This window comes from Thermus thermophilus, assembly GCF_019974155.1.
GTDB lineage: Bacteria > Deinococcota > Deinococci > Deinococcales > Thermaceae > Thermus > Thermus thermophilus_C.
Genome location: NZ_AP025158.1, coordinates 1,998,169 through 2,053,191, shown reverse-complemented (window position 1 = coordinate 2,053,191; position 55,023 = coordinate 1,998,169). Strand labels below are relative to the sequence as shown.

The following is a 55,023-nucleotide window of genomic DNA, read 5'->3' as shown; positions in this document are numbered from 1 at the left end:
TGGCCGAGCTCGTGGGCCAGGGTGGAGACGGACTCAAAGCTCTCCTCGTAGTTGGCGAGGATGAGGCTCTTCCCTCCGCCCCGGGCCATGCAGTAGGCCCCGCCCACCTTGCCCTTTCGGGGGAGGAGGTCCATCCAGCGCTCCTGGAAGGCCATCTCCGCCACCTGGGCGGCTTTCGGCACCAGGAGGGCGAGCTTGGCCGGGATGAAGGCCCGGGCCTCCTCCAGGCTCCAACGCCTCCCCCGGCCTAGGGGGGCGAAGAGGTCCCACCAGTCCAGGCGCTCCTTGCCTAGGGCCCTGGCCTTGAGGAGGAAGTAGCGGCGGAAGAGGGGAAGGCTTTCCCCTACCGCCTCCTGCATGGCGGAGAGGGCCTTCCTCGTGATGCGGTTTTGGAGGAGGGTGGGCTCGAGGTCGTCCCTATAGCCCCGCTTCCGGTTTAGGACGCTGGCCTCCCCCTTCACCCCGTTTAGGGCGAAGGCCAGGGGCACCTCGTGGGCCTCCCAGGCCTTGAGCTCGGCCTCGTAGGCCTTCTTCCGCACCTCCTCCTCGGGGTGGAAGTAGAGGTTCCGCACCTTGGTGATGGGCATCTCCTCCCCGTCCACCACCGCGGTGATCTGGCTCGTGAGGCTCTCGTGGAGCTTGTCCCAGGCCGCTCTCCCCGAGAGGGAAAGCTCCGCCGCCAGGACCTCCTCCCCCTCGGGCATCAGGTGCAGGGCCTCCTCCTTGGCCTCCTCCACCAGGAGGCGGTAGGGCCCGGCTTCCTCCGGGTCCTTCAGGGCCAGGTAGCGGGTGAGGCGGGGCCTTAAACGCTGGAAGTCCAGGAAGAGGACCTCCAGCTCGGAGAGCTTGGCAAGGGCAGCCTCGTCCCGGGTGTCGGCGCTGTAGCGGGCGTAGAGGTAGGCCCGAAGGGGGGTGGCCTCCTCCAGGAAGGCGTCCAGGGCGGCGAGGACCTCGGCGAGGGGGGCTTCCCGCTCAAGAAGCCCCTTGAGCTCGCCGATCCTTCCCTTCAGGCCTTCCCAGGCCCTCTGGAACTCGGGGCTTTCCAGGCCGGGGAAGAGGGGGGTGAGGTCCCAGGTGGTCTCCATGCCCCCACTATACCTGACCCGCCGGTCAGAAGCCGGTGGAAGGCTTCAAAGGGACGCGTTCGCGAACCCAGCTTCCTGCCCCAGGGGTGTAGCCGCGCTGGATAGTCCCTAAGGGGTGGGGGTGCTCATAAGAACTCCCCGTAGGCTTTTCCCTTATCACGAGAACGTTGCGCTGGCCGTGTCCTCTTCTACGGGTGGCCTGGGAGGGCTGGGGAACAGGATCAGGAGGATTTCTTATAAGAGGGTATAGCCCAAGGCGCGGTAGTCCCCGGAGGCCTGAGCTTCCTTCTGGGCCTCGAGGAGGGTCCCTTTGGCCTCCAAAAACCGCCCCAGGTACCGCAGGGCTTCCCCCAGGGAGAGCAGGGTGTAGGCCCGGGAGAGGGGGGTGGTCTTGAAGGGGAGAACCTCCCGGTAGAGGCCCACCGCCTCGGAAAGCTTCCCCATGTGGTGCCGGGCCACGGCCAGGTTGTGGAGGGCCAGGGCCTCCACCTCCCGCTGCCTTGCGCTCCGGGAGAGGGCCAGGGCCTCCTCCAGGTCCTCCGCCGCCTCCCGGTAGCGGGAGAGGCGGATGCGGGCCGCCCCCCGGCTGGTGAGGAAGCGGGCCCGCAAGGGGGTCTCCCCCAGGGCCACCCCCTGGGAGAAGACCCGTTCGGCTTCCCGGTGCACCCCTTTCAACCCGAGGAGGGTGCCTTTGGCGAGGAGGGCCTCGGCAAGCAAGGCGGGGTCTTCCTCCGGGAACCCTTCCAGGACGGCCAGGCCCCGGTCCAGCTCTCCCCGCATCCGGTGCCCCAGGGCGAGGAGGAGGCGGAGGCGGGGGGAGGGGTGCGCCACCCGCTCGGCGTGGCGGAAGAAGGCCTCCACCTTGCCCCTTTCCAGGAGGGGCCTTCCCGCCCGCTCCAGGGTCCAGAGGAGGAGCCCACCCCCGTAGCGCCCGGCGGCCTCCAGGGCCTCTTCCCAGGCCTCGAGGGCGAGGGCGGCCTCGAGGAGCCTCCTGGCCGTTTCCTCGGGCGGCAAGGGGTGGGTGGCCTCGAGGTAGGCGACGAGGGCGGGGAGGAGCCTGAGGGGTACCCCCTGGGCCAGGGCCTGGGCCAAAAGGGCCTCCACCGCCTCCCCAAACCCCGCCCGGCGGAAGGCGGCCTCGGGGAGGGGGAGGAGGAAGGGGCGGAGGTCCAAGGGGGGAAGGAGGTCCTCCAGAAAGGCGCGAAGCTCGGGGGTCCAGGCGGCCTCCCCCTTTTCCAGGGCCTTCCGGGTGAGGTGGGGCCAGCCCCCGAAGAGGGCGTGGACGGGCCCGGCAAGCTCCTTCTTCCCCAAGCGGCGGGCGAGCCCCCCCACCTCCTCGGGGGTGAAGGCCAGATCTTCCGGGCCCAAGCGGTGGAGTGGGGGAAGCCGGGCTTTTCGGACGGCCACCACCTGGCCCGGGAGGACCTCGGGCGGGGGCTCCCTCAGGTCGTAGCAGCCCGGCTCCGGGCTCCAGTCCCGGCGGTAGGGGAGCCCCTTGGCCTCGGCGAAGCCCTTGAGGAGGAGGGTCTTGCCGAAGCCGGGGGGTGCGTGGACCAGGACCCCTTCGGGAAGGGCCTCCTCCAGGGCCCGGTGAAGCCTTGGGCGGTGGAGGTACACCCTTCAGGATAGCCCCAAAGGCGGGGTAAGCTTGGGGCATGGAGGGCTTTCCCGTAAAGGTTTCCGTGCAGGTGCGCTTCCGCGATCTGGACGCCTTGGGCCACGTGAACAACGCCGTCTACCTCACCTACTTTGAGGTGGCCCGGGCTGCCTACTTCCGAAGGCTGGAGGAGGACTGGGTGGCGCGGGGCCACTTCATCCTGGCCCGGGCCGAGGTGGACTTCCTGAGGCCCATCCACCTCGAGGACCCCGTGGAGGTGGGGGTGCGGGTGGTGCGGATCGGCCGCTCCAGCTTTGACATGGAGTACCGGGTGGAAGCCCGGGGAGAGGAGGCGGCCCGGGGCCGGACGGTGCAGGTTTGGCTGGAAGGGGGCCGCCCCGCCCCCTTGCCCGAGGCCATCCGGGAGAGGATCCGGGCCCTGGAGGGGCGGCCCCTTTAGCCCCTGGACAGGGCCCCCTTGTCCCGCTATCCTGAGGCCATGGCCCTTCCCTCCGCCCTTTGGTGGCCCGGCTAGGCCCCGGGGCGGGAGGCCTTTCCCCGGGGCACACCCCGGGGCTTTGTTTTTGGGGGACGGCATGGAGCGGATCCGACCTTACCGCAAAACCTTCCTCGCGGACCTGGAGACCCCGGTGACCGCCTACCTGAAGCTCTCCGAGAAGGCCCCGGTGAGCTTCCTCTTGGAGTCGGTGGAGCGGGGGCGCCAAAGCCGCTTCTCCATCGTGGGGGTGGGGGCGCGGCGCACCTTCCGCCTGAAGGACGGGGTCTTCACGGTGAACGGGGAGCGGGTGGAGGCCCAAGACCCCTTGCGCGCCCTCTACGAGCGGGTCTACGCCCCCTTGGAGCGCCCCCCCGACCTCCCCCCTTTCTTCGGCGGGGTGGTGGGCTACGCCGCTTACGACCTCGTCCGCTACTACGAAAGGCTTCCAAGCCTCAAGCCCGACGACCTGGGCCTCCCCGACCTCCTCTTCGTGGAGCCCGAGGTGGTGGCCGTGTTTGACCACCTGAAGAACCTCCTCCACCTCGTGGCCCCGGGGGAGGACCCCGAGGAGGCGGAATCCCGCCTCCTCTGGGCGGAAAGGAGGCTCAAGGGCCCCCTGCCCGGGGTGCCGGGGGAGAGGGCGGGGGGGAGGGCCCGCTTCCAGGAGGACTTTTCCCGGGAGGACTACCTGAAGGCGGTGGAAAAGGCCCTGGACTACATCCGGGCCGGGGACATCTTCCAGGTGGTCCTCTCCTTGCGGCTCTCCTCCCCCCTCACCGTCCACCCCTTCGCCCTCTACCGGGCGCTGAGGAGCGTGAACCCGAGCCCCTACATGGGCTACCTGGACCTGGGGGAGGTGGTCCTGGTCTCCGCAAGCCCCGAAAGCCTCCTCCGCTCGGACGGCCGCAAGGTAATCACCCGGCCCATCGCGGGCACGAGGCCCAGGGGGAAGGACGAGGAGGAGGACAAGGGGCTTGCCGAGGAGCTCCTTAAGGACGAGAAGGAGGTCGCGGAGCACGTGATGCTCCTGGACCTCTCCCGCAACGACATCGGCCGGGTGGCCGCCTTCGGCACGGTGCGGGTCCTCGAGCCCATGCACGTGGAGTACTACTCCCACGTGATGCACCTCGTCTCCACGGTGGAAGGGGTTTTGGCCGAAGGCAAGACCCCTTTGGACGCCTTGGCCAGCGTGCTCCCCATGGGCACGGTCTCCGGGGCCCCGAAGATCCGGGCCATGGAGATCATTGAGGAGCTGGAGCCCCACCGCCGGGGGCCCTACGGGGGAAGCTTCGGCTACCTGGCCTACGACGGGGCCATGGACATGGCCCTCACCCTGCGCACCTTCGTGGTGGCCAAGGGCTGGATGCACGTGCAGGCGGGGGCGGGGATTGTGGCGGACTCGGTGCCGGAGAGGGAGTACCAGGAATGCCTGAACAAGGCCCGGGCGCTCCTCAAGGCGGTGGAGATGGCGGAGGAGGGGCTATGATCCCACCCCATGCTGGCGGGGGCCCCGGTAAGGAGGCCTGGGGGACATTGCCCTTGGCGGAGCGAAGGGGAGGAAGGTTATGAGGGTCTTGGTGGTGGACAACTACGACAGCTTCACCTACAACCTGGTGCAGTACCTGGGGGAGCTCGGGGCAAGCCCCATCGTGTGGCGGAACGACCAGTTCCGGCTGGAGGAGGTGGAGGCTTTGGACCCGGACCGGATCCTGGTGAGCCCGGGGCCCTGTACGCCCTTTGAGGCGGGGCTTTCCATCCCCCTGATCCAGCGCTACGCTTCGCGCTACCCCATCCTGGGGGTCTGCCTCGGGCACCAGGCCATCGGGGCGGCCTTCGGGGGGAAGGTGGTTCCCGCCCCCGTCCTCATGCACGGCAAGGTGAGCCCCATCCACCACGACGGCACCGGGGTCTTCCGGGGGCTAGCTAGCCCCTTCCCCGCCACCCGCTACCACTCCTTGGTGGTGGCGGAGGTGCCGGAGGCCCTGGTGGTGAACGCCTGGGCGGAGGAGGCGGGGGGGCGGACGGTGATGGGCTTCCGCCACCGGGACTACCCCACCCACGGGGTGCAGTTCCACCCGGAGAGCTACCTCACGGAGGCGGGTAAACTCATCCTCAAGAACTTCCTGGAGGACCCATGGACGCGGTGAAGAAGGCCATTCTGGGCGAGGTTTTGGAGGAGGGGGAGGCCTACGAGGTCATGCGGGCCCTGATGGCGGGGGAGGTCTCCCCGGTGCGGGCGGCGGGGCTTTTGGTGGCCATGAGCCTGAGGGGAGAGCGGCCCCACGAGATCGCCGCCATGGCCCGGGCCATGCGGGAGGCGGCGAGGCCCCTCAAGGTGCGCCGGCGCCCCCTTTTGGACCTCGTGGGCACCGGGGGGGATGGGAAAGGGCTTCTCAACCTCTCCACCCTGGCCGCCCTGGTGGCGGCGGCGGGGGGTGTGGCCGTGGCCAAGCACGGGAACCGGGCGGCGAGCTCCAAGGCGGGGAGCGCGGACCTCCTCGAGGCCCTGGGGGTAGACCTCGAGGCCCCCCCTGAGAGGGTGGAAGAGGCCATAGAGGAGCTGGGCTTCGGCTTCCTCTTCGCCCGGGTCTTCCACCCCGCCATGCGCCACGTGGCCCCGGTGCGGGCCGAGCTCGGCGTGCGCACCGTCTTCAACCTCCTCGGGCCCCTCACCAACCCCGCCGGGGCGGACGCCTACGTCCTCGGGGTCTTTAGCCCCGCGTGGCTTGCCCCCATGGCCGAGGCCCTGGAGCGGCTTGGGGCCCGGGGGCTCGTGGTCCACGGGGAGGGGGCGGACGAGCTCGTCCTCGGGGAGAACCGGGTGGTGGAGGTGGGGAAGGGGGCCTATACCCTCACCCCCGAGGAGGTGGGCCTAAGGAGGGCTCCCCTCGAGGCCCTCAAAGGAGGCGGCCCCGAGGAGAACGCGGCCCTCGCCCGCCGCCTCCTCAAGGGGGAGGAGAAGGGCCCCCTGGCGGACGCCGTGGCCCTGGCCGCGGGGGCCGGGTTCTACGCCGCGGGAAAAACCCCCTCCCTGAAGGAGGGGGTGGCGTTGGCCCGGGAGGTCCTGGCCTCGGGGGAGGCCTACCTCCTCCTGGAGCGCTACGTGGCCTTCCTCAGGGCCTAGAGGTCCAGGAGGACGGTGTCCCCCTCGAGGCGGGCGGGGAAGACCTTCACGGGCCTCGGGGCGGGGAGGGTCTGCCGCCCCGTCCTCAGGTCAAACCGGGCCCCGTGGCGGGGGCAGACGATGGCCCCGTCCTCCACCTCCCCCTCGTGGAGGGGGCCGTCGTCGTGGGTGCAGACGTCCTCCAAGGCAAAGACCTCCTCCCCCGTGTAAAGGAGGAGGATGGGCTTTTTGTGCTCGGGCCGCTTCACCACGAGGCGGCCGTTTTGGAGCTCGCCGAGCTTGGCCACGGGGGTCCACATGGCTAGATCCGCACCTTCTCCTCAATCACCGCCTCAATGTGGGCCCTGAGCGCCTTCAAGGGGATGCGGGTGAGGACGTCCGCCAGGTGGGCCTTCACCAGGAGCTCCTGGGCGAGGCCTCGAGGAAGCCCCCGGGACTGGAGGTAGAAGAGCTGCATCTCGTCCACGGGGGCGGTGGTGCTCCCGTGGGTGCAGCGCACGTCGTTGGCCCCGATCTCCAGCTGGGGGATGGAGTCCACCCGGGCCGTGGGGGAGAGGAGGAGGTTGCGGTTCGCCTGGTAGGCGTCCGTCTTCTGGGCGCCCTTTTCCAGCCGGATGAGGCCGGAGAAGACCGCCCGGGCCTCGTCCTTCACTGCCCCCTTGTAGAGGAGGTCGCTTCGGGTGTGGTGCTCCACGTGGTGCTGCAGGGTGTAGTGGTCAAACTGTTGCCTCCCGTGCCCGAAATAGAGGCCGAGCATCTCGCTTTCCGCCCCCGGGCCCACGAGCTCCGAGGCCACCTCGCTTCGGGCGTAGGCGCCCCCGAGGTTCACCACGAGGTCGTTGAGGCCCGCGTCCCGCTCCAGAAGGGCCCTTTGCCGGTGGAAGTGCCACACCCCCTCGCCGAAGGTCTGGACGTGGGCGTGGCGCAGGCGGGCCCCGGGCCTCAGGACCATCTCCGTGGCGGAGAGGTGGAGGGTGGGGGGCAGGTCCGAGGAGAGGTACTCCTCAATGTAGGCGGCCTTGGCGTTGTCCTCCAGGAAGAGGAGGCTCCGCCCCGCCGAGGCCCTTTCCCCTTCCAGGAGCACCTTGAAGACCCCGAGGGGCTTCTCCACCTCTAGCCCCGCGGGGACGTAGAGGAAGGCCCCGTGGGTGAAGAAGGCGCTGTTCTGTGCGGCGAACTTGTCCTCGGTGTAGACCGCCTGGAAGAGGGCCGCCGCCACCTTTTCTGGGTGGGTCTTCAGGGCCTCGGCCAGGGAGGTGAAGACCAAGCCCCTTTGCGAAAGCTCCTCGGGCACCTCGGCGTAGACGAGGTCCGGCCCCACGAAGACCAGGAAGCCCGAGACGTCCGTCCGCTCCAGGCGGCGCCTCACGGGCTCGGGGAGGTCGTCCCGGGAAAGCCTTAGCCCCTTGGGGGCCTCCACGGGAAGCCCCAGGGGGGCTTCGGAGAGGTCGGTGTACCGCCAGTTCTCGTCCCTTTTGCTGGGGTAAGGGAGCCGGGCAAAGGCCTCGAGGGCCTTAAGCCTTTTCTCCAAGAGCCAGGCGGGCTCGCCCAGGGCCTTGGAGAGGGTTTCCACCTGCGTCTTGTCCAGTACCTGCATGCTTCCTCCCGAAAAAAGGGGGAGGCCCTGGGCCTCCCCCAAGGCTCGGCCTTTAGCCGACGGAGCCCTCCATCTCCAGCTCAATGAGCTTGTTGAGCTCCACGGCGTACTCCAGGGGGAGCTCCTTGGCGATGGGCTCAATGAAGCCGCGCACGATGAGGGCCGCGGCCTCGTCCTCCTTGAGGCCACGGGACTGGAGGTAGAAGATCTGCTCGTCGTTGATCTTGGAGACCGTGGCCTCGTGGCCCACGTGGGCGGTTTCCTCCTCAATCTCAATGTAGGGGTAGGTGTCGGTGCGGCTTTCGGGGTCAATGAGGAGGGCGTCGCACTCCACGTTGACCTTGCCGTGCCGGGCCCCTTCCATCACCTTCACCAGGCCGCGGTAGCTCGCCCGCCCCTCCCCCTTGGAGATGCTCTTGGAGACGATGGTCCCCGAGGTGTGGGGGGCGGCCAGGATGAGCTTGCCGCCCGTGTCCTGGTGCTGGCCCGTCTTGGCGAAGGCGATGGAGAGGATCTCGCTCCTAGCCCCCGGCTCCAGGAGGTAGCTGGAGGGGTACTTCATGGTGACCTTGGAGCCCAGATTGCCGTCCACCCATTCGTGGAAGGCCTCCCCGTAGACCAGGGCCCGCTGGGTCACCAGGTTGTACATGTTGGTGGACCAGTTCTGGATGGTGGTGTAGCGGCTCCGCGCCCCCCGCTTCACCACGATCTCAATCACCCCCGTGTGGAGGCTTTCCGTGGAGTACATGGGGGCGGTGCAGCCCTCAATGTAGTGCACCTCGGCCCCCTCGTCCACGATGATCAGGGTGCGCTCAAACTGGCCGAACTCGGGGGTGTTCACCCGGAAGTAGGCCTGCAGGGGGAGCTCCACCTTGACCCCGGGGGGCACGTAGACGAAGGAGCCCCCGGACCAGGCGGCCGAGTTCAGGGCGGCGAACTTGTTGTCCTCAGGGGGCACCACCTTGGCGAAGTACTCCTTGAAGAGGTCCTCGTACTTCTTCATCCCCTCCTCAATGGCCACGAAGATGACCCCCTGGCGCTCAAGCTCCTCCCTGACCCGGTGGTAGACCATCTCCGAGTCGTACTGGGCCCCCACTCCGGCCAAGACCTTGCGCTCCGCCTCGGGGATGCCCAGGCGCTCGTAGGTCCGGCGGATCTCCTCGGGGACCTCGTCCCAGCTCTTGGCGTCCCGGACCTCGGCGGGCTTCACGTAGTAGACGAGGTCGTCCAGGTTGAGCCCGGAGAGGTCGGGGCCCCAAGTGGGCATGGGCTTCTTCTGGAAGATCTCAAAGGCCCGCAGGCGGAACTTCAGCATCCACTCGGGCTCGTCCTTGTGGTAGCTGATGGCCTCAATCACCCTGCGGGTGAGCCCCTTCTCCGCCTTGAAGACGGGCCGGATCTCGTCAATGAAGTGCCAGCGATACTCCTCGCCGATCTGGCGGATCTCCAGCTCGCTCATGCGCCCTCCTTCACCTTCTCCTTAAGCCACTCGTACCCCTTGGCCTCGAGCTCCAGGGCAAGCTCGGGACCGCCCGTGGCCACCACCCGGCCGTCCATCATCACGTGGACCCTATCGGGCTGGATGTAGTTCAGGATCCGCTGGTAGTGGGTGATCACCAACGCGCCGAAGTTCGGCCCCCGCATGGCGTTCACGCCCCGGGCCACCACCTTGAGGGCGTCAATGTCCAGGCCCGAGTCGGTCTCGTCCAGGACGGCGTAGGTGGGCTCGAGGACCAATAGCTGCAGGATCTCGTTCCGCTTCTTCTCCCCGCCGGAGAAGCCCTCGTTGAGGTAGCGGGAGAGGTAGCTCTCGTCCCAGTCCAGAAGCTCCAAGGCCTTCTTCACCTTGGCCCAGAACTCCGCCACCCCCACCTCCCGGCCGAGCTTGGCCTGGAGGGCGAGGCGGAGGAAGTTGGCGATGGTCACCCCGGGCACCTCCACCGGGTACTGGAAGGCGAGGAAGAGCCCCTTCCGCGCCCTTTCGTCCGGGGAGAGCTCCAGGATGTTCTCCCCGTCCAGGAGGATCTCCCCCTTCTCCACCGTGTACTCGGGGTCCCCGGCCAGGATCTTGCCCAGGGTGCTCTTCCCGGCCCCGTTGGGGCCCATAAGGGCGTGGACCTCCCCCTTGGGGACCACCAGGTTCACGCCCTTGAGGATCGTCTCCCCGTCAATGGAAGCCCAGAGGTCGCGGATCTCCAGCTGGCTCATGCTCCATCCTCCTCAGACGGGTCTTATCGCGACCCGTTCGCAACAAGCAGTATAGCCCCTGGCGCCCAGAAAGTCTAGTGATTTAGTCGGGATTGGCCAGGTGGAGGCCCAGGGCCTCGGGGGGGGCGAGGGGGGTGGGGGGCAGGCGGGCGGCGAGGCCCGGGTGGGCCCGGCCCATGGCCCTTCCCAGCTGGAGGCGGAAGGGCTCGGGGAGGCCGCTCTGCTTCGCCTCCACGAGCTTCTGCCAGGCGGCCTCCTCCTCCCCCAGGGCGAGGAGGGCGAGGACCTCCGTGGCCTTGGCCTGGGCGTTGAGCCCAGGGTCCAAGAGGGGGGGCAGGGCCACCGTCTGGGCCAGGGCCTCCCCGTAAGCCCCCTCCCTGAGGAGGGCCTCGGCGTAGCCCAGGCGGGCCTGGGCCCGGAGGTAGGGGTTGGCGAGGCCGAGGAAGGGGCGGAGCCTTTCCCGGGCCTCCTTGGGGGGGAGAAGGAGGGCGAGGAGGCTTTCCGCGTCCAGGCGCAAGGCGGTGTACCGGTCGGTGGCCTCCTCGGGGATCTTGGCGAGGAGGTCCCAGAGGAGCCGTTCGGCCTCGGGGGCCTTAAGGCCCCCGAGGAGGGGCGGGCGGTAAGGGGTGCCGGTTTCCAGGAGGAGGTAGGCCGCCGCCAGGCGGAAGAGGGTGCGGAGGTGGCGGTAACGGGCCTCCTTAGGCCTCTCCCCCGTGGTGCGGAAGTAGACCTCCGCCCGGGAGAGGAAGGCCAGGGCCTCCAGGGGCCGGCCTTGGGCCGCCTGCAGGATGCCCGCCTCGCTCTCCACGCGGGCGCGGGTGAAGGGGTCCAGGGCCTCCTCTAGGGCCCTCCTTATGGCGGCCTCGGCCTCGGGGTAGAGGCCGAGGCGCCTTAGGAGGGTGGCGTACCGGGCCCGGACCCGGGCCACCTCGTCCTGGGGGGCCCCGGCCTCCTCCAGGGCCTTGAGCCCCTCCTCCATCCGGGCCTTGGCCTCCGGGTTTCCCAGGCGCATGAGGAGGTCGCCCATCTGGTAGCGGGCCCGGCCCAGGAGGAGGGGGTCGTGCCCCACCTGGGCGAGGGCGGTGAGGGCCTCCTCGTACCGCCCCAGGTCCTTGGCCACGAGCCCCCGCCAGAGCTGGACCCGGTCCTTGAGGAAGGGGGCCACGGGGAGCTCGGCCGCCCGCTCGGCGTAGCGGGCCGCCTTCTCGTAGTCCCCCTTCCACCGCTCCACCGCGGCCCGCACCAAAAGCCCCTCCGCCCGGGCCGTTTCGTCCAGGAGGGGGAACTCCTCCTCCGGGGGCAAAAGGGCCTCCGCCTCCTTGTAGAGGCCGGCGTCGGCCTTGGCCTCGGCGGCCTTGATGCGGGCCGAGGCCCGAAGCCTTGGGTCCTCGGCCTGGGCCAAAAGGGCGAGGGCCTCCTCCACCTCGGGGTGGGCGTACTGGCCCAAGACGGCCCGGTAGCGCACCAAGGCGGCGGCCAACGCCTCCCGGTCCTCCTTAGGCCAGGACCGGGCTTCCTGCCAGAGGCCCGGCAGGAGGGCGAGGCGGGCGGGGTCCTCGGTGAGGAGGTCCAAGAGGATCCGCCGCTCCCCGGCCTTGCGGGCGTGGTAGAGGCGGCGGAAGAGGTTCTCCGGAGGGAAGAACTCCAGGGCGAGGCGGTGGAGCTCCCGCGGGGCCTCATGGGGGAGGAGGCTTCGCAGGGAGGGGCGGACGAGCCCGTCCCCCCACCCACTCCAAAAGGGCCTTCTCCGCTTGGGAGAGGCGTTCTAAGGGGCGGTTCAAGGCCCTTTCCAGGAGGGCCGCGGGGAAGGCGGGGTCCGCCTCGGGGCTGAAGGCGGCCAGGGCCTCGAGGAGGGGCCTTAGGGCCGGGTCGTCCTGGAGGGGGGTCTCGGGGTCGTGCTTGGCCGCCTCCAGGAGGACGAGGCGGGAGAGCTCCCCGAAGTTCCGCCCCGCCTGGTTCACCAAGGCCTCGAGGCGCTCCGGGGGCAGGTGGGGGAGCCTTTCCCTGACGAAGCGTCGGGCCTCCTCCCGGCTCGGGGGGGAGAGGGGCTGGTAGGGGAGGGTGGGGGGCGGCTCGGTGAGGGCGGCGAGGTAGGGGATTTCCAGGCTCCGCAGGAAGGGCTCAAGCCAGGCGGAAAGGCCCCGTTGCCCCCCGTCCGGCCCCCGCAAGGGGAGGCCCTCCAGGGTCCCTTGGGCCTCGGCCCGGAGGAGGAGGGGGCGGCCTGCCCGGTTCAGGGCCTGGGCCAAGGCGGCGAGGAACTCCTGTTGGAGGGCGCCTTGGAGGATGTAGGGCTGGGTGGGGGAAAGCTGGGAGAGGAGGGTTTCCGCCTCCACCCCAAGCTCCTCCGCCAGGGGGATGAGGGCCTGGGCGAGCTCCCCGCCCAGGTTGAGGACGAAGGGGGCCTTTCCCGGGAAGGCGGCGAGGGCCTGGCGCAAGGCGGAGAGGAGGACCCCCTTGCCCGTGGCCGCCCCGCCCACCACCACCACCTGGGGCCTCCGGCCTGCCTCCAGCTCCCGGAGGAAGTGGCGGAAGATGCGGCGCTTGTCCCGCCCCAGGACCTTACGGGCGCTCTTCAGGAAGAGCTCCGCCGGGGGCGGCGGGGGCTTCAGGCCCGCCTCCCGGTAGAGGTCGGCCAGGATGCGGTAGAGGCGCTCCTTCTCCTCGGGGCTTCCCAGGTCCTTGTAGAGGATGTTGCGCACCGTGCCCGCCCGCCCCCCGCGCTCGGCCATGAGGGCCTCGAGCCAGCGCAGGGAGCCCTTCCTCCCCCGGTGGTCCCGGCCTTGGAGGTGGGGGCGGAGCTCCTCCAGGTAGCGCAGCCAGGGTGTAGCGGCCTTATCCATTCCTTCTTACACTCTACCAGGCCGGTGCAAAAAAGGCCGGGGCGTGCCCCGGCCTTTTTTGCACACCGCCACCTCAGTGGACGGGCTCGTTGAACTGGGCCTCTTCCGTGGAGCCCTTGAGGGCCAGGGTGGAGGCCTGCCCCTGGGTCAGGGCCAGGACCACCTCGTCAAAGTACCCGGCCCCCACCTCCCGCTGGTGCTTGACGGCGGTGAAGCCCTCCTTCTGGGCGGCGAACTCCTTCTGCTGGAGCTCCACGAAGGCGGGCATGCCCCGCTCCTTGTAGCCCTTGGCCAGCTCCCAGATGTAGTAGTTCAGGGCGTGCCAGCCCGCCAGGGTGATGAACTGGAACTTGTACCCCATCGCCCCGAGCTCCCGGTTGAACTTGGCGATGGTCTCGTCGTCCAGGAACTTCTTCCAGTTGAAGGAGGGGGAGAGGTTGTAAGCGAGGAGCTTGTCGGGGAACTCCTTCTTCACCGCCTCGGCGAACTTCCGGGCCTCCTCCAGGTCGGGCTTGGAGGTCTCCATCCAGATCACGTCGGCGTAGGGGGCGTAGGCCAGGGCCCGGGCGATGCAGGCCTCAATCCCGTTCTTGAAGCGGTAGAAGCCCTCGGGGGTGCGCTCGTCCGGGAGGATGAAGGGCCGGTCGCGCTCGTCAATGTCGCTGGTGATGAGGGTGGCGGCCTCGGCGTCGGTGCGGGCGATGATCACCGTGGGCACGCCCATCACGTCCGCGGCGAGCCTAGCCGCCTGGAGGGTGCGGATGTGCTGGCCCGTGGGCACCAGGACCTTGCCGCCCAGGTGGCCGCACTTCTTCTCGCTGGCGAGCTGGTCCTCGTAGTGGATCCCGGCAGCCCCCGCCTCAATCATGGCCTTGGTGAGCTCAAACACGTTGAGGGCCCCGCCGAAGCCCGCCTCGGCGTCGGCCACGATGGGCACGTACCAGTCCCGGGTCACCCGGCCTTCAATCCGCTCCACCTGGTCGGCCCGCATGAGGGCGTTGTTGATGCGCTTCACGATTTGGGGCACGGAGTTGTAGGGGTAGAGGGACTGGTCGGGGTAGGTCTGCCAGGCCAGGTTGGCGTCGGCGGCCACCTGCCAGCCGGAGAGGTAGATGGCCTCCAGCCCGGCCCGCACCATCTCCACCGCCATGGCCCCGGTGTAGGCCCCGAAGGTGTGCACGTAGGGCCTTTCGTGGAGGAGTTTCCAGAGTTTTTCCGCCCCTCGCTTGGCCAGGGTGTACTCCACCTGGACGCTGGGCCTCAAGCGCACCACGTCCTCGGGGCGGTAGTCCCGCCGGACGCCCTTCCACCTCGGGTTCGTCTCCCACTCCCGGCGGAGCGCCTCCGCTTCCTTTTGCATCTCGGGGGTCAGCCCTTCCATTCCTTCACCTCCCGGGACCCAGTCTCGGGGGGGAAGCCCCTCCGGTGTAGAGTGTAGCCGCCCGGGCTTGACACGGCCTTTTGGTGTGCTTCGCCCGGGTTTACACCGGATAGACGCCCCCACCTCGGTTTGGCCCCGTGGGGCGCTTAGCGGGCCTGCTGGGCGGCGATGAGGAGGGGGTCCCAGACGGGGCTAAAGGGCGGGGCGTAGGCCAGGTCCAGGGCCAAAAGGTCCTCCACGGTTCCCTCCCGGTGAAGGAGGGCGGCGAGGGCGTCTATGCGCAGGGCCCCGTGCCCCCGGGCCACCACCGCGCCGCCCAGGAGCCTCCCCGTCCCCTCCTCGTAGACGAGCTCCACCCAGAGGGGCCCGCTTCCCGGGTAGTAGTGGGCCCCATCCCGGCTTTGGATGAAGACTTTCTTGGCCGGGAACCCCTCCTTGAGGGCCCCCTCCAGGGAAAGCCCCGTGGTGGCCACGGCCAGGTCAAAGGCCTTGAAGATGGCCGTGCCCACCACGCCCAGAAAGCGGGCCTCCTTGCCGGCGATGACGCTTCCCGCGGTGCGGCCGTGCTTGTTGGCCACGTCCCCCAAGGGGAGCCAGTAAGGGCGCTTGAGGACCCGGTGGAAGCTTTCCGCCACGTCCCCGGCGGCGTAGACCCCTTCCAGGTTGGTGCGCATCCTTTCGTCGGTGGCGATGGCCCCCGTGGGCCCCAGGGCCACCCCCATGGCCTGGGCGAGGGCGGTGTTGGGCCGGACCCCCGTGGCCACCAGCACCAGGTCCGCGGGCACCACGCCTTCCGAGGTCTCCACCGCCTCCACCCGGCCCATCCCCCGGAGGGCCTCCACCCTCACCCCGGTCCAGACCTCCACCCCGTGCCGCTCCAGCTCCTCCTTGAGGAGGGCCCCCACCTCGGGGTCCCAGTGGGGGAGGGGGCGGTCCTTGGCCTCCAGGAGGGTCACCTCCAGGCCCCGCTTGCGGAAGGCCTCGGCGGCCTCGAGGCCGATGTACCCCGCCCCCAGGATGGCGGCCCGCCGGGCTTGGGGAAGGGCCTTTAGGAGCCTCTCCCCGTCCTCCATGGTTCTCAGGGTGTACACCCCCGCCTGCTCCGTGCCGGGGATGGGGGGGAGGAGGGGCCGCGCCCCCGTGGCCAGGACCAGGTGGTCAAAGCGGTCCTGGAAGGTCCTTCCCTCGGCGTGGTCGTGCACCGTGAGGGTGCGGAGCCCGTAGTCCACGTCCACCACCTCGTGGCGGGTGTGGACCAGGACCCCTTGCTTGCGGAACTCCTCGGGGGTGCGGGCCACCAGCCTTTCCAGGCGGGGGATCTCCCCGGAAAGCACGTAGGGCAGGCCGCAGGCCCCGTAGGAGACCCACCCCGACTTCTCGTAGACCACCACCTCCAGCTCGGGGTTCTCCCTCTTGGCCTTGGCGGCGGCGGAGGCCCCGCCCGCCACCCCGCCCACGACCACCAGGCGCTCGCCCATGGGGGGTATTCTGCCACGGAAGGGGTGGGCGGAATGTCCCAGGGGCCTTAGCCCTTGGCCTGAGGCGCCTCCTCCCGCACGAGCCGCCCGCCTTTTAAGTGGAGGATGCGCCCTGCCCTTTGGGCGAGTTCCAGGTCGTGGGTGACGAGGATCAGGGTGCGCGCCTCGCCTAGGGCGAAGAGGAGGTTCGCCACCTGCTCCCGCGCCTCGAGGTCCAGGTTCCCCGTGGGCTCGTCGGCGAAGAGGATGGGGGGGTCCAGGGCCAAAGCCCGGGCCAGGGCCACCCGCTGCTGCTCCCCGCCGGAGAGGCGGCTTGGCAGGTGGTGGAGGCGGGCTTCTAGGCCCACCTTCTCCAAAAGCTCCGCCGCCCGCTCTAGCCTCGCCCTCCTCGGCCAGCCCGCGAGGAGGAGGGGAAAGGCCACGTTCTCCAGGGCGGTGAGGGTGGGGATGAGGTTCCACTGCTGGAAGACGAAGCCCATGTGCTTAAGCCGCACTCCCGCCCGCTCGTCCTCGGAGAGGGCGTGGAGGGGGATGTCCCCCAGGTAGACCCCGCCCTCCGTGGGCAGGTCAAAGCCCGCGAGGAGGTTTAGGAGGGTGGTCTTCCCGCTTCCCGAAGGCCCTACCACCGCCGTGGCCCCCGGGGGGAAGGCGTAGGTGAAGCCCGAAAGGGCCACCACCTCCTTCTCCCCTTGCCGGTAGCGCTTGGTGAGGTTTTCCGCTCTTAGGGTCATCTACACCCTCCCCAAGGCCTCCACCACGGGGATGCGGCTTGCGTGGTAGGCGGGAAGAAGCCCGGCGAGAAGCCCGAGGCCGAGGGCCACCCCCAGGGCGAAAAGCCCAAGCCTCGGGGTCACCGCCGAAAGGGCCAGGCCCACCTGGTCCAGGGTGTAGAGGTTGATGGCGTAGGACGCCGCCCCTCCCAGGCCCAGGCCAAAGGCCCCGCCCAGGAGGGCCAGGAGAAGGGCCTCCAGGAGCACCAGGCGGAAGATGAACCCCCGCCTCGCCCCCAGGGCCCGCATCACCCCGAACTCCCGCACCCGCTCGTACACGGACATCATCACGGTGTTGGCCACGAGAAGCCCCCCCACCACCAGGGCCACCAGGCTGATGCCGAAGCGCACCAGGTCGCTGATCCTTAGGGCGCGCTCGGCGAAGCGCATCACCTCGCTCGTGGTCTGGGCCTTGACCCCGGGCACCGCCTCCTCCAGGGCCCGGGCCACGGCTTCCGCCTTCTGGCCGGGGCTTAGGGCCACGAGCACCGCGGTCACGTTCTCCGTGCCCAAGGCCTCCTGGAGCACCCTCAAGGGGACGAAGATCAGGTTGTCGGCGAGGCCTCCCGTCTCCTCCAAGACCCCCTCCACCTCAAGCGCGAGCCTCGGGGAAAGCCTCAGGAGGCTTCCCAAGGTGAGGCCGCTCCGCTTGGCCACCTTGGCCCCCACCACGGCGCCCCCTTCCGAGGGGATGAGGCGGCCTTCCCTGGCCTTGAGCCCCGGGTAGAGGAGGTCCGGGGGGGTTCCTTCCGGCAGGCCCTGGAAGAGGAAGCTGGTGCTGGGGTCAAAGCCTCCCCGGGTGAGGAAGAGGGTGGGGACCACCGCCCGCACCCCCAGGGCCTCCCCCGCCCTTTCTAAGGCCTTTAGGGTTTCGGGGGAAATCTCGGGGAGGCCGCCGAAGACAAAGCCCTCCGCCCCTTCCGGCACCACCTGGATGGCGGGGCCCACCCGGGAGAGCTCCTGGAAGAGGGCCCGCCTCAGGCCCTCCCCGAAGGAGAGGAAGAGGACCATGCTCGCCGTGGCCACCAGGACCCCGAGCAGGGTGAGGAGGCTCCGGACGGGCCGGGCCAGGAGGTTGCGGAGGACGAGGAGGAAAAGCTCCATCCCCCCGAGGCTACCCCAAAGCGGGGTTTTAGGCGTGGCCTAGCCTACAGGAGGCGCTCCACGAAGCGGGTTTCCATGGCCTCCAGGTACGCCCTGGGGTCCACCTTCTGCCTTTCGGGGTGGGCGTAGTAGGCCCTTTCCGCCTCCTCAAAGTCCTCGTGGGCCACGAACCAGAGGAACTCCCGCTCGGAAAGCCAGTAGGCCCCGAGGACCCTAAAGCCCAGGGCCTGCCTCAGGGGGACGATGGTCCCCAGGAAGACCTTTTGGAAGGCCTCCTTGGCCCCTTCCTTCAGGGTGTAGCGGCGCATCTGGACCTTCATGGGGCCCATTGTAAGCCCCTATAATCAAAGCCATGCGCACGGCGGAGATCCGCGAGAAGTACCTGGCTTTTTTTGAGGGCAAGGGGCATCTGCGCCTCCCCTCCTTCAGCCTCATCCCCGAGAACGACCCCTCCCTCCTCTTCACCTCCGCGGGGATGGCCCCCCTAAAGCCCTATTTCCTCGGAGCGAAGCCCATCTTCTTTGGCAGGGAGTGGCGCCGGGTCACCACCTGCCAGGAGTGCCTGAGGGTGGGGGACATAGAGAACGTGGGCCGCACCAGCCGGCACAACACCTACTTTGAGATGCTGGGCAACTTCTCCTTCGGGGACTACTTCAAGAAGGAGGCCATCCTCTGGGCCTGGGAGTTCCTCACGGAGCACCTCAAGCTGGACCCCGGGCGCCTTTGGGTCACGGTCTACGAGGACGACGACGAGGCCTACGGGATCTGGCGCGACCTCGTGGGGGTTCCCGAGGAGAGGATCGGCCGCTTCGGCGAGGACGAGAACTACTGGCCGGGCGGGGCCATCACCCACGGGCCAAACGGGCCTTCTGGCCCCTGCTCGGAGATCTTCTACGACCGGGGCCCGGCCTACGGCACCCCGGACGAGACCGGCCCCAACACGGGAAGCGGGGACCGGTTCGTGGAGATCTGGAACCTGGTCTTCACCCAGTACGACCGCCAGGGCCCCATCCCGGGCCCCGGGATCCTCAAGCCCCTGCCCCAGAAGAACATAGATACCGGCATGGGCCTCTACCGGGTGGCGGCCATCCTCCAGGACGTGGAGGACTTCTACCGCACGGACACCTTCTTCCCCATCATCCAGGAGGTGGCCCGGATGAGCGGCAGGCCCTACGAGGGGAAGGCTTCGGTGAGCCACCGGGTGATCGCCGACCACGTCCGGGCGGTGGTGGCGGCCCTCTCTGACGGGGTGACCTTCTCCAACACCGGGCGGGGCTACGTGATCCGCCGCCTCCTCCGCCGGGCCCTGAGGCACGGCTACCTCCTCGGGCTTTCCGACCCCTTCCTGCACCGCCTCGCCCCCTTGGTGGCGGAGCTCCTCGGGGACTTCTACCCGGAGATGCGGGAGAACCTCCCCGCCGTGGAGAAGCAGATCCGCCTCGAGGAGGAGCGCTTCCTGGAGACCCTGGAGGGGGGCCTCAAGCGCCTGGACGCCCTCCTCTCCGGCCTCAAGCCCGGGGAGGTCCTGCCCGGGCAGGAGGCCTTTAGGCTCTACGACACCTACGGCTTCCCCCTGGACCTCACCGTGGAGATCGCCGCGGAAAGGGGCTACGGCGTGGACACGGAGGGCTTCCAGAAGGCCATGGAGGAGCAGCAAAGCCGCTCCCGGGCCGCCATGGCCTTTGAGCGGGAGATCTTCAAGAAGGGGGCCCAGGTCCTGGAGGAGCTCTACGCCGAGCGGGGGGCCACGGAGTTTTTGGGCTACACCGCCCTCGAGGCCGAGGCCGAGGTCCTGGCCCTCCTCGCCGGGGACCAAAGCCTTGAGGAGGCAGGGCCCGGCACCGAGGTCCAGGTGGTCCTGGACAAGACCCCCTTCTACGCCGAGGGGGGCGGGCAGATCGGGGACTTCGGCCTTTTGGAGTGGCCTGGGGGCCGGGCCCGGGTGGAGACCACGAGGAAGACGGAGGGGGGAATCTTCCTCCACAAGGCCCGGGTGGAGGAAGGGGTGCTGAGGGTAGGGGAGAGGGTGCGGGCGGTGGTGGACCCGAGGAGGCGGGACACCGAGAGGAACCACACCGCCACCCACCTCCTCCACGCGGCGCTAAGGGCCGTCCTCGGCCCCCACGTGCGCCAGGCGGGAAGCCTCGTGGCCCCGGATAGGCTCCGCTTTGACTTCACCCACCCCGAGCCCCTGAAGCCCGAGGAGCTTGAGCGGGTGGAGCTTCTGGTGAACCGCTGGATCGTGGCCGACTTCCCCGTGACCTGGCGCTACATGCCCCTGGAGGAGGCGAGGAAGGAGGGGGCCATGGCCCTCTTCGGGGAGAAGTACGGGGAGGTGGTGCGGGTGGTGCGGGTGGAGGGAAGCCCGCTTCCTGGCCTCGAGTCCAAGGAGCTCTGCGGCGGCTGCCACGTGCGCCGCACCGGGGAGATCGGGGCCTTCCTCATCCGGAGCGAGGAGGCCGTCTCCGCCGGGGTGCGCCGCATAGAGGCGGTGACGGGGGAGGAGGCCATCCGCTTCGCCCGGGGGAGCCTGAACCGCCTGAAGGCCCTCGCCGAGCGCCTCGAGGTGGGGGAGGCCGCCCTGGAGGAGAGGCTGGAGAAGCTCCTCGCCGAGCTCAAGGAGAAGGAGCGGGAGGTGGAGCGCCTCAAGGCCCGCCTGGTCCAGGCCACCTTGGGGGGCGGCGGGAGGCCTTCCCTGGAGGAGAAGGGGGGCCTCACCTGGACGGTGGCCGAGCTTCCCGGCCTGGACGCCAAGGCCCTCCGCCAGGCGGCGGACGACCTGGTGGCCCGGGGGGCGGACGTGGCCTTGGTCCTAAGCGAAGGGCAGGCGGTGCTGAAGCTCTCCTCCAGGGCCCTGGAACGGGGCCTCGAGGCGGGGGCCCTCTTCCGGGCCCTCGCGGAGAGGGCGGGGGGCCGGGGCGGGGGCAAGGGGGCTTTGGCCCAGGGGGGCGGCCTGGACCCCAAGAAGGCCCGGGAGGCCCTCCCCGGTCTTCTCCCCTAGAATGGGGGCATGGTCCTCCTAAGCCTTTTGGCGGTGGCCCTCTCCTGGGCCCTCTTCGCCCTCACCTTCGGGCGGTTGCAGAGGAGGCCTTCCCTGCACAACGCCCTCTATAGCCTCGGCCTCCTCTTCTTTGCCCTGGCGGTCTCTGCCGAGCTCCTCGCCCGGCTCCAGGGGGCCTGGAGCCCCTTCCTCTACCGCCTCTGGTACTTCACCGGGGCGATGCACGGGGTGACCTTTTTAGGCTTAGGAAGCCTCGCCCTCCTCAGGCCCGGGGCGGCCCGGGGCCTCCTCCTCGCCCTAAGCCCCCTCTTCCTTTGGGGCCTTTACCTGGTGGCCTCGGCCCCCTTGGACCTCGCCCGCCTCCCTGAGCCCTACGCCCCCCTGGGGGCGGCCTTCCCCCCGCCCGGCCTCACCTCGCCCAGGCTTTGGACCATCCCCTTTAACCTCCTGGGCACGGCCCTCATGGCCGGGGTGGCCCTCTACACCACCCTCCTCTTCCGGCGCCAAAACCCCTTGCGGGCCCGGGGCACGGCCCTCATCTTCCTGGCCGCCCTGGTCCTCGCCTCCACCAGCGCCCTAAACCGCTTCGGGGTGGCGGGCCTCGAGGAGGCGGGAAGGGCCTTGGGCGTGGCCCTCCTCTACCTGGGGGTGGTCTTGGCGGACCAGAGCGTTCAGTATGCGGGTGGGCGCGCTTGACGTGGGGGAGGCCCGGATCGGCCTCGCCGTGGGGGAGGAGGGGGTGCCCCTGGCCTCGGGCCGGGGGTATTTGGTGCGCAAGACCCTGGAGGAGGACCTCGAGGCCCTTCTGGACTTCGTGCGGCGGGAGGGCCTTTCTAAGCTCGTGGTGGGCCTCCCCTTGCGCACCGACCTCAAGGAGAGCGCCCAGGCGGGGAAGGTCCTCCCCCTGGTGGAGGCCCTGAGGGCCAGGGGGGTGGAGGTGGAGCTATGGGACGAGCGCTTCACCACCAAGCTCGCCCAGGAGCGCCTCAAGCACGCCCCCAAGCGGCTTCGCCGGGACAAGGGGAAGCTGGACGAGCTCGCGGCCGTGGTGCTTCTGGAGGACTACCTTGCCCGAGGGATCTAGGAACTGGCTTCGGCGTGGGGTGGTGGCCCTCTTCCTCACCTTCCTCCTCCTCCTCTACGCCCTCTGGCTTCTCGGCCCCACGGGAAGGGAGGCCGTGGTGCGCATTCCCCGGGGGGCCACGGGGGCGGAGGTGGCGAGGATCTTGGAGGAGGCGGGGCTTCTGCGCTCGGGCCACGCCTTTTCCGCCTACCTCCGCTTCTCGGGTCGGGCGAAGCGCCTCGTTCCTGGGGTCTACCGCCTGAAGGGCGAGGGGGCCTTCCGCCTGGCCCGGGCCCTCACCGGGGGCGTGAAGCCCCTAAGCGTCACCCTCACCTTCCCCGAGGGGGAGAGGGCGGTGGACTACGCCCGGAGGCTCTCCGAGGCGGGGCTGGACGGGGAGGGCTTCCTCAGGCTCGTGGAAGGCCCGGGGGCCCTCAAGCCCCCCTACGTGGAGGGGCGGACCCTGGAGGGCTACCTCTTCCCCGCCACCTACACCTTTGACCTCCTCGCCACCCCCGAGGAGGTGGTGCGGGCCATGCTCCGCCGCTTTGAGGCGGAGCTCACCCCTCCGGTGCAAAGGCTTCTAGCGGAGCGAGGGCTTTCCGTCCACGCCTGGGTTACCCTGGCCTCCATCGTGGAGAAGGAGGCGGGGAGCGCCGAGGAGATGCCCTACATCGCCGGGGTCTTCCTGAACCGCCTGGAGCGGGGCATGCCCCTCCAGGCCGACCCCACCGTGGCCTACGCCTTGGGGAAGAGGCTTCCGGAGCTTTCCCGGGAGGCGGGGGACTTCCAGGTGGACTCCCCCTACAACACCTACCGCTACGGCGGCCTTCCCCCGGGGCCCATCGCCAACCCCGGGCAGAAGGCCCTCCTCGCCGTCTTGAACCCGGTGCGCCAGGACGAAAAGGGCCGCCCCTACCTCTACTTCTTCCACGCCGGGGGGCGGCTTTACCTGAACGTGGATTTCGCGGGCCACCTCCGGGACCTTGCCCGCTACCGCTATGCCTCCCCGTGACGGAGGAGCCGGAGCTGGGCGTAGGCGAAGAGGAGGGTGAGGACGAGGAGGACCACGGTGATGGCCGCCGCGTACCCCAGGCGGAAGCTCTCAAACCCCGCCTCGTAGAGGTAGTAGCCGAGGACCCGCGTGGCCCCGTAGGGCCCCCCCCGGGTGAGGAGGAAGACGGCGGCGTAGGACTGCAGGGAGAGGATCGTCCCCACCACCAGGAGGAAGACCACCGCGGGCCGCATCAGGGGCAGGACCACGTAGCGGAAGGCCTCCCAAGGCCCGGCCCCGTCCACGTAGGCGGCCTCGAGGAGGGTTTTGGGGATGGCCTTGAGCCGGGCCGAGGCCACCAGGACCCCGTAGCCCAGGTGCCGCCACAGGGTGAAGGCCACGACCATGAGGAGCGCCCAAAACCCCTCCCGGTCCCAGGGGGGGATGGGGAGGAACTGGGCCAAGGCCCCGTACTCCGGGGTAAAGAGGGTGTACCAGGAGAGGGTCGCTCCCCCCAGGGTGACGAGGCCCGGCAGGAAGAGGAGGCTCTTGGCCAGGCGCTCGTAGGGCAGGCCGTCCAGGACCACGGCCAGGACCAGGGAGAGGGCGAGGAAGGGGGGAAGGGCCAGGAGCATGAACTCCAGGGTCACGAGGAGGCTCTTCCAGAAGGCGGGGTCTTGCAGGAGGTCCCGGTAGTTCTTGAGCCCCACGGGCCTGGGCTCGGAAAGCCCCGACCAGTCCCAGGTGGAGAACCGGACCACCTCCAGGAAGGGGTAGAGGACGAAGAGGAAGAGGGGGAGGAGGGCCGGCAGGGAGAAGAGGAGGAGGGGAAGCCTCTTCCTCACGGGCTACCAGAGGTAGAGGAGGGAGAGGAGGAAGGGGTAGCGGTCCGAGGCGGAGACCTCGAGGGCCCAAGGCTCCAGGTAGAGCCTGAGCCCCGCCCCCCAGGCCAGATGGAGGCCCGCCCCCGCCTGGTAGCCGAGGCCGAGGCCCAGGGAGAGGGCCCCCCCGGGAAGCTCCACGCTCGCCAGGGGGCCGAGGTGGACCCCGAAGGGGTAGCGGAGGTCCAGACCCAGGCCCGCCGAGGCGAAGAGGCCCTCCACCACCAGGCCGGGGAAGAGGTTGGCCTTGAGGAGGGCGTAGGCCTCGGGGCTTTGCGCCAGGAGGACCTGGAGGTCCAGGCCGGTGTCTATTCCCAAGGGGCTGAAGGGCAGAAGGGCGCTTCCCTGGAGGTAAACGCCCTTGTCCGGGGCGTAGCCCAGGCCCAGGGTGTTCTCCGGGTAGGCGGGGGCCTGGGCCAGGGCAAGGCCCAGGGCGAGGCCGAGGAGGGCGAAAAGCCGCTTCATGGCCCCTCCATCCTACCAGGTAGCATGGGGGGCATGGAGGTGGCCTTCTCCCTGGAGCCCGCCCCCTCCCTCGTCCCCGCGAGGGAGGTGCCTTTGCTCGTCCTCGTGGGCCTCACCGGGGTGGGGAAGAGCACCCTGGTGGAGGCCCTGGGCCTTCCCCGGCTCCCCGACCGCCGGGAGCTCGTGGACCGCTACGTCCTCCCCCGCTACGGGGCCAAGCCCCCCATTCCCCGGGAGGAGCGCTTCCGCCTTACGCGGCGCTTCCGGGAGGAGTTCCCCGGGGGGGTGGCGGAGGTCCTGGCCCGGGGGTACGTGCCCCCAAGGCCCCTCCTCCTCTTTGACGGCCTGAGGGGGGAAGGGGAGGTGGCCTACGCCCTGGAGCACCTCCCCGAGGCCCGCTTCGTCCTCCTCCACGCCCGGGAGGCCACCCGGCTCAAAAGGCTCCTTTCTCGGCGGGACGCCTTTGACCGCGTGGAGCTCCGCCCCGAGGAGATGGCGGAGCTAAAGGCCTTGGCGGAAGGGGTTCTCTCCCCGGAGGAGCTGGAGGAGGCCTTGGCCCTGGCCCCCCTGGAGGAGGTCCTCGCCAAGCTCAAGATCGTGGCCGAGGAGAAGCGGAACTACGACCCCCAAGGCCCCTTGCGCCTCCTTCAGGGCCACCCCCGGGCCCTGGTCCTGGACACGGAGGCCCTTTCTCCTGAGGAAGAGGTCCTGGCGGTGCGGGCCTTTCTCCAGAGGCACGGCCTCGGCCCATAGAATGGGGGCTATGCCGACGGTACGGGACCTGCGCCTCATCCCCTTCCGCATCCCCCTGAAGGCCCCCTTGCGCTGGGGGAAGGCTTCGGAGCTTGCCGCCTTGGAGCACGCCCTTTTGGAGGTGGAGCTTTCCGACGGCTCCCTAGGCCGGGCCGAGGTGGCCATCCGCCCCACCATCTACGGGGAGACCCTGGGGAGCGTGAGGGCGGGGTTGGACTACCTGAGGCCCAAGCTTTTGGGCCTCGAGGCCGACGACCAGGAGGGGATAAGGGCCGTTCTGGAGGCCTTCCCCTTTAACTTCGGCCTCAAGGGCGCCCTGGACACCGCCCTCTGGGAGGCCTGGGCGCGGAGCGAGGGGGAGGAGCTTCACCAGGTCCTCAAGCCCGCCAAGCACCGGGTGCGGGTGGCCTACATCCTGGGCCTCGGGGAGGAGGACGAGGTCCTGGAGGACGCCCGCATGGCCTTTGGGGCGGGGGTCCGGGTCTTCAAGGTGAAGGTGGGGCGGGACCTGGAGGCGGACACCCGCCGCATCCTCCGCCTGAAGGAGGCCTTCCCCGAGGCCGAGCTCTACGCCGACGCCAACGAGTCCCTTCCCCCCAAGGAGGCCGAGCGCTACCTTTTGGCCTGGAAGGAGCTTGGCCTCCGCTACGTGGAGGAGCCCTTGCCCGTGGAGGAGGTGGAGGCGAGGCGGGCCTTGAGGGAGAAGGGGATCCTCCCCCTCATCGCCGACGACGCGGCCATGACCCCGAAGGACCTCAGGCGGGAGCTACAGCTCAACACCTTTGACGTCCTCAACCTCAAGCCCGCCCGCACCGGCGTCACCTGGACCCTGGAGATGCTCGCCCTCGCCCGGGAGAAGGGCAAAAAGGCCATGGTGGGGAGCCAGGCGCAAAGCGCCTTCGGGGCCTACCAGTCCGCCCTCCTCGCCTTCCAGCAGGGGGTGACGGAGCCTTGCGAGCTCGCCTTCCACCTCAAGGCCGAGGGCGGCTTCTTCCCCTTTCCCCCCTTCCGCGAGGGGTGGCTTTATTGGGAGGACCTGGTGGAGGGCCGCTTTGACGAGGAGGCCTTCGCCCGCTACGCCCTAAAGGAGGCCTAACGCCTCCCGGAAGTCCCGGAAAACCCCCCTCGCCCCCGCCTCCCGAAGGGCTTCCGCCTCGTGCCCCGTGAGGAGGCCGTAGGTGGGGATCCCCGCCCCCACGGCGCTTCTCACCCCGGAAGGGGAGTCCTCAAAGGCCAGGGCCTCCTCGGGGGCCACCCCGAGGCGCCTTAGGGCCACCCGGTAGGGGAGGGGGTCGGGCTTTCCCCGGCCCACCTCCTCCGCCAGGACCAGGAGGGGCGGCCTTAGGCCCAGGGCCTCGAGGACGTGGCGGGCGTTTTCCTTGGGGGCGTTGGTCACCACGCCCCAAAGGAGGCCTTTCTCCCGGATGTGCTCCAAAAATTCCGCAAGCCCCGGGGTGGGCCTGAGCCCCTGGGCGAGGGCCCGGAAGCGGGCCTCCTTGGCGGCGATGAGCCTTTCCGCCTCCTCTCCCTCCAGGCCCAAGAGATCCCGGACGATCTCGGGGTTCAGCCTCCCCGAGATCCTTTTCCGGTAGAAGATGGGGTCCACCTCCAGGCCGTAGGGCGCCAGGGCCTCCCGCCAGGCCAGGAGGTGCAGGGGGTCCGTGTCCGCCAGGGTGCCGTCCAGGTCAAAGAGGACCGCCTTAAGCACGGGCCACCTCCCGCTCCGCGCCCCGGAGGAGGAGGTAGAGGGCGAGGCTTAGGGCGAAAAGCCCCAGGGGGATCCCCCGGTCGGGCAGGAGGGCGAAAAGCCCGGGGATCAGGGTGCTCCCCGCCGCCCCGGCGTACATGAGCCCCCCCAGGGCCCGGTGGCCGAAGCGGGCCTGCACCAGGGCGAAGAGGGTGGAGAAGAGGGGGCCGAGGAGGAAGCCCGCGAGGGGGAAGAGGAGGGCGGTCTGGGGGAGGAAGTTGAGGAGGAGGAGGCCCATCACCCCGAGGAGAAGCCCCCGGAGGGCCCTCAAGGGGTCCTTGGCCACCCTTCCTGCGAGGAGGAGCCTGCCCAAGGCGAGGAAGAGCCAGTAGAGGGTGAGGAGGAGGCCGCCTAGGGAGGTGGCGTGGCCCAAGGCCTCCAGCCAGACCCGGTTCCAGGTGGCCAGGGCCCCCTCGAGGCCCGTGTAGAGCCCCACGGCGAGGAGGAAGGGCCAGAGGGCTCCCCGGGGCCTTTCCTTGGGCCTTTCCGCCGCAGGCGCCCCGAGGACGAGGGCGCCTGCGAGGAAGGCGAGAAGGCCCGCCAGGCTCAGAAAGGCGGCGTAGGGGAGCCAGGCCAAGGCCAAAGGGGTGAGGACCGCCCCCAGGCCAAAGGCCACGTTGACCCGGTTCAAAAGCTCCACCCGCCTTTCCGGGTAGAGCTCCCCCACGAGGCTGTTCCCGTGGACGTTCATCACCCCCTCCCCCAGGCCGAGGAGGAAGGCCAGGGACGCCATCCAGGCGTAAGAGGGGGCGAAGGGAAGGCCGAGAAAGGCGAGGCCCACCAGGCCCAGGGCCAGGGGAAAGAAGGGATGGCGCCTCTCCTCCTGTCCCAGGTGCACCCCGAGGAGGAGGCCGAGGAGGAGGGCGGCGAAGTAGAGGGAGGCCCCCTCTTCCGTCCCGTACCGCTCCCGCCAGTAGGGCAGGGCGGCCCCGGGGAGGGCCACGATCACCCCCACGAGGAGGAGGGCAAGGAAGGAGCCGGCGAGAAAGCGCACGGACCGCATTCTCCCCCTGGGGTGACCCTTTGGTCAATAATGGGGAGGATGGAGCGCCTTTTGGCCCAAGCCCTTTCCGGCGAAGGCTTCTTCGCCTTCCCTGGGGTGCTCCTCCTCCGGGGCCCCGACGCCTTTTCCTTCCTCCAGGGGCAGGGCACCCGGGACCTGCGACGGGTTTCGGGGCCTGCTGGGGTGCTCTTCCTCAACCACAAGGGCCAGATTGAAGAGGCGGCGACCCTCTTTCCCCACCCCGAGGGCTTCCTCCTCGCCCCTTGGGGGAGCCTCGAGGGCCTGGAAAGGCGCCTGCGCCGCTACATCGTCTTTGACCAGGTGGAGCTTGTGGCGCTGCCCCTCTTCCGCCTCCTCTACGCGGACGGCCGCGAGGAGGTGGGGGAGAGGGCCGAAGGGGCGCTTCCCCCGGAGCTCTATCCCCTCTACACCCTGCTCAAGGGCCTCCCCCTCCTCTCGGACATCCAAGGGGAACTCCCCCAGAGCGTGGGCCTTCTCCACCTGGTGGACTACGGCAAGGGGTGCTACGTGGGCCAGGAGATCATGGCCAGGACCGAGGGAAAGGAGGCGCCCTACCGCCTTGTGGGCCTGAGGGCTCTGGAGGGGGGCGAGGCCCCGGCGGAGCTCTTCCTGGGGGGAAAGCGCGTGGGGGAGGCGAAGCGCCTTCTAAAGACCCCCTTCGGCCTTCTGGGCCTCGCCGTGGTGCGGAAGGAGGTGCCCGTGGGGGCGGAGGTGGAAGGAGGTGGGGGGCGGTACCGCGTGGAGGCCCTTCCCTTTAAGGAGGCGGCATGGAGCGGGCAGAGATCCTCGGGGTAGGCACCGAGCTCCTCTACGGGGAGACCCTGGACACCAACACGGCGGAGATCGCAAGAAGCCTCAAGCCCTACGCCCTCAAGGTGGAAAGGACCCTTAGGGTGGCGGACGAGGTGGCGCCCCTGGCCCGGGAGGTGGAGGAGGCCTTCGCCCGGGCCAGGCTTGTGGTCCTCTCCGGCGGCCTCGGCCCCACCCCGGACGACGTGACCCGGGAGGCGGTGGCCCTGGCCTTGGGGGAGCCTTTGGAGCTGGACGAGGCCGTGCTTGGGGAGATTGAGGCCTTCTTCCGCGCCCGGGGGCGCGCCATGCCTGAGGCCAACCGCAAGCAGGCCATGCGGATCCCCTCCGCCACCTGGCTCAAAAACCCCCGGGGCACCGCCCCGGGGTGGTGGGTGCGCAAAGGGGGTAAGGACCTGGTCCTCCTCCCCGGGCCCCCTCCCGAGTGGCGCCCCATGTGGCAGGAGGTTCTGCCCCGCCTGGGCCTGCCGCGAAGGCCCTACGCCGAAAGGGTCCTGAAGACCTGGGGCATCGGGGAGTCGGAGATCGTGGAGCGGCTTGGCCCCCTCTTCGTCCGGGGGGAGGAGGTGGAGGTGGGCACCTACCCCAAGGTCCACGGGGTGGAGGTGGTGGTCCGGGGCCGGGAGGACCGGGTGGCGGAGCTTGCCGAGCGGATCAAGAAAACGCTCCTTAAGGAGGTCTGGGGCGAGGGGGAGATGACCCTCGCCGAGGCGGTGAAAAGGCGCATGGAGCGGGAAGGGGCCACCCTCGCCACCATGGAGAGCCTCACCGGGGGGCTTCTGGGAGCGGAGATCACCCGCGTGCCGGGGGCGAGCCGCTTCTATTTGGGGGGCGTGGTATCCTACTCCGTAGGGGCCAAGGCCCGCTTCGGGGTGCCTCAGGACCTCCTCTCCCGGACGGTTTCCGCCGAGACCGCCCGGGCCATGGCGGAGGCGGCGCGGTCCCTCTTCGGGTCCACCTACGCCCTGGCCACCACCGGGGTCGCGGGGCCGGACCCCCTGGAGGGCGAGCCCCCGGGCACGGTCTACGTGGCCCTGGCGGGCCCCACGGGCGCGGAGGTGCGGCGCTACCGCTTCCCGGGAGACCGGGAAACCGTGCGCTTAAGAAGCGTCTACGCGGCCTTGGCGCTCCTTGTGACATGAGGCTCTTCTACGCGGTCTTTTTACCCGAGGAGGTCCGGGCGGCCCTGGCGGAAGCCCAGACCAAGGTCCGCCCTTTTCGCGGCTGGAAGCCCGTCCCTTCCCACCAGCTCCACCTGACCCTCCTCTTCCTGGGCGAGCGGCCCGAGGAGGAGCTTCCCGACTACCTGGCCCTGGGCCACAGGCTCGCCCGCCTCGAGGCCCCCTTCCGGGCGCGGCTTCGCGGGACGGGCTACTTCCCCAACGAAGGAACCCCCCGGGTCTGGTTCGCCAAGGCGGAGGCCGAAGGCTTCCTCCGCCTCGCCGAGGGGCTTCGCGCCGGGGTGGAGGAGCTTTTGGGCGAGGAGGCGGTCAGGATCCCCGGCTGGGACAAGCCCTTCAAGCCCCACATCACCCTGGCCCGGAGGAAGGCCCCGGCGCCCCGCGTGCCTCCCGTCCTCTTCGGCCTGGAGTGGCCGGTGGAGGGCTTCGCCCTGGTGCGCTCGGAGCTTAAGCCCAAGGGGCCGGTGTACACCGTTTTGGAGAAGTTTTCCCTGAGAGGTGAGCATGGACGAGAGCAAGCGCAAGGCCCTGGAGAACGCCCTGAAGGCGATTGAGAAGGAATTCGGCAAGGGGGCGGTGATGTGGCTGGGCGAGATGCCCAGGCAACAGGTGGACGTGATCCCCACAGGCTCCCTCGCCCTAGACCTCGCCCTGGGGATCGGCGGCATCCCCCGGGGGCGGATCGTGGAGATCTACGGCCCCGAGTCCGGGGGCAAGACCACCCTGGCCCTCACCATCATCGCCCAGGCCCAGAGGCGGGGCGGGGTGGCCGCCTTCGTGGACGCGGAGCACGCCCTGGACCCCCTATACGCCCAGCGCCTCGGCGTCCAGGTGGAAGACCTCCTGGTCTCCCAGCCCGACACGGGCGAGCAGGCCCTGGAGATCGTGGAGCTCCTCGCCCGCTCGGGGGCGGTGGACGTGATCGTGGTGGACTCGGTGGCCGCTTTGGTCCCCCGGGCGGAGATTGAGGGGGAGATGGGGGATCAGCACGTGGGCCTCCAGGCCCGGCTCATGAGCCAGGCCCTCCGCAAGCTCACCGCGGTGCTCGCCAAGAGCAACACCGCCGCCATCTTCATCAACCAGGTGCGGGAGAAGGTGGGGGTCATGTACGGCAACCCCGAGACCACCCCGGGGGGGAGGGCGCTGAAGTTCTACGCCAGCGTGCGCCTGGACGTGCGCAAAAGCGGCCAGCCCATCAAGGTGGGGAACGAGGCCGTGGGGGTCAAGGTGCGGGTCAAGGTGGTGAAGAACAAGCTCGCCCCCCCCTTCCGCGAGGCGGAGCTGGAGATCTACTTCGGCCGGGGGCTGGACCCCGTCATGGACCTGGTGAACGTGGCCGTGGCCGCGGGGGTGATTGAGAAGGCCGGGTCCTGGTTCTCCTACGGGGAGCTCCGCCTGGGCCAGGGGAAGGAGAAGGCGGCCGAGGCCCTGCGGGAGCGGCCCGAGCTTTTGGAGGAGATCCGGGCCAAGGTCTTGGAGCGCTCGGACCAGGTGGTCCTGGCCGCAGGCGAGGACGAGGGGGAGTAGATGTCCCTTCTGGACCTGGTTCTTCTGCTCCTGGTCCTGGGGCTTGGGGGGGTCCTCCTCCTTAGGCGGAAGGGGGAGGACCGCTCGGCCCAGGAGGCCAAGGAGCTCCTGGAGGCGGCGAGGCGGGAGGCCCGGGAGGTCCTGGAGGCCGCGCGGAAGGAGGCCCGGGACATCCTGGAGGCCGCCCGCCAGGAGGCCAAGGCCCTGCGCCAGGAGGCGGAGGCCCGGGCCAAGGCCCAGCGGGAGGAGGTGGAGGCGGAGATCAGGCGCCGCCTCGAGGCCGCCGAGGCCGAGGCCAAAAAGCGCCTGGAGGAGGCGGAGGGACGCCTTAAGGCGGAGCGGGAGGAGCTTCGCGCCGAGCGGGAGCGCCTGAGGTCCCTCCAGGAGGAGCTCAAGGAGGAGCGGGAGCGCCTCAAGGCGGAGCGGGAGGAGCTCCGCCGGGAGGGGGAGCGGCTCGCCAAGCGGGCCGAGGCCCTGGACGCCAGGGCGGCGCGGCTGGAGGAGGCGGAGGCGGAGCTTGTCCGTAAAGAGGAGGCGCTCAAGGCGGAGGCCAGGGCCCTGGAGGAGCGGCTTAAGGAGGTGGAGCGGAAGCTCTACGAGGTGGCGGGCCTCACCCCCGAGGAGGCCCGCAGGCTCGTCCTGGAGCGCCTGGACCGGGAGCTGGAGGAGGAGAAGGCCCAGAGGGTGCGGGCCGCCCTGGAGCGGGCCCGCCTCGAGGCCAAAAGGGAGGCCCAGAAGATCCTGGCCCAGGCCATGCAACGCCAGGCCTCGGAGACCGCGGCCCAGCTCGCCGTCACCGTGGTGCCCATCCCCTCCGACGCCATGAAGGGGCGGATCATCGGCCGGGAGGGGCGGAACATCCGCGCCTTTGAGGCCCTGACGGGGGTGGACCTCATCATTGACGACACCCCGGACGCCGTCCTCCTCTCCTCCTTCAACCCCATCCGCCGCGAGATCGCCCGCATGGCCCTGGAGGAGCTTTTGAAGGACGGGCGCATCCACCCAAGCCGCATTGAGGAGGTGGTGGAGAAGGCCAAGCAGGAGATGAAGACCTTCATCTACGAAAGGGGGGAGGAGGCGGCCTTGGAGGCGGGGGTGGTGGGCCTGAAGCCCGGCCTCATCCAGCTTTTGGGCCGGCTCCACTTCCGCTCCAGCTACGGCCAGAACGTTCTGAAGCACTCCATCCAGGTGGCCCACCTCGCCGGGATCATGGCGGCGGAGCTCGGCCTGGACGCCGCGCTTGCCCGGAGGGCCGGGCTCCTCCACGACATCGGCAAGAGCGTGGACCGGGAGGTGGAGGGAAGCCACGTGGAGATCGGCATCGCCCTGGCGCGGCGCTTCGGGGAGCCCAAGGAGGTGGTGGACGCCATCGCCCACCACCACGACCCCGACAACGCCGAGACCCTCTACGCCGTTTTGGTGGCCGCGGCCGACGCCCTCTCGGCGGCGCGGCCCGGGGCGAGGCGGGAGAGCCTCGAGGAGTACCTCCAGCGCCTGGAGGCCCTGGAACGCATCGCCCTCTCCTTCCCCGGGGTGGAGACGGCCTTCGCCGTGCAGGCGGGCCGGGAGGTGCGGGTCATCGTCAAGCCGGAGAAGGTCAGCGACGCCAAGGCCACCCTCCTGGCCCGGGAGATCGCGAGCCGCATTGAGAAGGAGATGAACTACCCGGGCCAGGTCCAGGTGACCGTGGTGCGGGAGACCCGGGCGGTGGAGTACGCTAGGTGAAGTGAGGCGCTATGCTTAAAGGCGAAGACATCGGCATTGACCTGGGGACGGCCAGCGTCCTCATCTACGTGCGGGGGAAGGGAATCGTCCTGAAGGAGCCCTCCGTCATCGCCGTGGTCCAGGGGAAGCGGGAGGTGAAGGCCGTGGGGGCGGAGGCCTACCGGATGCTCGGGCGCACCCCCGGGAACATCGTGGCCGTGCGCCCCCTCAAGGACGGGGTCATCGCCGACTACGCCCTCACGGAGAAGATGCTCCTCCTCTTTCTGCAGAAGGTCCTCTCTCCCATGAGCCGCCTCTTCAAGGGGCGGGTGCGGATCATGGTGGGGGTTCCCTCCGGGGTGACGGACGTGGAGCGGCGGGCCGTGGTCCAGGCCGTCTCCACCCTGGCCCACAAGGTCTACCTCATTGAGGAACCCCTGGCGGCCGCCATCGGGGCGGGGATCAACGTGGCCGAGCCCACGGGGAGCATGGTGGTGGACATCGGGGGCGGTTCCACGGACATCGCCGTCATCTCCTTAGGGGGCATCGTGCGCTCGGAAAGCCTCCGCATCGCCGGGAACGAGATGGACCAGGCCATCATCCGCTACATCCGCCAGAAGTACAACCTCCTCATCGGGGAGCGCACCGCCGAGGAGCTCAAGATCCGGCTGGGGCGGGCCAAGCTCCTTCCCGGGGAGGAGAAGGAGGTGGCCGAGGTGCGGGGCCGGGACCTCGTCTCGGGCCTTCCCCGCACCGCAGAGATCCCCGCCGAGGACGTCGTGGAGGCCCTTCAGGAGCCTTTGAGCAAGATCTTCCAGGGGGTGAGGAACGTCCTGGAGACCACTCCCCCGGAGCTCGCCTCGGACATCTACGAGCGGGGCATCCTCCTCACCGGGGGCGGGGCCCTCCTTAGGAACCTGGACGTGGCCCTGCAGGAGGCCACCGGCGTGCCCGTGGTGGTGGCGGAGAACGCCGTGGAGGCCGTGGCCCTGGGCACGGGGAAGGCCCTGGAGATGCTCCACGTCCTCGAGGACACCATCCTCTCCTCCGACGACGTCCTGAGGAGGTGAGGCCCTGTGGACATCCGGGAGATCCTCAAGGTCCTGCCCCACCGCTACCCCTTTCTCCTCGTGGACCGGGTGTTGGAGGCGGACGAAAGGCGCTTCAAGGCCCTCAAGAACGTGACCTTCAACGAGCCCCACTTCCAAGGGCACTTCCCCGGCCACCCCGTCATGCCCGGGGTGCTGATCCTGGAGGCCATGGCCCAGGCGGCCGTGGGGGCCCTGGTGCGCCAGCCGGGCTTTCCCCAAGGGGGCCTCGCCTTCCTCGCCGGGGTGGAGGGGGCCCGGTTCCGGCGGCCCGTCTACCCGGGGGACACCCTGATCCTCGAGGGGGAGCTCCTCGCCTTCCGCCGGGGCGTGGGCAAGGTGGCGGTGCGGGCCCTGGTGGAGGGGGAGGAGCGGGCGAGCGCCACCCTGACCTTCGTCCTCCAGGGGGCCTCCTGATGGCGGACCTGGAGCGCTACCTCAAGCGGGCCCGGGGCGGCCGGGTGGTGCGCACGGGCTTCCTGGACCCCGAGGACCAGGCCCGCCTGGAGGAGATGGCCCGCCGGGAGGGGATCCGGGTGGCCTTCTTCGGCGGCTTTCCCTTGGCGGAGCGCAAGGTGGCCGTCCTCTACCCCGAGGAGGTGCCCTCCGTCTCCGACCCCGTGGAGGTGGTCCTCCTGGACCGCCCCCCGCCCGCCGACCTGGGGGAGGTTTTGGGCGAGGTGGAGGAGGTGGAGGAAGGGGTTTTGGCCGCCCTCCTCCCCGAAGGGAGGAAGGCCCTCGAGGCCCAGGGCTACCGCCTCCTTCCCCCTCCCGAAGGGGCCCTGAGGCCCCCCAGGGAGCGGGTGCGCACCCTGGTCGTCCCCTCCTTGCGGGTGGACGCCGTGGGGGCCAAGGGCTTCGGCGTCTCTCGGTCCTACTTCGCCCAGGGGGTCAAGGCGGGCAAGGTGCGCCTCAAGGGGAGGCCCGCCTCCCCCAAGGACGAGCTCGCCCCCGGGGACCTGCTCTTCGCGGAGGGGCTTGGGACCCTCAGGCTCCTGGAGGTGGTTGGCAAGACGGTGCGGGGCAACTATAAAATCAGGGTGGAGGTGGAGCGGTAGGAGGAGGAATCGGTCCCGTTTTCGGCGAACCGGATTGACGGAAGTGGGCATTCCGGTATAGATTAGGGTTTGTGCTCTTTGGTCGGGCCAAGGGAGCACGGTAAGAGCCAGCCGCCGCAAGGGGATGGCCCCCTTGCGGAAGAACCCTGTTAGCTTACCTCGGGCGGCCCGCCTTCCTTGAGGTGACGCATGGAGATCAAGCGGTTCGGTCGCATCCGAGAGGTTATCCCCCTTCCACCCCTCACCGAGATCCAGGTGGAGTCCTACCGCAGGGCCCTGCAGGCCGACGTCCCCCCGGAGAAGCGGGAGAACGTCGGCATCCAGGCGGCCTTCCGGGAGACCTTCCCCATTGAGGAGGAGGACAAGGGCAAGGGCGGTCTGGTGCTGGACTTTCTGGAGTACCGCCTGGGCGAGCCCCCCTTCCCCCAGGACGAGTGCCGGGAGAAGGACCTCACCTACCAGGCCCCCCTCTACGCCCGGCTCCAGCTCATCCACAAGGACACGGGCCTCATCAAGGAGGACGAGGTCTTCCTGGGGCACATCCCCCTGATGACCGAGGACGGCTCCTTCATCATCAACGGGGCCGACCGGGTCATCGTCTCCCAGATCCACCGCTCCCCCGGGGTCTACTTCACCCCCGACCCCGCCCGGCCCGGGCGCTACATCGCCAGCATCATCCCCCTGCCCAAGCGGGGCCCCTGGATTGACCTGGAGGTGGAGCCGAACGGCGTCGTCTCCATGAAGGTCAACAAGCGGAAGTTTCCCCTGGTCCTCCTCCTTCGGGTCCTGGGGTACGACCAGGAGACCCTGGCCCGGGAGCTTGGGGCCTACGGGGAGCTGGTCCAGGGCCTCATGGACGAGAGCGTCTTCGCCATGCGCCCCGAGGAGGCCCTGGTCCGCCTCTTCACCCTCCTCCGCCCCGGGGACCCGCCCAAGCGGGACAAGGCCGTGGCCTACGTCTACGGCCTCATCGCCGACCCCAGGCGGTACGACCTGGGCGAGGCCGGGCGGTACAAGGCGGAGGAGAAGCTGGGGATCCGCCTCTCGGGCCGCACCCTGGCCCGCTTTGAGGACGGGGAGTTCAAGGACGAGGTCTTCCTCCCCACCCTCCGCTACCTCTTCGCCCTCACCGCCGGGGTCCCGGGCCATGAGGTGGACGACATTGACCACCTGGGCAACCGCCGCATCCGCACCGTGGGGGAGCTCATGACCGACCAGTTCCGGGTGGGGCTCGCCCGCCTCGCCCGAGGGGTGCGGGAGCGGATGCTCATGGGCTCGGAGGACAGCCTCACCCCGGCCAAGCTGGTGAACAGCCGCCCCTTGGAGGCCGCCATCCGGGAGTTCTTCAGCCGCAGCCAGCTTTCCCAGTTCAAGGACGAGACCAACCCCCTCTCCTCCCTGCGCCACAAGCGGCGGATCTCCGCCCTGGGCCCGGGCGGCCTCACCCGGGAGCGGGCGGGGTTTGACGTGCGCGACGTCCACCGCACCCACTACGGGCGCATCTGCCCCGTGGAGACCCCCGAGGGCGCCAACATCGGCCTCATTACCTCCTTGGCGGCCTACGCCCGGGTGGACGAGCTGGGCTTCATCCGCACCCCCTACCGCCGGGTGGTGGGCGGGGTGGTCACCGACGAGGTGGTCTACATGACGGCCACCGAGGAGGACCGCTACACCATCGCCCAAGCCAACACCCCCCTGGAGGGGAACCGGATCGCGGCCGAGCGGGTGGTGGCCCGGAGGAAGGGGGAGCCCGTGATCGTCTCCCCGGACGAGGTGGAGTTCATGGACGTCTCCCCCAAGCAGGTCTTCTCCGTGAACACCAACCTCATCCCCTTCCTGGAGCACGACGACGCCAACCGCGCCCTCATGGGCTCCAACATGCAGACCCAGGCCGTGCCCCTCATCCGGGCCCAGGCCCCCGTGGTGATGACGGGCCTCGAGGAGCGGGTGGTGCGGGACTCCCTGGCCGCCCTCTACGCCGAGGAAGACGGGGAGGTGGCCAAGGTGGACGGCAACCGCATCGTCGTGCGCTACGAGGACGGCCGCCTGGTGGAGTACCCCTTGCGCCGCTTCTACCGCTCCAACCAGGGTACGGCCCTGGACCAGCGCCCCCGGGTGGTGGTGGGGCAGCGGGTGCGCAAAGGAGACCTCCTCGCCGACGGCCCCGCCTCCGAGAACGGCTTCCTGGCCCTGGGGCAGAACGTCCTCGTGGCCATCATGCCCTTTGACGGGTACAACTTTGAGGACGCCATCGTCATCAGCGAGGAGCTCCTCAAGCGGGACTTCTACACCTCCATCCACATTGAGCGCTACGAGATTGAGGCCCGGGACACCAAGCTCGGCCCCGAGCGGATCACCCGGGACATCCCCCACCTCTCCGAGGCCGCCCTAAGGGACCTGGACGAGGAGGGCGTGGTGCGCATCGGCGCCGAGGTGAAGCCCGGGGACATCCTCGTGGGGCGGACGAGCTTCAAGGGGGAGTCCGAGCCCACCCCCGAGGAGAGGCTCCTCCGCTCCATCTTCGGCGAGAAGGCCCGGGACGTGAAGGACACCTCCCTCCGGGTGCCGCCCGGCGAAGGGGGGATCGTGGTCCGCACCGTCCGGCTGCGGCGGGGCGACCCCGGGGTGGAGCTCAAGCCCGGGGTGCGGGAGGTGGTCCGGGTCTACGTGGCCCAGAAGCGCAAGCTCCAGGTGGGGGACAAGCTCGCCAACCGCCACGGGAACAAGGGGGTGGTGGCCAAGATCCTCCCCGTGGAGGACATGCCCCACCTGCCCGACGGCACCCCTGTGGACGTGATCCTGAACCCCCTGGGCGTCCCCAGCCGGATGAACCTGGGGCAGATCCTGGAGACCCACCTGGGCCTCGCCGGCTACTTCCTGGGCCAGCGCTACATCTCCCCCATCTTTGACGGGGCCAAGGAGCCCGAGATCAAGGAGCTCCTCGCCCAGGCCTTTGAGGTCTACTTCGGCAAGCGCAAGGCCGAGGGCTTCGGCGTGGACAAGCGGGAGGTGGAGGTCCTCCGCCGGGCGGAAAAGCTCGGCCTCGTCACCCCGGGCAAGCCCCCGGAGGAGCAGCTTAAGGAGCTCTTCCTCCAGGGCAAGGTGGTCCTCTACGATGGCCGCACGGGCGAGCCCATTGAGGGCCCCATCGTCGTGGGGCAGATGTTCATCATGAAGCTCTACCACATGGTGGAGGACAAGATGCACGCCCGCTCCACGGGCCCCTACTCCCTCATCACCCAGCAGCCCCTGGGCGGGAAGGCCCAGTTCGGCGGCCAGCGCTTCGGGGAGATGGAGGTTTGGGCCCTCGAGGCCTACGGGGCGGCCCACACCCTCCAGGAGATGCTCACCCTCAAGTCCGACGACATTGAGGGCAGGAACGCCGCCTACGAGGCCATCATCAAGGGGGAGGACGTTCCCGAGCCCAGCGTCCCCGAGTCCTTCCGCGTGCTGGTGAAGGAGCTCCAGGCCCTGGCCTTGGACGTGCAGACCCTGGACGAGAAGGACAACCCCGTGGACATCTTTGAGGGGTTGGCCTCCAAGCGGTGAGGGTGAAGGCGGTTCCCCCGAGGTGAAGCATGAAAAAAGAGGTTCGTAAGGTCCGCATCGCTTTGGCCTCCCCGGAGAAGATCCGCTCCTGGAGCTACGGGGAGGTGGAGAAGCCCGAGACCATCAACTACCGCACCCTCAAGCCCGAGCGGGATGGCCTCTTTGACGAGCGCATCTTCGGTCCCATCAAGGACTACGAGTGCGCCTGCGGCAAGTACAAGCGCCAGCGCTTTGAGGGCAAGGTGTGCGAGCGGTGCGGCGTGGAGGTGACGAAGAGCATCGTCCGCCGCTACCGCATGGGGCACATTGAGCTCGCCACCCCCGCCGCCCACATCTGGTTCGTCAAGGACGTCCCCTCCAAGATCGGGACCCTCCTGGACCTCTCCGCCACCGAGCTGGAGCAGGTCCTCTACTTCAGCAAGTACATCGTCTTGGACCCCAAGGGGGCCATCCTGAACGGGGTCCCGGTGGAGAAGCGCCAGCTCCTCACCGACGAGGAGTACCGGGAGCTCCGCTACGGCAAGCAGGAGACCTACCCCCTGCCCCCTGGGGTGGACGCCCTGGTGAAGGACGGAGAGGAGGTGGTGAAGGGCCAGGAGCTCGCCCCCGGGGTGGTGAGCCGCCTGGACGGCGTGGCCCTCTACCGCTTCCCCCGCCGCGTCCGGGTGGAGTACGTGAAGAAGGAGCGGGCCGGGCTCAGGCTTCCCCTCGCCGCCTGGGTGGAGAAGGAGGCCTATAAGCCCGGCGAGGTCCTCGCCGAGCTCCCCGAGCCCTACCTCTTCCGGGCCGAGGAGGAGGGCGTGGTGGAGCTTAAGGAGCTGGAGGAGGGGGCTTTGCTCGTCCTCCGCCAGGAGGACGAGCCCGTGGCCACCTACTTCCTCCCCGTGGGCATGACGCCCCTTGTGGTCCACGGGGAGATCGTGGAGAAGGGCCAGCCCCTGGCCGAGGCCAAGGGCCTTCTCCGCATGCCCCGCCAGGTCCGGGCCGCCCAGGTGGAGGCGGAGGAAGAGGGGGAGACGGTCTACCTCACCCTCTTCCTGGAGTGGACGGAGCCCAAGGACTACCGCGTCCAGCCCCACATGAACGTGGTGGTGCCCGAGGGGGCCCGGGTGGAGGCGGGGGACAAGATCGTGGCCGCCATTGACCCGGAGGAGGAGGTCATCGCCGAGGCCGAGGGGGTGGTCCACCTCCACGAGCCCGCCAGCATCCTTGTGGTCAAGGCCCGGGTCTACCCCTTTGAGGACGATGTGGAGGTCTCCACCGGGGACCGGGTGGCCCCGGGGGACGTCCTCGCCGACGGGGGCAAGGTCAAAAGCGACGTCTACGGCCGGGTGGAGGTGGACCTGGTCCGCAACGTGGTCCGGGTGGTGGAGTCCTACGACATTGATGCCCGCATGGGGGCCGAGGCCATCCAGCAGCTCCTCAAGGAGCTGGACCTCGAGGCCCTGGAGAAGGAGCTTCTGGAGGAGATGAAGCACCCCTCCCGGGCCCGCAGGGCCAAGGCCCGGAAGCGCCTGGAGGTGGTGCGGGCCTTCCTGGACTCGGGGAACCGCCCGGAGTGGATGATCCTCGAGGCCGTCCCCGTCCTTCCCCCCGACCTCCGGCCCATGGTCCAGGTGGACGGCGGCCGCTTCGCCACGAGCGACCTCAACGACCTCTACCGCCGCCTCATCAACCGCAACAACCGGCTGAAGAAGCTCTTGGCCCAGGGGGCCCCCGAGATCATCATCCGCAACGAGAAGCGGATGCTCCAGGAGGCGGTGGACGCCCTCCTGGACAACGGCCGCCGCGGCGCTCCCGTGACCAACCCCGGTTCCGACCGGCCCCTCCGGAGCCTCACCGACATCCTCTCCGGCAAGCAGGGCCGCTTCCGCCAGAACCTCTTGGGCAAACGGGTGGACTACTCGGGCCGAAGCGTGATCGTGGTGGGGCCCCAGCTCAAACTCCACCAGTGCGGCCTGCCCAAGCGGATGGCCCTGGAGCTCTTCAAGCCCTTCCTCCTCAAGAAGATGGAGGAGAAGGGCATTGCCCCCAACGTCAAGGCGGCGAGGCGCATGCTGGAGCGCCAGCGGGACATCAAGGACGAGGTGTGGGACGCCTTGGAGGAGGTGATCCACGGCAAGGTGGTCCTCCTAAACCGCGCCCCCACCCTGCACCGCTTGGGCATCCAGGCCTTCCAGCCCGTCTTGGTGGAGGGGCAGTCCATCCAGCTCCACCCCCTGGTCTGCGAGGCCTTCAACGCCGACTTTGACGGGGACCAGATGGCCGTCCACGTCCCCCTCTCCTCCTTCGCCCAGGCCGAGGCCCGGATCCAGATGCTCTCCGCCCACAACCTCCTCTCCCCGGCCTCCGGGGAGCCCCTGGCCAAGCCCAGCCGGGACATCATCCTGGGCCTCTACTACATCACCCAGGTGCGCAAGGAGAAGAAGGGGGCGGGCCTGGAGTTCGCCACCCCCGAGGAGGCCCTGGCCGCCTACGAGCGGGGGGAGGTGGCCCTGAACGCCCCCATCAAGGTGGCGGGCAGGGAGACCAGCGTGGGCCGGCTCAAGTACGTCTTCGCCAACCCCGACGAGGCCCTCCTCGCCGTGGCCCACGGCATCGTGGACCTGCAGGACGTGGTCACCGTCCGCTACATGGGCAAGCGGCTGGAGACGAGCCCGGGCCGCATCCTCTTCGCCCGCATCGTGGCCGAGGCGGTGGAGGACGAAAAGGTAGCCTGGGAGCTCATCCAGCTGGACGTGCCCCAGGAGAAGAACTCCCTCAAGGACCTGGTCTACCAGGCCTTCCTCCGCCTGGGGATTGAGAAGACCGCCAGGCTCCTGGACGCCCTCAAGTACTACGGCTTCACCTTCTCCACCACGAGCGGCATCACCATCGGCATTGACGACGCCGTGATCCCGGAGGAGAAGAAGCAGTACCTGGAGGAGGCCGACCGCAAGCTCCTCCAGATTGAGCAGGCCTACGAGATGGGCTTCCTCACCGACCGGGAGCGGTACGACCAGATCCTCCAGCTCTGGACCGAGACCACGGAGAAGGTCACCCAGGCGGTCTTCAAGAACTTTGAGGAGAACTACCCCTTCAACCCCCTCTACGTCATGGCCCAGTCTGGGGCCCGGGGCAACCCGCAGCAGATCCGCCAGCTCTGCGGGATGCGCGGCCTCATGCAGAAGCCCTCGGGCGAGACCTTTGAGGTGCCGGTGCGCTCCTCCTTCCGCGAGGGCCTCACCGTCTTGGAGTACTTCATCTCCAGCCACGGGGCCCGTAAGGGCGGGGCGGACACCGCCCTCCGCACCGCCGACTCCGGCTACCTCACCCGCAAGCTCGTGGACGTGACCCACGAGATCGTGGTGCGGGAGGCAGACTGCGGCACCACCAACTACATCTCCGTCCCCCTCTTCCAGCCCGACGAGGTGACCCGCTCCTTGCGCCTGAGGAAGCGTGCGGACATTGAAGCGGGCCTCTACGGGCGCGTCCTGGCCCGGGAGGTGGAGGTCCTGGGGGTGCGCCTCGAGGAGGGCCGCTACCTCTCCATGGACGACGTCCACCTCCTCATCAAGGCCGCCGAGGCCGGGGAGATCCAGGAGGTGCCCGTCCGCAGCCCCCTCACCTGCCAGACCCGCTACGGGGTCTGCCAGAAGTGCTACGGGTACGACCTCTCCATGGCCCGGCCCGTCTCCATCGGCGAGGCGGTGGGCATCGTGGCCGCCCAGTCCATCGGCGAGCCCGGCACCCAGCTCACCATGCGCACCTTCCACACGGGCGGCGTGGCCGGGGCCGCGGACATCACCCAGGGTCTGCCCCGCGTCATTGAGCTCTTTGAGGCCCGGCGCCCCAAGGCCAAGGCGGTGATCTCTGAGATTGACGGCGTGGTGCGCATTGAGGAGACGGAGGAGAAGCTTTCCGTCTTCGTGGAGTCCGAGGGCTTCTCCAAGGAGTACAAGCTCCCCAAGGAGGCGCGCCTTCTCGTCAAGGACGGGGACTACGTGGAGGCGGACCAGCCCCTTACCCGCGGGGCCATCGACCCCCACCAGCTTTTGGAGGCCAAGGGCCCCGAGGCGGTGGAGCGCTACCTGGTGGAGGAGATCCAGAAGGTCTACCGGGCCCAGGGCGTGAAGCTGCACGACAAGCACATTGAGATCGTGGTCCGGCAGATGATGAAGTACGTGGAGGTCACCGATCCTGGGGATAGCCGCCTCCTCGAGGGCCAGGTCCTGGAGAAGTGGGACGTGGAGGCCCTGAACGAGAGGCTCATCGCCGAGGGCAAGACCCCGGTGGCCTGGAAGCCCCTCCTCATGGGGGTCACGAAGAGCGCCCTCTCCACCAAGAGCTGGCTCTCCGCCGCGAGCTTCCAGAACACCACCCACGTCCTCACCGAGGCGGCCATCGCCGGGAAGAAGGACGAGCTCATCGGCCTCAAGGAGAACGTCATCCTGGGCCGCCTGATCCCGGCGGGCACGGGTTCGGACTTCGTCCGCTTCACCCAGGTGGTGGACCAGAAGACCCTGAAGGCCATTGAGGAGGCCCGCAAGGAGGCGGTGGAGGCCAAGGAGCGGCCCGCCGCCCGGCGCGGGGTCAGGCGGGAGCAGCCCGGCAAGCAGGTCTGAGCCTGCCCCGCAAGGTGGAGGCCCCCGGTTTTCCCGGGGGCCTTTTTTCCGGCATAATGGGTCCGTGCGCGCCCGGTTGTACGCCGCGTTCCGTCAGGTGGGCGAGGACCTCTTCGCCCAGGGCCTCATCTCCGCCACGGCCGGGAACTTCTCCGTGCGCACCAAGGGGGGGTTCCTCATCACCAAAAGCGGGGTGCAGAAGGCGAGGCTCACCCCGGAGGACCTCCTGGAGGTGCCCTTGGAAGGGCCCATCCCCGAAGGGGCGAGCGTGGAGAGCGTGGTCCACCGGGAGGTCTACCGCAGGACCGGGGCCCGGGCCCTGGTCCACGCCCACCCTCGGGTGGCCGTGGCCCTCTCTTTCCACCTCCCCTGCCTCAGGCCTTTGGACCTCGAGGGCCAGCACTACCTGAAGGAGGTCCCGGTCCTCACCCCCAAGACGGTCTCCGCCACGGAGGAGGCGGCCTTGAGCGTGGCCGAGGCCTTGCGGGAGCACCGGGCCTGCCTCCTTAAGGGGCACGGGGCCTTCGCCGTGGGCCTGAAGGAGGCCCCGGAGGAGGCCCTCCTCGAGGCCTACGGCCTCATGACCACCCTGGAGGAGAGCGCCCAGATCCTCCTCTACCACCGCCTTTGGCAGGGGGCGGGGCCCGCCTTGGGGGGTGGGGGATGAGGGTCCTCTTCGTGGAGGGGAAGGACCGGGAGGCCCTGGTGGCCCTGGCGGAGGCCCTTCCCCATCCCTACTGGCTCCTCGAGGGCGAAGGGGTCTTCCTCCTCCAGGTCCTCGGGGCCGGGGAGGAGGCCCGGGCCCGGGCCGAGGCCGTGCCCGGGGTCAGGGTCTGGGCCTTCCGCCTGGAGGATGGGGTAGTCTATAGGGGATGCGGGAAGAGATCGGGTACGTCCCCGTAGGGGAGGCGGAGCTTTACGTGGAGGACGTGGGTCCCGTGGAGGGGCCCGCCCTCCTCGTCCTCCACGGCGGTCCCGGGGGGAACGCCTACGTCCTGCGGGAAGGCCTCCAGGACTACCTGGAGGGCTTCCGCGTGGTCTACTTTGACCAGCGGGGCTCGGGGCGGAGCCTGGAGCTTCCCCAAGACCCCAGGCTCTTCACCGTGGACGCGTTGGTGGAGGACACCCTCCTCCTCGCCGAGGCCCTGGGGATGGAGCGGTTCGGCCTCCTCGCCCACGGCTTCGGGGCGGTGGTGGCCCTGGAGGTGCTCAGGCGCTTTCCCCAGGCGGAAGGGGCCATCCTTCTCGCCCCCTGGGTCAACTTCCCTTGGCTCGCCGCCCGCCTGGCGGAGGCGGCGGGGCTTGTCCCCCTCCCCGACCCGGAGGAGAACCTTAAAGAGGCCCTCAAGCGGGAGGAGCCCAAGGCCCTCTTTGACCGCCTCATGTTCCCCACCCCCCGGGGGCGGATGGCCTACGAGTGGCTCGCCGAGGGGGCGGGGATTTTGGGCGCGGACGCGCCCGGCCTCGCCTTCCTGCGCAACGGGCTGTGGCGCCTGGACTACACCCCCTACCTCACCCCGGAGCGCCGCCCCCTCTACGTCCTCGTGGGGGAGCGGGACGGGACGAGCTACCCCTACGCCGAGGAGGTGGCCTCGAGGCTCCGCGCCCCCATCCGGGTCCTCCCGGAGGCGGGCCACTACCCCTGGATTGACGCGCCCGAGGCTTTTGAAGAGGCCTTCAAGGAGGCCCTCGCCGCCTTGGTCCCCGCCCTCCGCGGGCCTCTGGTAGACTGAGGCCGTCACCGGGGGTGCCCCAAAGGGGCTGAGAGCATACCCTTGGAACCTGATCCGGGTCATGCCGGCGTAGGGAAGGTGACGGCCATCCCCTCCCGGTGACAAGGAGGGGTGCGATGCGGAAAGTCCTGGCGGCTTTGGCGTTCCTGACCCTGGGCTTGGCCCAGGAGCTCGTGGTCCTCACCCACTCCAGCTTCTCCCTGGACAAGGCCCTCATCGCCCGGTTCCAGGAGGAGACGGGGATCCGGCTCCGCTTCCTCAAGGGAGGCGACGCGGGGGAGACCCTGAATAAGGCCATCCTCTCCAAGGGGGCCCCCATCGCCGACGTCCTCTACGGTTTTGACAACACCTTCCTCTCCCGGGCCCTCGAGGCGGACATCCTCCTCCCCTACGTGAGCCCGGAGATCCGGAACCTCCGCTCCGAACTCCTTCTGGACCCCAGCTTCCGGGCCATTCCCGTGGACTACGGCTTCGTCAGCCTCAACTACGACCGGGCCTACTTCCGGGGCAAGGCCCTGCCGCAAAGGCCGGAGGACCTCGCCCGCCCGGAGTACGCCCGCCTGCTCGTGGTGGAGAACCCCGCCACCAGCTCCCCCGGCCTCGCCTTCCTGATGGCCACGGTGGCCCGCTTCGGGGAGGACGGGTACCTGGACTTCTGGGCCAGGCTCCGCGACGGGGGCGTCCGGGTGGCCAAAGGCTGGAGCGAGGCCTACTACACCCACTTCACCCTCCACGGCGGGGACCGGCCCCTGGTGGTCTCCTACACCACGAGCCCCGCCGCCGAGGTCTACTACTCCGAGGGCAAGTACAAGGAGCCGCCCAGCGGGAACCTCTTCCCGGAGCTCGCCTTCTTCCAGGTGGAGTTCGTGGGCATCCTCAAGGGGACCAAGAACCTGGAGGCCGCCCGCCGCTTCGTGGACTGGCTCCTCTCCCGCCCCGTGCAGGAGAACATTCCCACGGAGATGTGGGTCTACCCCGCCAGGCGGGACGCCCGCCTGCCCGAGGTCTTCCGCTTCACCCCGCCTCCCGCCGGGGCCGTGCGTCTGGACCCGGCCCGCATGGCGGCGAACCGGGAGCGGTGGATTGAGGAGTGGACCCGGGTGGTCCTCCAAGGCCAGGACCCCGAGGCGGTGCGGGCCGGGCGGCGGTGAGCCGGGGTGGGCGCGGCCGCCCTGGTCCTCGCCTTCCTCGCCTTCGCCCTCTTCTACCCCTTAGGCCGGGTCCTGGTCCTGGGGGTGGGGGAGGGGTTCGGCCGCGCCCTGGCCAACCCCTACTACTGGGAGCGCTACCTTTTCAGCCTGGAATACGGCCTCGGCTCCGCCCTCCTCACCCTGGCCCTAGCCCTACCCCTCGCCTTCCTCTTCCGCTGGCGCTTCCCCGGTAGGGCGGGCTTCCTCGCCCTTTCCACCCTGCCCTTCGTCCTGCCCACCCCGGTGGTGGCCTTGGGGTTTCTGGCCCTGGTGGGGCCTCGAGGGCTTCTGGGCCTGGACCTCTACGGCACCCGGGCCGTCCTCTACTGGGCCGCCCTTTTCTACAACCTGGGCCTCGCCCTGCGCATCCTCCTCCCGGTGGCCCTGGCGCTGGAAAGGCCCCTGGAGGCGGCCCGGGTCCTGGGGGCGAGCCCTTTCCGGGCCTTCCTTCGGGTGGGGCTTCCCCTCCTCCTCCCCGCTTTGGCCTCCGCGGGCCTCCTCGTCTTCCTCTACGCTTTCTCCGCCTTCGGGGTGCCCCTGCTCCTCGGAGGGCCCCGGTACGCCACCTTGGAGGTGGAGATTTACACCCTTCTCGCCTACCGCCTGGCCTTCCCCGAGGCCAGCGCCCTCATGCTCCTCCAGGTGGCCACCTTAGCCGGGGTGGCCCTCCTCTACCTCCGCCTCCAGGGGGCGGCCCTCCCGCCCCCCGTTCCGCCCCGCCCCCTCCCGCGGGGGCGGGGGTGGGCCCTGGCCCTGGGGATGGGGGTCTTCTTCCTCGGGGTTTACGCCCCCCTCCTCGCCCTGGCCTTGCGCCTGGAGCCCCTGGCCTTGGCCTCCGCCTGGGCCTCGGAGGACTTCACCCCTTTGCCCCTGGCCCTGGCCAACACCCTCCGCTTCAGCCTGGGGGCCTTGGGCCTGGCCCTCCTTTTGGGGGTGGCCTACGCCCTCGCCGCCCGGGGGAGGCTCTGGGTGGACCTTTTGGGCCTCCTGCCCCTCATGGTGAGCCCGGTGGCCGTGGGCCTCGGGTACCTCGTGGCCTACCCCGGCCTCCGGGGCTCCCTCCTCCTCCTCCTCGCCGCCTACGCCCTCCTCGCCTACCCCCTCCTCGCCCGGGCCCTCCTCCCCGCCCTCCGGGGCCTCCCCCCGAGCCTCCTCCAGGCGGCCCGGGTCCTGGGGGCGAGCCCTTTCCGGGCCTTCCTTCGGGTGGAGCTTCCCCTCCTCCTCCCCGCCCTCTCCTCGGGGACGGCGTTGGCCCTGGCGGCCCTTTTGGGGGAGTTCGGGGCGAGCCTCGTCCTCTGGCGGCCCGAGTGGACCACCCTGGCCCTGGCCATCTACGAGCGGCTGGGCCGCCCCGGGGAGGGCCCTTTCCGGGAGGCGGTGGCCCTGGCCCTGGTCCTCGCCCTCCTCTCCGCCGGGCTCTTCTACCTTCTGGACCGGGGCCGGGGGCGGTTCGGCTAGGGGCCTTCCCCCTGGCAGGTGGGGCAGAAGTGGGTGCCCCGCCCGGCCACCACCCGCCGCTCCACCGGGCGCCCGCAGGCCGGGCAGGGGAGGCCCTCCCGGCCGTAGACGGCGTGGCGCGTCTGGAAGCCCCCGGGGAGGCCGTCGGGCTGGCGGTAGCTTTGGTCCGAGAGGGTGCTTCCCCCGAGTTCCACGGCCTCCGCCAGCACCTCGCGCAGGGCCCAGTAGAGGCGCCGCGCCTCCTCCTCGGTGAGGCTTCGGGCGGGGCGGAAGGGGCTTAGGCGGGCGCGGAAGAGGGCCTCGTCGGCGTAGATGTTGCCCACCCCGGCGGCGAGGCGCTGGTCCAGGAGGAGGGCCTTGAGGGGCCTCGCGCTCCCCTTCAGCCCCCGGAAGAACCCGGGAAAGGTGAAGGCCTCCGAAAGGGGCTCGGGGCCGAGGCGGAGGAGGAGGGGGATCTCCCGGTAGTCCCCGCGCCGCACCCCAAAGAGGCGCCCGAAGCGCCGGGGGTCGTGGAAGTAGAGGGTCCGGTCCTCGAGGACCAGGGCCGCCCGGGTGTGGGGCGTGGGCTCCAGCCGGAACCCCCCCGTCATCCCCAGGTGGACCACGAGCTCCACCTCGCCCTCGAGGGCGAAGAGGAGGAACTTCCCCCGGCGGTCCACCTCCAGGACCCGCCTCCCCTCCGCCAGGGCCGTGTTCCGGTAGCGGGCGGGGTCGTGGTGGGCCACCTGCCTAAGGGTCTGGCCCAGGACCAGGGGGCGCAGCCGCCTACGGGTGGTCTCCACCTCGGGAAGCTCGGGCACGGGGCCTCCTTTGGGCCAAGAAGCGGTAGAGCCGCTCGCCCGCCCCAAAGGGGACGAGGAGGAGGAGAAGGGGGTAGAGGGGCCAGAGGAGGGGAAGCCGCCGGGCCAGGGCGAGGAGGGCGGCGTAGCCCCGGTGGGTCCGGTCCCCTTCCAGGACGTGAAGCTCCTCCAGAAGCGCCTTCGGGTCCAGGCCGGAGGCCTCTTGTAAGGGCACCACCTGGAGGGTGCCCCCAAGGTCCAGGGCCTTGAGGGTCCGCCCCAGGGCGCGGCAGTAGGGGCAAGCGCCGTCAATCAGTACCCGCATGGGCCTCCACCGGGACCGGCTCCCCGTTCTCGTTCACCGCCACGTAGGTGAGGACCCCCTGGGTGGCCAGGACCCTTCCGTTCCCCTCACCGAAGCGCTCCTTGTAGACCTCCACCTCCACGGTGAGGGAGGTCCGGCCCACCCGCACCACCCGGGCCACCACCTCCAGGAGGTCCCCGGTGCGGATGGGCACCTTGAACTCCACGCCCCCCACCGCCACGGTCACCACGGGGCGCTTGGCCCGGCGGGCGGCGGCGTAGGAGCCCACCTTGTCCATGAGCCCGAGGACGAAGCCGCCGAAGGCGGCCCCCAAGGGGTTGGTGTGCTCGGGGAAGACGAGCTCTAGGGTCCGCGCCTCCATAGCCTCCCCAGGTTACCGCTGGAGAAGGGCGTCGGTGAGCCTCGCCATCTCCCGGTCCTTCTCCGTGACCCCGCCTGCGGAGTGGGTCCACCACTCCACCGTCACCCGGCCCCACTCCACGGTGAGGCGGGGGTGGTGGTTTTTCCGTTCGGCGAGCTCCCCCACCCGGTTGGCGAAGTCCAGGGCCTCCCGGAAGTTGGGGAAGGCGAAGGTCTTGACGAGCCGCTTGGGGTTTTCCCGCTCCTCCCAGTCCATGCTTTCTAGGGTAAGGGAAAAGCCCCGGACCCAGGGTGTCCGGGGCTTGGTTCTGGTTGCGGGGGCGGGATTTGAACCCGCGACCTTCGGGTTATGAGCCCGACGAGCTACCAGGCTGCTCCACCCCGCGTCGCCATTGGTTAATGTAGCAAATCCCCTTGGCCTTTGTCAACCAGGGCCCGGCTTCTCCGCTTCCGCCGGGGGAAGGAGGTGCGGCGGGTGCGGGGGCACGCGCGGCTTCTGGCGCTGATGGGGTGGGATAGGGGGAGGCGAGGGTGCGGCCGGTGATCCGGCTTTGGGGCGGGGATGAAGACGCGGCTGGATGGGGGGTACCTTTTGGAGCGGAAGCCTTGGACGGCGATGCTCCGGGCCTTTTTGGAGCTCATCGCCTACGGCCTTAGGGTTCTTCTCTCCCTCCTCCCGCCCCCTCCGGGGTACAAGGCGATTTACTAGGCAAGCCCACCAGGGCCTTGAGGAGGCTTCGCGCGTGGGCCAGGGTGTCCTCCAGGGCCTTTTGGTCCAGGCGGGCGAAGGTGTCCGTGGGCCAGTGCCAGTCCGGGGGGACGCCCCCTTCCAGGCGGACGAGGGTGAGGGTGGGAAAGCCCCTTTGCGCCAGGGGGAGGGTGTCAAAGTAGGCCAGGCGGTAGGCGATGGGCCTCGCCCCTGGGGTCTTGCGGGCGGCCTCGAGGAGGGGCCCCCGGTAGGGGACGTAGCGGAGCATCCCCTCTCCTTCGGCATAAAAGAGCTCCCCCCGACCCACGTTGTCCAGGTTGAGGACGAGGGCCCCTTTGGGCAAGTGGGGGATGAGGGCCTTCGCCCCCAAGGCCCCCACCTCCTCGCACCCCGTGAGGGCGAGGCCGAGCCGGAAGCCCGGAGGGGGGTCGGTTTCCAGGAAGAGGGCCGTGGCCACGGCCACGCCGCTTGCGTTGTCGTTGCCTCCTTCCACGTAGGGCGCAGAGAGCTCCCGGTGCAGGAGGAGGGCGGCCTGGAGGAGGAAGTAGAGGCTTAGGGGCCATTTCAGGGGGGTGAGGGCCAAAAGGGGAGAGAGCAGGGCGAGGAAGGCGTTGAGGAGGAAGCTCCTCCGGAAGCCCTTCACCCTTTTGGGGTGGTAGAGGAAGTAGGTCTTGGCCGTGTCCACGTGGGCCATGAGGACGAGGGCCCTTGTCCCCTCCCCCTTCCAGGCGAGGAGGCTCCGCGAGGGGTAGCGGTCCAAAAGCCAGCCCCAGGGCCTCCTGCCCGTGAAGTAGAGGTAGAAGCCTATGGCCCCCGCCAAGGGGAAAAGGGGAGAGAGGAAGCCGAGGCCCAGGAGGAGGCTTAGGGCCAAAAGCTCGGGGCCGTAGCTTCGCACCCCCCGGAAGGGGATCTCCAGGGGCTTCACTCCTCTCGCCTCCAGGAAGCCCCGGAGCCTGCGGAAGGCCTCGGCCTCGAGGGGGGTGGCGCTTCCCCGGTGGGGGAGCCTAAGGAGCTCCAAGACCTCTTCCAGCGTCCCCACCTTCCCAGCATAATGGCCTCATGTGGGCCTTCCCCGAACGCTTTGAGGGGCGGTACGTCCGCCTCGAGCCCCTCTCCTTGGCCCATCTGCCGGGCTTCCTCGAGGCCTACGACCCCGAGGTCTACCGCTTTTTGAGCCGGGCCCCGCGGGAGGCCACGCCCGAGGCCTTGAGGGCCCATCTGGAGGGGCTTCTCGCCGAACCCGGCCGGGTGAACTGGGCCGTCTACCGGGAGGACGCCCTCGCGGGGCGCATCTCCGTCATCGCCCCCGAGCCCGAGCACGCCAAGCTGGAGCTCGGCACCATGCTCTTCAAGCCCTTCTGGGGAAGCCCCGTCAACAAGGAGGCCAAGTACCTCCTCCTCCGCCACGCCTTTGAGGTCCTCGGGGCGGAGAGGGTCCAGTTCAAGGTGGACCTGAGGAACGAAAGGAGCCAAAGGGCCCTGGAGGCCCTGGGAGCGGTGCGGGAAGGGGTCTTGCGGAAAAACCGCAGGCTTCCCGACGGCACCTTCCGGGACGACGTGGTCTATAGCGTCCTCAAGGAGGAGTGGCCGGGGGTGAAGGCGAGGCTAGAGGCCAGGCTCTATGGCGCTTTGGGAAACCCTTAGCCTCCTCGTCCTCCTCCTCGCCTACCTGGGCCTCGCCCTGGGGGGGCTTCCCGGCTACCGCATGAACCGGGCGGGGGTGGCCCTGGTGGGGGCAAGCCTCCTCGTGCTCCTCGGCGCCTTGGACCTCGAGGAGGCCTGGCGGGCCCTGGACCCCGCCACTCTGGTCTTCCTCTTCGGGGTCATGGTCCTGAACGCCCACCTGGGCTACGCGGGCTTCTTCGGCTGGGTGGCGGAGGGGCTTTGGAAAAGGGCCAGGACCCCCTTCGCCCTCCTCGTCCTCCTCAGCCTGGGCTCGGGCCTCCTTTCCGCCCTCTTCCTCAACGACACCATGGCCCTCCTCCTCACCCCCCTCGTCCTCCGCCTCGCCCGGGGCCTGGGCCTGAACCCCGTGCCCTACCTCCTCGCCCTCATGGCGGGGGTGAACACGGGAAGCCTCATGACCCCCACGGGAAACCCCCAGAACATCCTGGTGGCGAACCTCTCGGGGATGGCCTACCTGGACTTCCTCCGGGCCCTCTTCCCCGTGGCTTTCCTGGGCCTCGCCCTGCAGGTGGGCCTCCTCGCCCTCCTCTACCCCGAGACCCGCTCCCTAAGGCCCCTCCCGCCCCCTCCCCCTTTGCGCTACCGGCTCCACCCCGGGCTTCTCCGCAAAGGGCTTCTCGTGGCCTCGGGGCTTCTCCTCGCCTTCCTCCTCGGCTACCCCATGGCCCAGGGGGCCTTGGTGGCGGCGGGGCTTCTCCTCTTCACCCGGAGGCTCCGCTCGGAGCGGTACTTCACCCGGGTGGACTGGGAGCTTTTGGTGATGTTCGGCGGGCTCTTCGTCCTCACGGAAGGGGTGCGCCGCCTGGGGGTGGCGGAGGCCCTTTTGCCCCTCGCCTCTAGTCCCCTCGGCCTCCTCCTCGCCGCCACCCTCCTCTCCCTCCTCATCTCCAACGTGCCCGCGGTCCTCCTCCTCGCCCCTTTGGCCAAGACCCCGGAGGAGTGGCTCCTCCTCGCCGGGGGGAGCACCCTGGCGGGCAACCTCACCCTCCTCGCCAGCGTGGCGAACCTCATCGTGGCGGAAGGGGCCAAGCGGGAGGGCGTGCAGGTGGGCCTCCTGGAGCACCTCCGCCTGGGCCTGCCCCTCACCCTCCTCTCCTTGGCCGCCCTCTACCTCTGGCTCACTTGAGGCGGGCCTCGAGCCACCCCCCGAGGGCCAGGACCCTCCCGTCCTCCCCGTAAGGCCCCACCACCTGGAGCCCCACGGGCATCCCCTCCACCTTGGCGAAGGGGAGGGCGAGGGTGGGGACCCCGAGGAGGCTGAAGGGAAGGGTGAGGGTGATGAAGGCCTCCCGGTGACCCTTCCTGCCGGACTCCAGCTCCACCTCCTCCGTGCCCAAGGGGGGCGCGGGGAGGGGCTGGACGGGGAGGAGGAGGGCGTCCACCCCCCTTAAGGCCTTGGCAAGCTCCAGGCGCAGGGCCTCCCGCTCGGCCACGGCGTCCCGGTAGTCCTTCTCCGTGAGGGCGAGGCCCGCGAGGAGGGCTTCCCGCACCTGGGGGGAGAAGCCTTCGGGGTGCTCCTTCAGGGCTTTCTCGTGGATCCGGGCCGCCTCGTAGCGCACAAGGCGGGTGTAGACCTCGTAGACCCCCCTTAAGGGCAAGGAGACCTCCCGGACCTCGGCCCTTAGGGCGGGGAGGTCTTCCAAGAGCCGGGTGAAGGCCTTCCGCACCTCCACCCCAAGCCTCCCCTCCAAAAAGTCCAGGGGGACCCCGAAGACGGGGTTCTGGACGCCCTCCAAGGGGATGCTCTCCCCGGCCAGGATCTCCGTGAGGAAGTGGGCGTCCCGCACGCTCCGGGTGAGGGGCCCGGCGTGGTCCGTGGAGCGGGAGAGGGGGAGGGCCCCTTCCAGGCTCACCCGGCCGTAGGAGGGCTTGAAGCCCACCACCCCGTTGAAGCCCGCGGGGATGCGGATGGACCCCCCGGTGTCCGAGCCCAAGGAGGCGAGCCCAATCCCTAAGGCCACGGCCACGGCGCTCCCGCCGCTAGACCCCCCGGCCTGCCGGGTGGGGTCCACGGCGTTTCGCACCGGGCCCGTCCAGGGGTTCTCCCCGGTGATGCCCAGGGCGATCTCGTGCATGTTGGTCTTGGCGAAGAGGAGGGCCCCGGCCTCCCTCAGGCGGCGCACCGCCCTCGCCTCCTCGGGAAGGGGAGGAAGGGGGGCCTTCGTCCCCGCCCGGGTGGGCATCCCCTTCACGGGGAAGAGGTCCTTTACGGTGAGGGGAAGGCCGTGGAGGGGGCCCCGCACCTGGCCCCGCTTGAGTTCCTCCGTGAGGGCCAGGGCCTCCTTACGGGCGGCCTCCTCGTCCAGGTAGGCGAGGGCGTTCCGGTCCCGGAAGGCCTGCGCCCGCTCCAGGGCCTCCTCCAGAAGGGCGAGGGGGGTGGTGGCCCCCGTTTCCAGAAGGCGCTTCGCCTCAAGCAGGTCCATGCTCCATTATAAAAGCGTCCTCCGGCGCCTTGGGTAGGGGCTTTCCGGGCCAGGTGTAGGTGAGGACCTCCCGCCCCTTTAGGGCCAAGGCCAAAAGCGCCTCCGTGGGGAGGCGGGCCTCCGCTTGGAGGACCACCTCCAGCCTCGCCCGGGTCACGGGGTGCTTGGGGGCGAAGAGGGTGCAGCACTCCTCGTCGGGGAGGATGGAGGTTTCGTAGGTGCCGATCCTCCTGGCCTCGGCCATGATCTCCTCCTTGTCCCACCCGATGAGGGGGCGGAAGACGGGGAGGGTAGCCGCCTGGTTCACGGCGTGGAGGTTCTCCAGGGTCTGGGAGGCCACCTGGCCCAGGCTGTCCCCGGTGCAAAGGGCGAGGGCCCCCTCTTCCTTGGCGATGGCCTCGGCGATCCTGAGCATGTAGCGGCGGTAGAGGACCACCCGGTAGGCCGTGGGGGCCTCCACGATGATGTGGCGCTGCACCTCGCTGAAGGGGACCAGGTGGAGCCTCAGGCGGTGCTGGAAGCGCGCCAAGCGCTCGGCGAGGGCCTTGGCCTTTTCCCGGCTCGCCCCCGAGAGGAGGGGGAAGGGGTGGAAGTGGACGAGGACCACCTCCGCCCCCCGGCGCATGAGGCGGTAGGCGGCCACGGGGGAGTCTATGCCCCCGGAGAGGAGGGCCACCACCTTGCCGGAGACCCCGGGGGGAAGCCCCCCGGGGCCCGGGTGGCGCTCCACCTCCAGAAGGGCCGCCCCGGGGAGGATGCGCACCACGAACTCCCGCTCCGCCCCCTTGAGCCGCACCTGGGCCCCGGTCCTCTCCTTCACGAAGGCCCCGAGGGCCCGCTCTATCTCCGGGGAGGTGAGGGGGAAGGCCTTGTCGGAGCGCTTGGCGGTGATGCGGAAGCTCCGGAAGGCCTGGCCCTCCAGGGCCTTTTCTAGGGCGGCCTTCAGGGCCTCGAGGTCGGGCGGGGTGCGCACCACCCGGGCGAAGCCCTCCACCCCCAGGGTGTCCTGGAGGCGGGCCTTGGCCTCGGGCCAGGCCGCCTCGGGGAGGCGGAAGAGAAGGGCCATGGGCCACTCCCCCTCCAAGACCGCCCCTAAACCCTTCAGGGCCCGCCGCACGTGGGCCTTGGCCCGCTTGAGGAAGAAGGGGCGGTTTTTCCCCTTAAGGGCGAGCTCGTGGAAAAGCCGTACGAGAAGCAGGGTTTCCATGGTGTCCTTTCTAGGGGCAAA

The 55,023-nt window shown here is 69.8% G+C and carries 50 protein-coding genes, 1 tRNA gene, 2 pseudogenes and 1 riboswitch (2 of these 54 cut by a window edge); of the genes and pseudogenes, 28 read left to right on the top strand and 25 right to left on the bottom strand.

The window, feature by feature from the left end; genetic code table 11:
• Positions 1-1,085 carry the 5' portion of a M3 family oligoendopeptidase gene (locus TthTMY_RS11070; protein WP_096411287.1) on the bottom strand. 607 nt of this gene lie to the left of the window's left edge, so 1,085 of the gene's 1,692 nt are visible here — the first part of the coding sequence; it begins with the start codon at positions 1,083-1,085; its stop codon lies off the left edge, out of view.
• 234 nt (positions 1,086-1,319) lie between these two features.
• On the bottom strand, positions 1,320-2,702 hold the full coding sequence (locus tag TthTMY_RS11065; protein ID WP_223903283.1) for a tetratricopeptide repeat protein: 1,383 nt from the start codon (positions 2,700-2,702) through the stop codon (positions 1,320-1,322).
• Between the two features lie 38 nt (positions 2,703-2,740).
• Between TthTMY_RS11065 and TthTMY_RS11060 the strand changes: the two genes are divergently transcribed.
• From TthTMY_RS11060 to trpD, 4 genes are all read left to right on the top strand, one after another.
• Positions 2,741-3,142 carry an acyl-CoA thioesterase gene (locus tag TthTMY_RS11060; protein ID WP_096411286.1) on the top strand — a complete coding sequence of 134 codons (402 nt, stop codon included), beginning with the start codon at positions 2,741-2,743 and terminating at the stop codon, positions 3,140-3,142.
• 136 nt (positions 3,143-3,278) lie between these two features.
• On the top strand, positions 3,279-4,667 hold the full coding sequence (gene trpE / locus TthTMY_RS11055) for an anthranilate synthase component I (RefSeq protein ID WP_223903282.1): 1,389 nt from the start codon (positions 3,279-3,281) through the stop codon (positions 4,665-4,667).
• A gap of 79 nt (positions 4,668-4,746) precedes the next feature.
• Complete coding sequence (locus TthTMY_RS11050) at positions 4,747-5,328, top strand: anthranilate synthase component II (RefSeq protein WP_223903281.1); 582 nt, start codon at positions 4,747-4,749, stop codon at positions 5,326-5,328.
• Complete coding sequence (gene trpD, locus TthTMY_RS11045; RefSeq protein WP_096411285.1) at positions 5,316-6,305, top strand: anthranilate phosphoribosyltransferase; 990 nt, start codon at positions 5,316-5,318, stop codon at positions 6,303-6,305. The genes TthTMY_RS11050 and trpD overlap by 13 nt, the downstream gene beginning before the upstream one ends.
• Here trpD and TthTMY_RS11040 read toward each other — a convergent pair.
• From TthTMY_RS11040 to TthTMY_RS10995, 10 genes and pseudogenes are all read right to left on the bottom strand, one after another.
• Positions 6,302-6,604, bottom strand: a complete 303-nt coding sequence (locus TthTMY_RS11040) for a Rieske (2Fe-2S) protein (RefSeq protein WP_096411284.1) — start codon at positions 6,602-6,604, stop codon at positions 6,302-6,304. The two genes, trpD and TthTMY_RS11040, sit on opposite strands and share 4 nt — an antisense overlap.
• A gap of 2 nt (positions 6,605-6,606) precedes the next feature.
• The gene (sufD, locus tag TthTMY_RS11035; RefSeq protein WP_096413050.1) at positions 6,607-7,902 is read right to left on the bottom strand and encodes a Fe-S cluster assembly protein SufD; all 1,296 of its coding nucleotides are present in this window, start codon (positions 7,900-7,902) and stop codon (positions 6,607-6,609) included.
• 52 nt (positions 7,903-7,954) lie between these two features.
• Positions 7,955-9,361, bottom strand: coding sequence for a Fe-S cluster assembly protein SufB (gene sufB / locus TthTMY_RS11030; protein WP_096411283.1), 1,407 nt, complete (start codon positions 9,359-9,361; stop codon positions 7,955-7,957).
• Positions 9,358-10,110, bottom strand: a complete 753-nt coding sequence (gene sufC, locus TthTMY_RS11025; protein ID WP_096411282.1) for a Fe-S cluster assembly ATPase SufC — start codon at positions 10,108-10,110, stop codon at positions 9,358-9,360. The genes sufB and sufC overlap by 4 nt, the downstream gene beginning before the upstream one ends.
• Positions 10,111-10,192: 82 nt before the next feature.
• Positions 10,193-12,950 (bottom strand): annotated as a pseudogene (locus TthTMY_RS11020) (hypothetical protein).
• A 73-nt stretch (positions 12,951-13,023) separates the two neighbouring features.
• On the bottom strand, positions 13,024-14,331 hold the full coding sequence (gene aceA, locus TthTMY_RS11015; RefSeq protein ID WP_096411281.1) for an isocitrate lyase: 1,308 nt from the start codon (positions 14,329-14,331) through the stop codon (positions 13,024-13,026).
• A 146-nt stretch (positions 14,332-14,477) separates the two neighbouring features.
• A complete protein-coding gene (locus tag TthTMY_RS11010; RefSeq protein WP_096411280.1) occupies positions 14,478-15,809 on the bottom strand; it encodes an FAD-dependent oxidoreductase in 1,332 nt (443 codons plus the stop codon).
• Between the two features lie 47 nt (positions 15,810-15,856).
• Complete coding sequence (locus TthTMY_RS11005; protein ID WP_096411279.1) at positions 15,857-16,540, bottom strand: ABC transporter ATP-binding protein; 684 nt, start codon at positions 16,538-16,540, stop codon at positions 15,857-15,859.
• Positions 16,541-17,683 (bottom strand): ABC transporter permease, encoded by a 1,143-nt coding sequence (locus tag TthTMY_RS11000; protein WP_223903280.1) that lies wholly within the window; start codon positions 17,681-17,683, stop codon positions 16,541-16,543.
• Positions 17,684-17,727: 44 nt separating this feature from the next.
• Positions 17,728-18,012, bottom strand: coding sequence for an NIPSNAP family protein (locus TthTMY_RS10995; protein ID WP_096411278.1), 285 nt, complete (start codon positions 18,010-18,012; stop codon positions 17,728-17,730).
• Positions 18,013-18,035: 23 nt separating this feature from the next.
• Between TthTMY_RS10995 and alaS the strand changes: the two genes are divergently transcribed.
• Genes alaS through mltG form a run of 4 tightly spaced genes read left to right on the top strand, consistent with a single transcriptional unit; the run spans position 18,036 to position 22,762 of the window.
• Entirely contained in the window at positions 18,036-20,684 is a 2,649-nt protein-coding gene (gene alaS, locus TthTMY_RS10990; protein WP_096411277.1) for an alanine--tRNA ligase, read from the top strand.
• 9 nt (positions 20,685-20,693) lie between these two features.
• The gene (locus TthTMY_RS10985) at positions 20,694-21,380 is read left to right on the top strand and encodes a hypothetical protein (protein ID WP_096411276.1); all 687 of its coding nucleotides are present in this window, start codon (positions 20,694-20,696) and stop codon (positions 21,378-21,380) included.
• Positions 21,361-21,768, top strand: a complete 408-nt coding sequence (gene ruvX, locus TthTMY_RS10980) for a Holliday junction resolvase RuvX (protein ID WP_096411275.1) — start codon at positions 21,361-21,363, stop codon at positions 21,766-21,768. Before TthTMY_RS10985 ends, ruvX begins: the two co-directional genes overlap by 20 nt.
• Positions 21,752-22,762, top strand: a complete 1,011-nt coding sequence (mltG, locus tag TthTMY_RS10975; protein ID WP_172844652.1) for an endolytic transglycosylase MltG — start codon at positions 21,752-21,754, stop codon at positions 22,760-22,762. The genes ruvX and mltG overlap by 17 nt, the downstream gene beginning before the upstream one ends.
• On the opposite strand, the gene TthTMY_RS10970 is transcribed toward mltG, so the two are convergent.
• Together TthTMY_RS10970 and TthTMY_RS10965 are read right to left on the bottom strand one after the other, a co-directional pair.
• Positions 22,747-23,586 carry a carbohydrate ABC transporter permease gene (locus TthTMY_RS10970; protein ID WP_096411274.1) on the bottom strand — a complete coding sequence of 280 codons (840 nt, stop codon included), beginning with the start codon at positions 23,584-23,586 and terminating at the stop codon, positions 22,747-22,749. The two genes, mltG and TthTMY_RS10970, sit on opposite strands and share 16 nt — an antisense overlap.
• Positions 23,587-23,589: 3 nt before the next feature.
• Positions 23,590-24,087, bottom strand: coding sequence for a bioflim formation protein (locus tag TthTMY_RS10965; RefSeq protein WP_096411273.1), 498 nt, complete (start codon positions 24,085-24,087; stop codon positions 23,590-23,592).
• Between the two features lie 33 nt (positions 24,088-24,120).
• Here TthTMY_RS10965 and TthTMY_RS10960 point away from each other — a divergent pair, with 33 nt between their 5' ends.
• Together TthTMY_RS10960 and TthTMY_RS10955 are read left to right on the top strand one after the other, a co-directional pair.
• The gene (locus TthTMY_RS10960) at positions 24,121-24,840 is read left to right on the top strand and encodes a hypothetical protein (protein ID WP_096411272.1); all 720 of its coding nucleotides are present in this window, start codon (positions 24,121-24,123) and stop codon (positions 24,838-24,840) included.
• A 10-nt stretch (positions 24,841-24,850) separates the two neighbouring features.
• Positions 24,851-25,936 carry an enolase C-terminal domain-like protein gene (locus TthTMY_RS10955; RefSeq protein ID WP_172844651.1) on the top strand — a complete coding sequence of 362 codons (1,086 nt, stop codon included), beginning with the start codon at positions 24,851-24,853 and terminating at the stop codon, positions 25,934-25,936.
• On the opposite strand, the gene TthTMY_RS10950 is transcribed toward TthTMY_RS10955, so the two are convergent.
• Together TthTMY_RS10950 and TthTMY_RS10945 are read right to left on the bottom strand one after the other, a co-directional pair.
• Entirely contained in the window at positions 25,922-26,548 is a 627-nt protein-coding gene (locus TthTMY_RS10950) for an HAD family hydrolase (protein ID WP_096411270.1), read from the bottom strand. The genes TthTMY_RS10955 and TthTMY_RS10950 overlap by 15 nt on opposite strands.
• Entirely contained in the window at positions 26,541-27,590 is a 1,050-nt protein-coding gene (locus tag TthTMY_RS10945) for an MFS transporter (protein WP_096411269.1), read from the bottom strand. The genes TthTMY_RS10950 and TthTMY_RS10945 overlap by 8 nt, the downstream gene beginning before the upstream one ends.
• A 39-nt stretch (positions 27,591-27,629) precedes the next feature.
• Here TthTMY_RS10945 and TthTMY_RS10940 point away from each other — a divergent pair, with 39 nt between their 5' ends.
• The 15 genes from TthTMY_RS10940 to TthTMY_RS10870 all read left to right on the top strand — a co-directional run bounded on the left by TthTMY_RS10940 (position 27,630) and on the right by TthTMY_RS10870 (position 47,513).
• Entirely contained in the window at positions 27,630-28,406 is a 777-nt protein-coding gene (locus TthTMY_RS10940) for a glycine cleavage system protein T (RefSeq protein WP_172844650.1), read from the top strand.
• The gene (locus TthTMY_RS10935; protein ID WP_096411267.1) at positions 28,379-29,563 is read left to right on the top strand and encodes a CinA family nicotinamide mononucleotide deamidase-related protein; all 1,185 of its coding nucleotides are present in this window, start codon (positions 28,379-28,381) and stop codon (positions 29,561-29,563) included. The genes TthTMY_RS10940 and TthTMY_RS10935 overlap by 28 nt, the downstream gene beginning before the upstream one ends.
• Complete coding sequence (gene thpR, locus TthTMY_RS10930) at positions 29,560-30,156, top strand: RNA 2',3'-cyclic phosphodiesterase (RefSeq protein WP_223903279.1); 597 nt, start codon at positions 29,560-29,562, stop codon at positions 30,154-30,156. Before TthTMY_RS10935 ends, thpR begins: the two co-directional genes overlap by 4 nt.
• Positions 30,107-31,129, top strand: a complete 1,023-nt coding sequence (recA, locus tag TthTMY_RS10925) for a recombinase RecA (RefSeq protein ID WP_096411266.1) — start codon at positions 30,107-30,109, stop codon at positions 31,127-31,129. Before thpR ends, recA begins: the two co-directional genes overlap by 50 nt.
• Positions 31,130-32,854: a ribonuclease Y gene (rny, locus tag TthTMY_RS10920; RefSeq protein WP_096411265.1), complete on the top strand. Its 1,725-nt coding sequence runs from the start codon at positions 31,130-31,132 to the stop codon at positions 32,852-32,854. It abuts the gene before it with no gap.
• Positions 32,855-32,865: 11 nt separating this feature from the next.
• Positions 32,866-33,903 (top strand): rod shape-determining protein, encoded by a 1,038-nt coding sequence (locus TthTMY_RS10915; protein WP_096411264.1) that lies wholly within the window; start codon positions 32,866-32,868, stop codon positions 33,901-33,903.
• Positions 33,904-33,909: 6 nt separating this feature from the next.
• On the top strand, positions 33,910-34,338 hold the full coding sequence (gene fabZ, locus TthTMY_RS10910; RefSeq protein ID WP_011173839.1) for a 3-hydroxyacyl-ACP dehydratase FabZ: 429 nt from the start codon (positions 33,910-33,912) through the stop codon (positions 34,336-34,338).
• Positions 34,338-34,979 (top strand): S4 domain-containing protein, encoded by a 642-nt coding sequence (locus TthTMY_RS10905; RefSeq protein WP_223903278.1) that lies wholly within the window; start codon positions 34,338-34,340, stop codon positions 34,977-34,979. Before fabZ ends, TthTMY_RS10905 begins: the two co-directional genes overlap by 1 nt.
• Positions 34,980-35,168: 189 nt before the next feature.
• Entirely contained in the window at positions 35,169-38,528 is a 3,360-nt protein-coding gene (locus TthTMY_RS10900; protein WP_096411263.1) for a DNA-directed RNA polymerase subunit beta, read from the top strand.
• A gap of 29 nt (positions 38,529-38,557) precedes the next feature.
• Positions 38,558-43,132 (top strand): DNA-directed RNA polymerase subunit beta', encoded by a 4,575-nt coding sequence (rpoC, locus tag TthTMY_RS10895; RefSeq protein WP_223903277.1) that lies wholly within the window; start codon positions 38,558-38,560, stop codon positions 43,130-43,132.
• A 64-nt stretch (positions 43,133-43,196) separates the two neighbouring features.
• Positions 43,197-43,799 carry a fuculose-1-phosphate aldolase gene (locus TthTMY_RS10890; protein ID WP_096411261.1) on the top strand — a complete coding sequence of 201 codons (603 nt, stop codon included), beginning with the start codon at positions 43,197-43,199 and terminating at the stop codon, positions 43,797-43,799.
• Complete coding sequence (locus TthTMY_RS10885) at positions 43,796-44,035, top strand: hypothetical protein (RefSeq protein WP_011228933.1); 240 nt, start codon at positions 43,796-43,798, stop codon at positions 44,033-44,035. Before TthTMY_RS10890 ends, TthTMY_RS10885 begins: the two co-directional genes overlap by 4 nt.
• Positions 44,005-44,865: an alpha/beta fold hydrolase gene (locus TthTMY_RS10880; protein ID WP_096411260.1), complete on the top strand. Its 861-nt coding sequence runs from the start codon at positions 44,005-44,007 to the stop codon at positions 44,863-44,865. Before TthTMY_RS10885 ends, TthTMY_RS10880 begins: the two co-directional genes overlap by 31 nt.
• A riboswitch (TPP riboswitch) is annotated at positions 44,866-44,959 on the top strand. It begins immediately after the preceding gene.
• 22 nt (positions 44,960-44,981) lie between these two features.
• Entirely contained in the window at positions 44,982-46,016 is a 1,035-nt protein-coding gene (locus tag TthTMY_RS10875) for a thiamine ABC transporter substrate-binding protein (RefSeq protein ID WP_096411259.1), read from the top strand.
• A 6-nt stretch (positions 46,017-46,022) separates the two neighbouring features.
• On the top strand, positions 46,023-47,513 hold the full coding sequence (locus TthTMY_RS10870; RefSeq protein WP_223903276.1) for an ABC transporter permease: 1,491 nt from the start codon (positions 46,023-46,025) through the stop codon (positions 47,511-47,513).
• On the opposite strand, the gene TthTMY_RS10865 is transcribed toward TthTMY_RS10870, so the two are convergent.
• The 5 genes from TthTMY_RS10865 to TthTMY_RS10845 all read right to left on the bottom strand — a co-directional run bounded on the left by TthTMY_RS10865 (position 47,510) and on the right by TthTMY_RS10845 (position 49,363).
• Complete coding sequence (locus TthTMY_RS10865; RefSeq protein WP_096411258.1) at positions 47,510-48,313, bottom strand: DNA-formamidopyrimidine glycosylase; 804 nt, start codon at positions 48,311-48,313, stop codon at positions 47,510-47,512. The genes TthTMY_RS10870 and TthTMY_RS10865 overlap by 4 nt on opposite strands.
• Positions 48,279-48,617, bottom strand: coding sequence for a DCC1-like thiol-disulfide oxidoreductase family protein (locus TthTMY_RS10860; protein ID WP_096411257.1), 339 nt, complete (start codon positions 48,615-48,617; stop codon positions 48,279-48,281). The genes TthTMY_RS10865 and TthTMY_RS10860 overlap by 35 nt, the downstream gene beginning before the upstream one ends.
• On the bottom strand, positions 48,601-48,978 hold the full coding sequence (locus TthTMY_RS10855) for an acyl-CoA thioesterase (RefSeq protein WP_096411256.1): 378 nt from the start codon (positions 48,976-48,978) through the stop codon (positions 48,601-48,603). The genes TthTMY_RS10860 and TthTMY_RS10855 overlap by 17 nt, the downstream gene beginning before the upstream one ends.
• Positions 48,979-48,990: 12 nt before the next feature.
• Positions 48,991-49,233, bottom strand: coding sequence for a 4a-hydroxytetrahydrobiopterin dehydratase (locus TthTMY_RS10850; RefSeq protein WP_096411255.1), 243 nt, complete (start codon positions 49,231-49,233; stop codon positions 48,991-48,993).
• Positions 49,234-49,286: 53 nt separating this feature from the next.
• Positions 49,287-49,363 (bottom strand) — tRNA-Met (locus TthTMY_RS10845).
• A gap of 41 nt (positions 49,364-49,404) precedes the next feature.
• Here TthTMY_RS10845 and TthTMY_RS10840 point away from each other — a divergent pair.
• A pseudogene (locus TthTMY_RS10840) lies at positions 49,405-49,686 on the top strand (hypothetical protein); the annotation flags it as partial.
• Here TthTMY_RS10840 and TthTMY_RS10835 read toward each other — a convergent pair.
• Positions 49,631-50,725: a M28 family metallopeptidase gene (locus tag TthTMY_RS10835; protein WP_096411254.1), complete on the bottom strand. Its 1,095-nt coding sequence runs from the start codon at positions 50,723-50,725 to the stop codon at positions 49,631-49,633. The pseudogene TthTMY_RS10840 and the gene TthTMY_RS10835 overlap by 56 nt on opposite strands.
• A 20-nt stretch (positions 50,726-50,745) precedes the next feature.
• Here TthTMY_RS10835 and TthTMY_RS10830 point away from each other — a divergent pair, with 20 nt between their 5' ends.
• The gene (locus TthTMY_RS10830; protein ID WP_096411253.1) at positions 50,746-51,330 is read left to right on the top strand and encodes a GNAT family N-acetyltransferase; all 585 of its coding nucleotides are present in this window, start codon (positions 50,746-50,748) and stop codon (positions 51,328-51,330) included.
• Positions 51,308-52,498, top strand: a complete 1,191-nt coding sequence (locus tag TthTMY_RS10825) for an SLC13 family permease (protein ID WP_096411252.1) — start codon at positions 51,308-51,310, stop codon at positions 52,496-52,498. The genes TthTMY_RS10830 and TthTMY_RS10825 overlap by 23 nt, the downstream gene beginning before the upstream one ends.
• On the opposite strand, the gene TthTMY_RS10820 is transcribed toward TthTMY_RS10825, so the two are convergent.
• The 3 genes in view from TthTMY_RS10820 to TthTMY_RS10810 are tightly spaced (at most 10 nt apart) and all read right to left on the bottom strand, a layout consistent with a single transcriptional unit that may run on beyond the window.
• Positions 52,491-53,795, bottom strand: a complete 1,305-nt coding sequence (locus TthTMY_RS10820) for an amidase (RefSeq protein WP_096411251.1) — start codon at positions 53,793-53,795, stop codon at positions 52,491-52,493. The genes TthTMY_RS10825 and TthTMY_RS10820 overlap by 8 nt on opposite strands.
• A complete protein-coding gene (gene thiI / locus TthTMY_RS10815; RefSeq protein WP_223903275.1) occupies positions 53,782-55,002 on the bottom strand; it encodes a tRNA uracil 4-sulfurtransferase ThiI in 1,221 nt (406 codons plus the stop codon). The genes TthTMY_RS10820 and thiI overlap by 14 nt, the downstream gene beginning before the upstream one ends.
• A 10-nt stretch (positions 55,003-55,012) precedes the next feature.
• A protein-coding gene (locus tag TthTMY_RS10810; protein WP_096411250.1) for an NUDIX hydrolase crosses the window boundary here: on the bottom strand, positions 55,013-55,023 show its final stretch. Its footprint extends 418 nt past the window's final position; the window shows 11 of its 429 coding nt (coding positions 419-429); its start codon lies beyond the right edge, outside the window; its stop codon occupies positions 55,013-55,015.

Bases quoted from the DNA above. Each gene is read 5' to 3' on its own strand.
- TthTMY_RS11060 (WP_096411286.1), top strand. From the start codon at position 2,741: ATGGAGGGCTTTCCCGTAAAGGTTTCCGTGCAGGTGCGCTTCCGCGAT.
- trpE (WP_223903282.1), top strand. From the start codon at position 3,279: ATGGAGCGGATCCGACCTTACCGCAAAACCTTCCTCGCGGACCTGGAG.
- TthTMY_RS11050 (WP_223903281.1), top strand. From the start codon at position 4,747: ATGAGGGTCTTGGTGGTGGACAACTACGACAGCTTCACCTACAACCTG.
- trpD (WP_096411285.1), top strand. From the start codon at position 5,316: ATGGACGCGGTGAAGAAGGCCATTCTGGGCGAGGTTTTGGAGGAGGGG.
- TthTMY_RS11040 (WP_096411284.1), bottom strand. From the start codon at position 6,604: ATGTGGACCCCCGTGGCCAAGCTCGGCGAGCTCCAAAACGGCCGCCTC.
- sufD (WP_096413050.1), bottom strand. From the start codon at position 7,902: ATGCAGGTACTGGACAAGACGCAGGTGGAAACCCTCTCCAAGGCCCTG.
- sufB (WP_096411283.1), bottom strand. From the start codon at position 9,361: ATGAGCGAGCTGGAGATCCGCCAGATCGGCGAGGAGTATCGCTGGCAC.
- sufC (WP_096411282.1), bottom strand. From the start codon at position 10,110: ATGAGCCAGCTGGAGATCCGCGACCTCTGGGCTTCCATTGACGGGGAG.
- aceA (WP_096411281.1), bottom strand. From the start codon at position 14,331: ATGGAAGGGCTGACCCCCGAGATGCAAAAGGAAGCGGAGGCGCTCCGC.
- TthTMY_RS11010 (WP_096411280.1), bottom strand. From the start codon at position 15,809: ATGGGCGAGCGCCTGGTGGTCGTGGGCGGGGTGGCGGGCGGGGCCTCC.
- TthTMY_RS11005 (WP_096411279.1), bottom strand. From the start codon at position 16,540: ATGACCCTAAGAGCGGAAAACCTCACCAAGCGCTACCGGCAAGGGGAG.
- TthTMY_RS11000 (WP_223903280.1), bottom strand. From the start codon at position 17,683: ATGGAGCTTTTCCTCCTCGTCCTCCGCAACCTCCTGGCCCGGCCCGTC.
- TthTMY_RS10995 (WP_096411278.1), bottom strand. From the start codon at position 18,012: ATGGGCCCCATGAAGGTCCAGATGCGCCGCTACACCCTGAAGGAAGGG.
- alaS (WP_096411277.1), top strand. From the start codon at position 18,036: ATGCGCACGGCGGAGATCCGCGAGAAGTACCTGGCTTTTTTTGAGGGC.
- TthTMY_RS10985 (WP_096411276.1), top strand. From the start codon at position 20,694: ATGGTCCTCCTAAGCCTTTTGGCGGTGGCCCTCTCCTGGGCCCTCTTC.
- ruvX (WP_096411275.1), top strand. From the start codon at position 21,361: ATGCGGGTGGGCGCGCTTGACGTGGGGGAGGCCCGGATCGGCCTCGCC.
- TthTMY_RS10965 (WP_096411273.1), bottom strand. From the start codon at position 24,087: ATGAAGCGGCTTTTCGCCCTCCTCGGCCTCGCCCTGGGCCTTGCCCTG.
- TthTMY_RS10960 (WP_096411272.1), top strand. From the start codon at position 24,121: ATGGAGGTGGCCTTCTCCCTGGAGCCCGCCCCCTCCCTCGTCCCCGCG.
- TthTMY_RS10955 (WP_172844651.1), top strand. From the start codon at position 24,851: ATGCCGACGGTACGGGACCTGCGCCTCATCCCCTTCCGCATCCCCCTG.
- TthTMY_RS10945 (WP_096411269.1), bottom strand. From the start codon at position 27,590: ATGCGGTCCGTGCGCTTTCTCGCCGGCTCCTTCCTTGCCCTCCTCCTC.
- TthTMY_RS10940 (WP_172844650.1), top strand. From the start codon at position 27,630: ATGGAGCGCCTTTTGGCCCAAGCCCTTTCCGGCGAAGGCTTCTTCGCC.
- TthTMY_RS10935 (WP_096411267.1), top strand. From the start codon at position 28,379: ATGGAGCGGGCAGAGATCCTCGGGGTAGGCACCGAGCTCCTCTACGGG.
- thpR (WP_223903279.1), top strand. From the start codon at position 29,560: ATGAGGCTCTTCTACGCGGTCTTTTTACCCGAGGAGGTCCGGGCGGCC.
- recA (WP_096411266.1), top strand. From the start codon at position 30,107: ATGGACGAGAGCAAGCGCAAGGCCCTGGAGAACGCCCTGAAGGCGATT.
- rny (WP_096411265.1), top strand. From the start codon at position 31,130: ATGTCCCTTCTGGACCTGGTTCTTCTGCTCCTGGTCCTGGGGCTTGGG.
- TthTMY_RS10915 (WP_096411264.1), top strand. From the start codon at position 32,866: ATGCTTAAAGGCGAAGACATCGGCATTGACCTGGGGACGGCCAGCGTC.
- TthTMY_RS10905 (WP_223903278.1), top strand. From the start codon at position 34,338: ATGGCGGACCTGGAGCGCTACCTCAAGCGGGCCCGGGGCGGCCGGGTG.
- TthTMY_RS10900 (WP_096411263.1), top strand. From the start codon at position 35,169: ATGGAGATCAAGCGGTTCGGTCGCATCCGAGAGGTTATCCCCCTTCCA.
- rpoC (WP_223903277.1), top strand. From the start codon at position 38,558: ATGAAAAAAGAGGTTCGTAAGGTCCGCATCGCTTTGGCCTCCCCGGAG.
- TthTMY_RS10885 (WP_011228933.1), top strand. From the start codon at position 43,796: ATGAGGGTCCTCTTCGTGGAGGGGAAGGACCGGGAGGCCCTGGTGGCC.
- TthTMY_RS10880 (WP_096411260.1), top strand. From the start codon at position 44,005: ATGCGGGAAGAGATCGGGTACGTCCCCGTAGGGGAGGCGGAGCTTTAC.
- TthTMY_RS10875 (WP_096411259.1), top strand. From the start codon at position 44,982: ATGCGGAAAGTCCTGGCGGCTTTGGCGTTCCTGACCCTGGGCTTGGCC.
- TthTMY_RS10860 (WP_096411257.1), bottom strand. From the start codon at position 48,617: ATGCGGGTACTGATTGACGGCGCTTGCCCCTACTGCCGCGCCCTGGGG.
- TthTMY_RS10855 (WP_096411256.1), bottom strand. From the start codon at position 48,978: ATGGAGGCGCGGACCCTAGAGCTCGTCTTCCCCGAGCACACCAACCCC.
- TthTMY_RS10850 (WP_096411255.1), bottom strand. From the start codon at position 49,233: ATGGACTGGGAGGAGCGGGAAAACCCCAAGCGGCTCGTCAAGACCTTC.
- TthTMY_RS10830 (WP_096411253.1), top strand. From the start codon at position 50,746: ATGTGGGCCTTCCCCGAACGCTTTGAGGGGCGGTACGTCCGCCTCGAG.
- TthTMY_RS10825 (WP_096411252.1), top strand. From the start codon at position 51,308: ATGGCGCTTTGGGAAACCCTTAGCCTCCTCGTCCTCCTCCTCGCCTAC.
- TthTMY_RS10820 (WP_096411251.1), bottom strand. From the start codon at position 53,795: ATGGACCTGCTTGAGGCGAAGCGCCTTCTGGAAACGGGGGCCACCACC.
- thiI (WP_223903275.1), bottom strand. From the start codon at position 55,002: ATGGAAACCCTGCTTCTCGTACGGCTTTTCCACGAGCTCGCCCTTAAG.